Here is a 56,292-nt window from a genome sequence, read left to right as displayed (position 1 = left end):
GAAGCAGGAGTTCGCCGATGTCGCGAAGCAGAATGTCACCGATGCAGGTCTCGGGGATTATGTTGAATACCGGATCGGCGAGGCGCTGGATCACCTCGCGGACCTTCAGAGTCTCGGGGAGCGGTTTGATTTCTTTTTCATTGACGCGGACAAGGTCAATTATCCGAACTATTTGGAATACGCTATTCAACTTGCGAATCCAGGCGCTATTATTGCCGGTGACAACACGTTAATGCGGGGGAAAGTCATCGACTCGCAGCAGAACAAAGCTTCAGTGCAGGCCATGCGTAAGTTCAACAGCCTGATCGCCAGCGATCCTCGACTTGAAAGCACCATTCTTCCAGCTTATGACGGACTGGCACTTGCGCGAGTGAAATAGATGGCGAACCGGCTACCTCAACAAAAAGCGGTCGATCAGCAGAAAGTTCTGCAGATCGACCGCTTTTCTTGTTTCACGATGCTTTTTGTATCGTTGTATGTAATTCCGTTTCTCTTTGACTGTTTGGTGTTATAGGTTTTATTTGCGTCAATGAAGGATTCGATTGTGGGGTAGAAATGGGATGAGTGGTTTGCTGCTTCTTAAACGGAATCGCGCTGATGCTGTTCCAATAAATAAACAGCAGCTCCGCACAAACGACGATGAAAACAATTTTTCGCCAATTCAGCTTCATGCATGGCATCCTCTCTATCAACAATACACCTAGATTACCATATTGTGGAATTGTTTGCCATCTTTTTTTGAAGCAGCGTCTTATACACCCAAAAAGAATTGATAAAGAGCAGAATCGTCGACAAGATAAAGATCTCACGGATATTCAAATATCCGGAAATCGCACCTCCAACAACCGGGCCTAGCATGTTGCCAAGGCTGAGTGCACTTGTGTTAAAGCTATAGGAACGGCTTTCCATCCCTTCTGGCGTATATTTGCGAATAAGTGCGTTAACGGTAGGCAGCAGCCCACCCATGAAAATGCCAAGCCCAAACCGAGCGGCAAACAGCTGCCAAACATTATGAACGAAAGCCTGCGGAATGAAGAGAACCGCCGCACCGGCGAGGCAGATGCCAAGAATGCGTTCCGGTCCAATCCGGTCGGAAAGTTTGCCCAGCAGCGGAGAGGCAACCATATTCGAGAACCCGGTAATCGAGCCAACTAATCCGGCAAAAAAGACGAGCCCTGCGGCCTGCCCGTGAAGTTCGGCCACAAACAGCGGCATCAATGGCATCGTGCTCAGCATCGCAAATTGAATCAGGAACGTTACCGCATAGAGCGAAGGCAACTGGCGGACGTGCTTTAACTGTCCAAATGCTTGGATAATCGAAATTTTCGGCTTGGCTGCAGCTTCCTTGACGTTAAATTTCTCTTTTACGAGCAGAAGTGTCAAGAGTGAAGCGGCAAACAGCAATATTCCGGTGATATAAAAGATATACCGGTAACCGATCCATTCGGCCAGCAAGCCGCCGATAAAAGGCCCAAGGATCGTTCCGGCAACGGCTCCGGATTGGAGTGTGCCCATGGCGAAGCCCATTTTCTCCTTCGGCGTATTGGTGGACATTAACGCGACCGCTGCCGGTGCATAGCCGGAAATCGTCCCGTTCACCATGCGCAGTATTAGCAGTTGCCAAGCATTGCCGGCAAAGCCCATGAGGGTCATGACGACGGCCATGCCGAACCCGGAGCGCAGCAGCATGACTTTACGGCCGTAGCGATCCGCTAATCCGCCCCAAATCGGTTGAAACATGAAGGACGTTACGAAATTGCCGGCAAAAATAATACCTGCCCAAGTCGCCACTTCATGCGGGTCTTTCATACCAAGCTCTTGTAAATATAAAGGCAGGAATGGAACGATCATCGTCATTCCGCCCATGACTAAAAATTGTCCCAGCCAAAGAACGGTCAAATTCACTTGCCAACGAACCATTCGGAGTCCCCATTTCATGCTGTCGTTGCATTCTCATAACTAGTCTATTATATCAAGAATACGGAGAGACGCCTAACTGGAGAACGGCTGGATTCATTATGCATACTTTCATGATGAACGGGGATAGTAGTGTATGGTGAAAAATTCCAATAACCACTCATTAAAAGGAGAAGATCCAAGATGCCTTTCGGCGCACATGAAACCGTGGAAGTTCATGAAATATTGAATGAAAAATTAAGTGCGATTACACATTACTCCCTTTATGCCGAGCAGGCGCAAAGTCCGCAAGTTCGCGATCTGATTCAGCGTCAGCTGCAAACGACTGTTCAGCAGTATGATCAATTAGTCGCTTACACACATGATTACAGTGCGGCTAATCGGTCGGCATCATTCAGCGCTGGGGCTTCCTCTATGGGTGGAATCTCCCCAGAGCAGGTCGCCTACGGACTGCGCCAACCATCCCCGATGGCCCCTCAATTCCAGGGCAGGCTGAATGATCAACAGATCTTAAGCGCCTTGCTGTGCAGCAATAAAAACTGTGCCAAAAACGGCATGCAGGCTTCGCTCGAATGCGCAGATCCGAATGTGCGGCAAATGCTGCTCAATGGCGCTATCTCTGCGAATCAGCATGCTTATGATACGTTCCTGCTGATGAATCAGCTAGGCCAGTATCAAGTACCTACCATACAGGATCATACGGCAAAAACGTTCTTGCACGCTTTTCAGCCGATGCATGCGACTAGTCCAGCTCCTTACGTGTAGCTTAACGAAAAAGAAGCCTCCATTAGATTCTTTGAAATCTAACAGGGGGCTTCTTTTTCTCATTTATGAACCAGACCGGTCGAGATTTCGAGTTCATATCTTCGGCTCTCGGGCATTTCGGATGCATATGCAAGATGGACGGCCTGTGCAATATCATAGGGGACACGGACAAATTGAATGGAAAATCCTGCTGGCCCCGCCACCGTACTATCGGTTACTCCTTCCAATATGCAATAGCTGGCTTGCGGGATGCCGTCATATGGCGTTCCAACACTCCCTACATTGAAAAGTACCCGTCCACTATTTATATGCCCCTCAAATTTCTCTTCAGACGTGTTTTTGATCGTTATCAGATAAGGGAGGTGAATATCCCCGTATCCGACGATATCGGGCTGCCGCCCATCCGCTGGCGTACCTGTCATTTCTGTATTTTCAAACATCGCCATTCGCTCCGCTTTGGGCGCTTTGCGTTTCACCCGATGGAAGACGCTTTGTGCAGAAGCGTGGAAACATCGAATGAGCTTCCCGCTCATGCGGATATCGACGGAAAATGGCAGTTGCGCCAAATAAGCGAGCCGTTTTTCGCCGAGCTGCTGCTGATGCCAAGATCCCGTCGGTTGATCCTGGGGGTAAGTGATGCCCAAATCCCAGTTTCCTTGCACAACGGTCTCACATACGGTTCGAATGCGATCTACCGCCTCTGCGGAGCCAGGTCCCTTGCCAACGATATCGCCCAGGCAAATAATCCGGTGAATGCCTCTGCATTCTATATCTCGAAGCACGGCGTCCAGAGCCGGTATATTCCCATGAATATCTGAAATAATCGCAATTTTTTCCAAGATGTATACGTCCTTTCTCCTCCAAGGCAAATCATGAAACTCTGCTTCTTTTATACCACAGAGAGATCCATATGAGAATGTGTTCCTCTTTACACTTACCGTTACGAGGGTTATTCTGGTATAATTTGATATTGGGGAAAGGGGAATGCTCGATTGGAATCCAGATTAGAACGTCATCGTAAACAAAAGCAACAGCGACCTGAACGAAACAAGACTCCGCTCAAAGTGATAGGTGGACTCACACTAGCTGCTGCCGTCTGTTTCGCCATTGGAGCAGCTGCTTCTCATTGGACATCGCGCAGCACGCCTGCCGAAGAACTTAAACCCGCATCGACTTCTGCAACGGCTACAGTTCCTCCATCAACGAGTGCAGCAACGCCAAAGCCAAACTCCACGCTTAGTCCGCAGCCTACGCAAAAAGCTGTATTAACGAGTCCTTCACCAGCCGCATCGGACAATCCAGCCACAGGTGATGCGCAAGTAAAGCTTACATTTGTTGGGGATGTACTGCTTGCCTCTAAAGTGGAAGATATTTTAAAGGAAAAAGGTTATGATCATCCGTATTCAAATGTAACCGATTTTTTGAGCAAACCTGATTATACGATCGCTAACCTGGAAACGCCAATAACAACAAGAGGTACGGTTCAAAGTAAGGATTACGTATACCGCTCTTCGCCGCTGGCGCTACCGGCTTTGAAAGCTTCCGGCATTGATTTGGTCAATTTGGCCAACAATCATGTGATGGATTACGGGACCGAAGGCCTGCTGGACACCATGGCTTCTCTGGATCAAGAGGGCGTTAAGCGGGTAGGGGCCGGAAAAGATTTGGAAGAAGCTTATCAACCTGTCATTGTCGAAAAGCAAGGAATGAAAATCGCTTTCCTCGGGTTCAGTCGCGTCGTTCCGGATGGTTCATGGAAAGCGGGCCCAGGGCACCCTGGCGTCGCTGAAACCTACAACTACAAACCTCCTGTTGAAGCCATCCAGAAAGCGAAGGAGAAGGCTGATCTCGTTGTCGTCATCACGCATTGGGGCGTTGAGAGAACCGATCAACCGGACAAATACCAGAAGGATTTGGCGCATCGCTACATTGATGCAGGTGCCGATCTTATTGTTGGCGGCCATCCGCATGTGCTTCAAGGCCTTGAACAATACAAGGGCAAGTGGATCGCCTACAGCTTGGGCAACTTTATTTTCACAACCAACGATGTGCCTAAAACTTGGGAAACGGTCATTATGGAAGCTTCGTGCTCCAAAGAAAAGAAGTGCGACGTGCACCTAGTGCCCATATTAACCAAAGGTGCGCTGCCGACACCCATGAATGCCGAAGATGGAGCCAAGCTTTTTCAACGGCTGAGTCAAATTTCGTTAGGTGCGCAAGTCGACGCACAGGGTAATGTTTCAAAGAAATGAGATAGATAGGAGCAAAGGAAAAATGAAGGAACAAATTCGCAATATTTATTGTGTAGGGCGCAATTACAGAGCCCACGCCGCCGAACTCGGCAACGATGTTCCGGATCAGCCGATGATTTTTACAAAACCTACGCATGCCCTTGTAGAAATAGACGGAGGCGAATTAACACTTCCGGGAAGCCATGGCGAAATTCATTATGAAACTGAACTGGTGCTGCATATTGCAAAGCCATACAGTGCCGGCGCGACTGTGGATGACATCGTGGATCAATACGCGCTGGGTATTGATTTTACACTTCGGGATGTGCAAAACGTGATTAAGAAAAAAGGTCAGCCCTGGCTCCCGGCCAAAGGCTTCCTTGGTTCAGCGCCGATTAGCCGGTTTCGCCCGTTCCCGGGCGCTGCCGTGCTTGCGGATTCGAACTTTAAGCTGCTGCAGAACGGAAACGTTGTGCAAAACGGGAATATTAGCAACATGATTTTTGACCTTCAGACGATTATTGATTATATTGCAAAGCACTATGGATTAGGTGCAGGGGATATTATCTATACGGGAACGCCGGAAGGGGTAGGTCCTGTAAGCAGTGGAGACCGTTTGGAGCTTGTCTGGGGAGAAGAAGTATTCGGAGCTGTAACGATCAAAACTGAAGGTTAATGAATAGTTGAAAAAGAAGCCTCCTATCCCATTTATTTCATGGATTAGGGGGCTTCTTTTTAGCATCTCATTTATCCTATCGAGAGAAGCTCTCGCACTTCCTGCTCCGTCAAAGCGGACAACGCTTCTTGGCCCGGCTGGATCACTTCGTCGATCAAGTTTTTCTTTCTTTGCTGAAGATCATACATTTTGTCTTCGATCGTACCTTGGGCGACGAGGCGAATCACTTGTACAACCTTTTTCTGCCCAATGCGGTGCGCACGATCGGCTGCCTGCTGTTCAACGGCAGGGTTCCACCACAGGTCATAAAGAATGACGGTGTCCGCTCCGGTCAGGTTTAGTCCTGTGCCGCCCGCCTTTAGGGAAATAAGGAATAAATCGCGTTCGCCTTCATTAAACCTTCTGCAAAGTTCCACGCGCTCTTTAGTAGGCGTTTGGCCGTCCAAATAAAAATGCGGAACACCCAGGTAGCCTAACTCCCGCCCGATCATGCCGAGCATCACTGTAAATTGAGAAAAGATAAGTATCCGTTTGCCCGCACTTCGGCACTCCTCCACAATGTCCAGCAGCTGTTCGAATTTGGCCGAGCTTCCGGCATAATCCTCGATAAACAAAGCGGGATGGCAGCACAGCTGGCGAAGCCGGGTCAAGCCGGCCAAAATTTTGATCCGGTTTTTCTGAAACCCTTTTTCGTTCAAATGCTTTAATGTTTCCTGCTGCAGCTTGGCTAGGTATGCCGTATATAACTTCTTCTGTTCCGGCAGCAGTTCGGAGGCTTGAAGCGACTCGATCTTCTCCGGGAGCTCCTTCAGTACGTCTGTCTTGAGTCTTCGGAGCAAAAACGGACGAACCCGCTTAGCGACGGTTTCTCTGGACAATTCGTTGAATGCCTTGCGTCCCGGGAACAATCCGGGGGACACGACGTCCATAATGGACCATAACTCCTCCAGCCTGTTCTCGATCGGCGTTCCCGTGAGTGCGAAACGGTGCTGGGCTTGAATCCCTTTCACCGCTTGAGCTGTCCGCGTCGTGTAATTTTTAAAAACTTGCGCCTCATCTAAGAAGAGGGTATGAAAAGAAAGCTCGACATACATTTCATAATCTCTTCGCAGTAAAGGATAGGAGGTAATGATGACGTCTTTTTGTGAGGCGTTTCTCAGCAATTTACTCCGTTCCTCTTTGGTTCCGTCAACGATGACAGCTTGAACATCCGGGGCGAACTTGTGTAGTTCATTCTGCCAGTTATAGACTAGCGAAGCGGGAGAGACGATAATAGCCGGCAATTTCTGATCGCGAATTTCCGGAAGGACGGAGACGAGAAAAGAAATGCTTTGCAAGGTCTTACCGAGCCCCATGTCATCGGCCAGAATGCCGCCGAATCGGTAATGGGATAGCGTTTTTAACCATTGAAATCCATACTTCTGGTAATCGCGAAGCACGCTGACCAGACTGCCCGGAATTGGGAAGTCCAGATTGTCCGGATTTCGCATGTTTTCCAGCAGCCGGCGGAACGATTTCCCTAGTTGGACGGAACTTCCGCTCAACTGGGTATCGATCAAGTGGAGTCCTCGAATAAGAGGGATATGGATCCCGCCTTCCTGAATGTCCTCTTGACGAATCCCCATTTCATTCATAAGGCGGACAATTTCTTGAAACTCTGCGCTTTCCAGCGGCAATAATGCGCCATCCGGAAGACGATGATATCTCCGTTTCTCCTCCAGGGACTTGAGCAAATGGCGGATTTCCGATTCCGGAATGCCTGCCATATCGAACTTGAAGTCGAGCCAATCGGTCCGTTCATCCGAATCTACTTTGACCTTTGGCGCTGTAAGCCCTGTCAGGAGTCTTGTTTTCACAGCAGATGTTGCAAAGACTTGCGCGAGCTTTTCTAATTGCGGCAATTCATGGTACAGGAACTCATACTCGGCTTCTTCGCCATCCAGAAAATATCCGCCCTCCGTCCTGACGAAAGCGCTCTGCTCCATAAGGTCGATAATTTGTCGCTCTTGTTCGCCGTCACGCAGGAGAATACGATCCGCGCCGAGTCTCTGATTATTTCCTTCAAGAGGATTAATAATGATTTCACCGTATTGAAACTCCAGCCCCGCTAGCAGTCGATCCTTAACGCGATCCAAATAAAGCTTGGCCTTTAAAGGTGTTTGCGTAATGCGGTCGGAAACGGCCTGAGCGATTCGCACGCTCCCCAGCTTCATAAGACCAGGAACGACTTTTTCCATAAAGGGTTCCATAAGCTCTGGCCGAATCGGAATACTCATTTTACGGGAGTGCTCCAGCATCTGCTTCATCTCTGAAAGGCGCTTGCAGGCATCGCTTTGCAGCTTCAGCAATTTTCCTTCATGAATAACAACGCTATATGCCTCCATAACGGTAATCTCGTTAAGTCCCTGAACCTCCAATTGGTAACCGTCCGCTTGCGCTTGATCGAATTCAAAATGAAGTGGGAGTGATTCTTCCGAAATTTGAAGACTATTGAATATTCTATCATTGTGTTCGAGATGTGCCATAGGAGCATTAGCAAGCAGAGGAGCAAGGCTGTCCCATAAAAAAGGAGGAACCAGAAGCGTCCGTTCACCGCCCATTGGGCGCATAAGCACGGAATTCGAAGCTTCGCGAATCATCATTTCGTTCTGATAAATGTGAATCAATTGACGAAGGATGGCGTCATTTTCGTTTTGAAAGCGGTGAAGCTCCGGATCATAGCGGAATTGTTTGGTAAACGCATGCGTTTCTCGGCGATCTATCCGCTCCAGAAAATCCCTAATGTTTTGTACAATATATAACCGCTTGGGTCCAATCTTTATCTCGATACCGAACATATACGATTGGTAACCGTAGGCGTAAGGCTTGCAGATGAACTCCACATCCAATACGGCCCTGTGATCAATAAGTGAGCGGGTAACATTGGAGCGTAAAGGCTTGCTGCCGAACAATTCCAGAATGCCGCTGGTCAGCTTATTGTCTCTGGTTGCGGCCCCGTCATCGGACGCTTCAACAAGATGTAGATTTGAAGGATCCGATTGGGCATGTAATGAACGCGAATGCTGCATATTTTGAATATTCAGCAGGACAGCTGCGATATGTTCGCAGTATAAATCGTCAGGATAGTAATCGGGACAAGTGCATTCTGCATGGACATTCTGTTCTTGAACAAACTCAACATAAATGTGGCTTAGGGACTTTTCTTTCACCGTTGCTTCATAAATCAAACCAGCAGGATCTACGTTCGTGAAAGTTACTCTTCCTTGGTGATAGTGGTTTTCTCCGTTTTCGTAAGCGAACCGCCCGCATAATTTTTTTACGGCATCGACTGTCAATCGAAAGCTCATGGTAAGAATCCGTCCTTTTGAATAAATATCATACTCCATATGATAACAGATTGAACGCGAAATAAAAGAAAGGGCCTTCCCCGGTCATTGACGATGACGAGTAGAAAGCCCGATGTTTATATAGCACGTTCTTTTAAATTGGTGTCCGAGTAGGTATCGCGGATGCGGAGAATCGCGGGCAGCTGCTCAAAAAACACATCGACAACTTTCGGGTCAAAATGCTCGCCTCGCTCCTCTTTGAACAGGTTCAAGATACGGTCAAGTTCCCAAGCTTTTTTATATACCCTTTCGCTGCCAAGCGCGTCGAACACATCTGCGATCGCCGTGATCCGTCCATAAATATGAATTTCTTCACCTTTCAATCCCTGAGGATAGCCCCGTCCGTTCCACTTCTCATGGTGCTCGTATGCGACGATGGCTGCCGTCTTGAGAATGTGGCGATTGGAATTTTTAAGCAAGTTATAGCCGATAAGCGTATGGTTCTGCATGACTTTAAACTCTTCATCGGTCAATTTGCCTGGTTTCTTAAGTACATCATCGGGAATGGCGACTTTGCCGATATCATGCATAGGCGATGCCATTTTCAGCAGATCCGCTTCTTCTTGATTCATGCCCAAACCAAGTGCAAGCACATAAGAGTACTCAGCCACACGCTTGACATGGTTCCCTGTCTCTTTCGAGCGGCTCTCGCTGATTTCACCCATCGTGAAAATGATTTCCTTCTGCGTCTCTTCAATCTCATGCGTCAGCAATGCGGATTCCAACGATTTGCCGGCATAGGATGCGGCCAGTGTTAAATACTCCATATCTTTATCCGAAAATTGTTCGTTCGGCGTCATTTTGTTTACAGCTTGATAGGCGCCCATAATTTCACCTTCATTGTTGCGGAAGGGAATGACCATCAGCGCCTTGGTTCGATAACCCGTTTGTTGATCCGTACGCAGAGCGCCGTTGATCAAGTAAGGCTTGTATTCTTCATTGGTATAGGCATCGTCGATAAATACAGCCTTATCATGAGTTACCGCATAACCGACAAGACCGGCGGTGCTTGGAATACGTATTTCGTCGACCCCGTGGGCGACCTTGGACCAGAGCTCGTTCTTGTTAGCATCGAGCAGCCACACTGTACAACGATCGGATACGATCATGTCACGTCCCATATCAGCCATTAGCATAAGTACATGATCCAGAATTCGTTCATTTGCGATTTTAGCCGCATAGTCAAATATGATGCGCAGCATCTCTTGAGGCTCAAGATCTTTTTTGAAGCGAGGTTCTAAACCGAAAAGTTCATGTCCCATGGTAGTCTCCTTAGCGTTCTCCGAAGTAAACTGTGCTGATCCCTATTTTACCATATACTTCTCTCAGAAAGTTCGGATTCCTGCTGAAATTTCACTTATTTTGATTGATTTTGTCGAATGTGAATGTATCTTTTACAAAGATGGTGACGCTAAAAGCGGTATGTTACAATGTGTAGGATGAATCGAACGGATTTGGTTGAAAAGAATGGGAGTGGTAAGTGTTGGAATGGTTATGGGGAGCTATAGGGAGCCTTGTTATCGCAGGTGTTGCTTGCTGGAGGGGATCCTTGTCCGGAAGCGGTTTTTTAGCCGCTATACTGCTTGGAACCACGATGTATGCGCTAGGCAGCACGGCATGGTTCGGTACACTCATTGCATTCTTCGTTTCTTCGACTTTGCTTTCTAAATTCAAACATAAACGGAAAGCGGAAGCGGAGAGCGGATATGCGAAAAGCGGGAGAAGAGATGCCGGGCAAGTTGCGGCGAATGGGGGCATAGGCTTGTTGCTTTGCATCTGTAATTCGTTGTGGCCTAACTTGGCATGGTGGGCGATTTTCATTGGAGTTATGGCAACGGTGAATGCCGATACATGGGCGACAGAGATTGGTGGGCTCAGTAAATCTGCGCCAAGGTCGATCGTCAGCGGGAAGCGAGTTCCAGCCGGTACGTCGGGCGGTGTAAGCGGAATGGGCTTGTTCGCGTCTCTCCTGGGAGGTATGTTCATTGGAGCCGTTGGGTGGATATTGAGCCAAATGGGCGGCGGAGAAGTAAAAGAAGCAGCTATTGGCATGCTTCCCCTCCTATGGATAGGCGCACTATCCGGACTTGCGGGTTCTCTAATCGATTCTTGGCTGGGCGCGACCGTGCAAGTCATGTTTCATTGTGAAGTCTGCGGCAAAACGGTAGAGAAGGAGTTTCATTGCGATACGCGCGCTGGGCAAGCGGGAGGATGGAGAGGCATGACAAATGACTACGTCAATGCCGTCAGCTCGCTCACAGGAGGGGTTATTTGTTTGGTTTTATTCATCTTTGCGGGAATAAGCTTTATTTAATACCCAAATGAGTAAACCGAGCATTCCGAGCACGATAAGGATAGAAAAAACAATAACTGCAGTCATGAAATCAAGCTCCCCTTTATTCATCTTGACAGGCTTTTAGCCTTTGATTATTGTAATTCACACACATCAACAAAACAACCCTGTTCCCAAGTAAAAAGGACAGGGTTGTTTGTGTTTGCTAGTGAACGCTAGAACTACCGGCCTCTTGTGTCTGAGCGTCTAGGACAGGTTGTCCAACTGGTGCAGGTGCAACTGCATCTTGCAGCTGCTTCTCTAACTGACGAACTTTTCGCTGAAGCTTGTACTGGCGTATCATGCCGAACATGCCGACGATCAGGCCGCCTAGTAGAGTCGATGTTAAAATAACGAGAATTAATGGCGTATTCGTTTGTGTAAACAAGAAATTAACTTGCACAGGCTCAACATTGCTAACAGCAAAGACAGCTGTAATCAGGGCGAAAATCAAAGCGCAAATCAGTATCCACTGCATTTTCATACCATGTTCTTCCTTTCATAATGGAAAAGGCTGAAAGCTTGCGCCTTCAACCTTTTCAAGTCGATATTATTTCGTCAGCTCTTCCATTTGGTCGAGAAGCGAGCTGAAAACGCTCATTGCTTGCTTGATCGGCTCTGGGGTCGACATGTCAACGCCGGCGCGTTTCAAAATATTCAGCGAATAGTCGCTGCCGCCGCTTTTCAGGAAGCCGAGGTAGCGGTCCACAGCAGGTTGGCCTTCGTCCAGAATTTGCTTGGCAAAGCTGGTGGCTGCGGAGAAGCCGGTCGCATATTTATATACGTAAAAGCTGTTGTAGAAATGAGGGATGCGCGCCCATTCCATTTCGATATCCTGGTCCACGACCATATCGTTGCCATGGTACAGCTTATTTAGCCCGTAATAGATTTCGCTGAATTCTTGTGGTGTCAAAGAGTCTCCGGATTCCGCTTTTTCGTGGGTGATCATCTCGAATTCGGCGAACATCGTCTGACGGAATACGGTCGTCCGGAACTGATCCGCGTAGTAAGTGAGCAGGTAAAGCTTTTCTTTCGGATCGGTCACGCGTTTCAACAAATAGTCCATAAGCAGTGCTTCATTAAGCGTAGAAGCTACTTCCGCAAGGAAAATCGTGTATTGCGCGTAACGGTAAGCTTGATTCTCGTCGGACAAATATGAATGAATGGCATGCCCCATTTCATGCGTCAATGTGAACATGCTGTTCAAGTTGTCCTTATGGTTCAGCAGGACATAGGGATGCGTGCCGTAAGCGCCCCAGCTGTACGCGCCGTTGCGTTTGTTTTTGTTCTCATAGACATCGATCCAATGGTTATCGAAACCGTCTTGAAGAATTTTCAAATAATTCTCGCCCAGCGGAGCCAAGCTTTTCTTAATCTCTTCTTTGGCCTGCTGATAGGTAATATCCATGTTGAATTCTTCCACCAGCGGAGCAAATAAATCGTACATATGCAGTTCATCGACTTTAAGAAGCTTCTTGCGAAGTTTCAAATAGCGCTGCAGTTGAGGCAAAGAATCGTGAACCGTGCTGATCAGGTTCGTATATACTTCTTTCTTGATGTTATCTCCAAAAAGTGTGGATTCCAACACCGAAGGATATTGGCGAGCCTTGGCATAGAAAATATTTTTGTTAATATTTGCGCTGAGCGTCGCGGCAATCGTGTTCTTTTGACTGCGATATGTAGAATAGACCGCTTCAAAAGCACGTTTCCGCACTTCAGGATCGCGGCTTTCCAGGAACTGAATGTAGCTGCCGTGGGTTAGCTCGACCTCTTCACCCTTCTCGTTCTTGATCTTAGGGAACTTCAAGTCGGCATTGTTTAGCATGCCAAAAATCGTACTCGGTGCTCCGGCCATGTTGCCGGCTTGCGCCAATAGCGCTTCCTGCTCTTTCGAAAGCGTATGCGGCTTCTGGCGAATCATTTCGTCGAGCGTATCTTTGTAAAACGATAAGGAAGGATCATTCACGAATTGATGGAGTTTTTCTTCGGATAAACTTAAAATTTCCGGTGAAACGAAAGAGAGCGCTTCGCCAACTTCGACGCTGATTTTTTTCGCTTTATCGGATAAGGCCTGATAAGTAGGTTCTGCCGTGTCCTCGTGGTGCTTCATGTTTGCATAAACATAAAGTCTTTCGGTTTTTTGAGAGACCTCATCCTCGAGTTCAAAGATCTGCTTTATTGCGGCAGGATCGCTCAGCTTCCCTTGGAAAGCGCTGATTTTGCCAAGCGAGTTTTTCACTTGTTGAAATTCTTGATCCCAAGCTTTCTGGTCGGGGAATATGTCCTCCAGATTCCAACGGTGCTCGGCCGGTACTTGTTTACGTTCCAAAATTTGAGTCATCGGAGCCCTCCTGTCCTTGGTTTGAGATTGAGGTAACCTTACTTCATTGGCGTGCAAATCGGCAGCGGGAACAGAGCTTAGAAGAATTCCCAACGCTGCAGTTACGTAGATCCAGCGCATAGCGGTCAGCCCCCGGCGTTTACCCATCCAGGAAATCATGAACTGAACTCCCATAAGATGGTTTTCACCTAGTATGACCTTAAGCCCATACATTTATGATTATATGAAAAAGCTGGAAAGAAGTAAATTTGACAATCACATGCCTAGGCCGAAAAAGCTGATCAAAACAAGTACAAATGAAATGGAAACCATCACAATGGCAAGAAGCGCGAGAGATCGTTTGAACTGCGGGGGAAGGGAGTCTTTCTTCATAATTAGAATAATAGCCAGGCAAAAGGAGACGAGAATAAACGTTAATATGGTACCGGAATCGGTCATTGCGGATCATCCTATCAGATTAAAATAGTGGAATGAAAGCTTCAATCATTGTTATGTTTCGCTAAAGACGATCGAAATCCTTTTATAGGTCGTTGTATGATGTCTAAAAAGCTTGGAAAACCTACCTATTTGTTAGGAATAGAAGGCTGCAATAAAAGCCGAAAGGGAGGCAAGCATGACGACACAGATGATTGCGGATCCTGTTGCGAAAAAGCCCGTAAACAGCGGGCAATCCCAGCCAACAGACGGTCTCACGGTAGCTCAATTTATTCTTGAGCAGCTATCCGTATGGGGAGTCAAAAGAATTTATGGCGTGATTGGTGACGCTAATTTATATGTATTGGATGCTTTGGCTAAACAGAACAAGATCGCCTACGTCGCCTGCAAGCATGAATGCAGCGCAGCATTGATGGCTTCGGCAGAAGCGAAGCTAACCGGCTGGGTCGCGGTATGTATGGCAACAAGCGGGCCGGGAATTGCCAATTTGCTGAACGGTTTGGCAGATGCGGCGATGGATCATGCCGGCGTAATTGTACTAACCGGGCAGGTAGCGACGGCTTCTATCGGCACTCACGCGAAGCAATACATCAATCAACAGCAGTTGATTCATCCAATAGCCTCTACATCGGAATTGCTCGCACATCCGGATGCGCTTCCCGAACTATTGCAAAATTTTTTCGTGAAGTCGAAGATGAATGGTGAAGTAACTCACTTAAGTATCCCGAAAGATATGTTTCAATTGCCGGTTCAGGGAACAGTGCGAGCCTATCCTCAACATTTGCATCAGAAGCGGCTGACACCGGAAGAGCTGATTCAACAGGCAGCCGAGCAGCTTGCAAAGTCGCTGAAGCCGTCTCTGCTCATAGGAAGAGGGGCATTCTCAGCTGCCGATAAAATAAGGCAGCTTGCGGAAAATGTGCAAGCTGCTGTAGTGACCACGTATACGGCGCGGTCCCTGTTTCCCAACGATCACGCCCAGTATGCGGGCGGTCTCGGACAAGCGGGGAGCGAAGCATCCAGCGTCTTACTCGCCGAGAGCGATTTGATCCTCGTGCTCGGCGGCACGTGGTGGCCGGACGATTATGCGCCAACGCAAGCGCGCATCTTGCAGATCGATCAATCCCCCGGGAATATGGGGATTGAGCATGGCCTAGAGCTCGGCATTGTGGGCGATTTGGCGCAAATCGTCCCGCGATTGTTCGAGCTCGTATCGGCGAAGCCGAAAGACCGTGCCGCCTGGAAGCAGCGTATCGCGGAAGTCGCCGGCGGCTGGAAGGCGCGTATCGAGCAGGAAGCAGGCTCGAACGCAAGCCCGCTCGCGCCGCAGCGCGTGATTCGCGAGCTGTCGGGCCAGCTCGCCCCGGACGCGATCGTCGCGGTGGATACCGGTGACCACACGCTGTGGTTCAACCGTATCTTCCAAGCCAAGCGGCAGGAGATCCTGATCTCTGGCCGCTGGCGGACACTCGGCTTCGCCTTGCCCGCTGCCATTGCAGCGCAGCTGGAATACCCCGAGCGCCAGGTCATCGCTTTGGCCGGCGATGGGGGTAGCGTGCAGACGCTCATGGAATTCCAGACCGCTGTGCAGCTTGGGCTGCCGATTGTGATGATCATCATGAACAATGAATCCTACGCCATGGAAAAGAATCGCATGCTGGCCAGCGGTATGCAGACATTGGGCAGCGAGCTTGTAAACCCCGACTTTGCTCTTATCGCTCAAGCTTGCGGCGGTATTGGACGCAAAGCGGTTTCTGCTGGTGAGTTTGAGCAAGAGCTTCGAGAGGCGCTGGGGCAACGCAAGCCATGCATACTCGAAGTAACGGTGCAGGCTGCCATGGTTCCACATACGAAAATATAGGTCGCCCGGCTGCTTTCAATTAGCCTGCGTTCTGCATAGTACCGTCCGGATCTTCACCGTCTTCGACTTTAACCAGCATCAATTTGCCGCGGGAGTCCGTTTTGACCGTAAACCGGTCTTCGGGCTCTATTTGCGCTTCATCGCTTAATTCTTTCGGTAAGGTCAATTGTCCGCGTTCTCCGACCTCGACCAGGTAACCGACCGTTTTCATCCACTTGCCGGCGGCTAATACCGCGACAATGAGTATGCCAATCAACAGCCATTTGGCAACCGGATTGGATTCGAAGAAAGGCTTAAGGAATTTTTCGCCTGTAATCATTTTTCCGGCGGTTAATACAAGAACGCCGGATCCGATATAGATGATCGACGGGTATTTTTCAATCCACTTAATAAACAATGTACTTCCCCAAACGACAATAGGGACACTGACTAAGAGACCGACAATGACGAGCAAGAACTCACCATGCGCGGCGCCGGCTACGGCAATCACGTTATCGAGCCCCATGACGGCATCGGCAATAATGATCGTCCGGATGGCCGCCCACATACTGTCTTTGGCTTCAATATTATCGTGATTTTTTTTATCCGTAAGTAGTTTATAGGAAATCCAGATGAGCAGTAATCCGCCTGCCAGTAAAAGTCCGGGAATTTTAAGCAAACTTACGACGATGAGCGTAGCAAGCGCACGAATAATAATGGCTCCGACAGTTCCCCATAAAATAACCTGCTTCTGTGTCTCTTTTTTTAGATTTCGTGCAGCCATGCCAATAACAATCGCGTTATCCCCCGCAAGCACCAAGTCAATGAGGATGATACTGAGTAATGAGACAAAAAAACCGGTTGACAACCAATCCATACCTAACACTCCTTTAAACTTTTTTGAAAAAAAATAGAGCCCAGCACCGTAGACCGGTGAAGGCTCTATTTCATCAAAAAAGACCTTCACCAATAAAAATTGGCAAAGGTCTTGCTAACAACGTGTTCGTTGCCAATAAAGCCGGGACCTGATGAGGATCCGAATTGACGACTTTACTGTGACAGCTACTCCCCTTTGGAGTGAAAACTATGCATTTATGTTTTAATTATAAGAACAAAACAATTCTAAAGTCAAGCCTAAAGAAAAAATGCCTAGACTTCGTTAAAAGCATCCATGATGGCTTGCCACTCTTCTTCCGTACCGGAAAAAGTTTCTTTCGGGAATTTTTCCTTCGCCCACTGCATCATCGCCGGTCTGCCGATGAACGTGTGGCATTCTTCCCCCCACTGATCGGAAATTTCCGTCAGTACGATTTTGGTGCCGTGAACCTCGACATTCATCATGTTCCATTTGTCTTTTTTGTAAATGGTATGTTTTTTTATCATATCCGCTGCTGCTCCCTATTGATTCAGTTGATGTCATCATACCGCATGGTCACTTTGAAATCAAGAAACGATGGTTGCGGCAAGCATAAAATGATGGTAAAATCCTCCTAATCCTTTCCAGAGGGAATGGAGGCCAGGTTTTTAGCCCAGAATGAGTTGAGCCGAGAAGAGGAGAGATGAGTATGGAGCAAAAGCGAATTTACGAGCAGGTTGGGGTCGCAATGACCTCCAGATCGTACGCGGAGTACGAGAGAATGTTTCTGCTAAATGACAAGGAATTGCAGGGAAAGCGAGTACTGGATGTGGCAGGCGGCGCATCGTCGTTCACGGCGGAAGCCAGGCGGAAGGGTGTGCTTTCGGAAGCGGCCGATCCGTTGTACAGCAAGTCTGTAGAAGAAATAACGGAACATGGCATGCAGGAGATTGAAGTTGTCGCCGCCAAGATGGAGAAGCTTGTTGATGTGTATAACTGGGAGTTTTATGGATCTGTCGAGAAGCACCGGGCAGGTCGAGTGGAAGGGCTTCGGCTCTTTTCAGAAGATTTCGCTAGCCCTGACGCTCGGGTCAGGTATCATACATCAATACTGCCTAATCTCCCTTTTGCAGATAATTCGTTTGATCTAGTGCTTTGCAGCCATTTCCTCTTCTTATATGAAGAACAGTTTGATTATGGGTTCCACTTAGCGTCTGTTCGTGAGCTGCTGCGCGTCTGTAAAACAGGAGGCGAAGTTCGGATTTATCCGCTGCTGAACTTCCGAACAGTGGAATATTGCAGATTGCAAGAATTATTGGATGAATTAACATCATCTGGGTATTTGGTTCGAAAAAGTAAGGCGAATTTACCGTTTTTGCCGAATTCAGAGCAATTTTTGGTCATTTCCAAGTCCATTTGTGCATGATCCCAAACCGTCAATTATAACTGTTTTTTACCGGAAAGACATGGTTTTGCAAGTTGATTTATACAGCTGATGGTGATATAATTTTGGTATTCGCCACAGATGGCGATATTTTTAGGAGGTTGTTCATTTGAAAGGTACAGTTAAATGGTTTAACGCAGAAAAAGGCTACGGATTCATTCAAGTTGATGGTGGAGACGATGTATTCGTTCACTTCTCCGCAATCCAAGGCGAAGGATTCAAAACATTAGAAGAAGGCCAAGAAGTTGAGTTCGATATTACTCAAGGTAACCGCGGCCCTCAAGCAGCTAACGTCACCAAATTATAAGAAATTGGGTCTACCCACTTATAAATAGAGTGTCATAGCACAAACAACAAAAGACGGATCCGGGGTAACTCGGAGCTGTCTTTTTTGCTTTGTGCCGATAATTGAAAGCGAAAAGGAGCTTCCCTCGGGTAGCTCCTTTCTCATCCTATTAGTCGATAAATTGCAGAATCTCATCAATTTCTTTACGGGCTAATTTACCCGGGCGTTCTTGCGGGTGTCCGAGTGCAATCACCATATTAATCTGACACTCTTCCGGGATCGCCAGATATTCGCGAATTTGATCTTGCGCGAGTAGGACAGGCCCTGTCATCGGACAAGTGGCCAAGCCTCTGGCATGTGCTGCCAGCATCAAGTTTTGGGAAGCCAGGCATGAACTCTTGATGCCTTCTTCGGCCCAAACATGCTCATCCACAAGCGCGATCGGATCGAAAATGCGCTCACGGAATTTGGATGCGTACGGAGTGGCCAAGCAAATAATCAGTACCGGAGCGTCTGAAAAAGCTGTCGCGTAAGGACCGAACGATTTTACCAGCAAACGGGCTTCTCTGGATAGACCTTTTTCCTCCGCCGCAGCTGCTCTGAGATGAAGTTGATCCCAGGTCATTTGCTCGATATGTTTAATTTTCTCTTTATTTCTTATCGCAATAAACTGCCATGTTTGGGAGTTCGTATCGCTTGGGGCGTATCGGGCACAGTCGATGATCTCGCGGATATCGTTGGCTGAAACCTCCTGCTCCGTAAATTTCCGAACGCTTCGACGCTCGAGTACAATCGTCTTAAATTCTTCATAGTTCATAAGAAACATGTAACCTGCCTTTACTTCTCAGTTTATGTCAATGCTGCAAGTCTTTATAAACAACCTTATTATTACTTGGTTCTAAGACTTTATCTTATTATATGCCAGTTGCTACTGCAGCACAACCGTATCGCCAACGTTCAGTCCTTTGAGGACCTCGGTTTTCTCCGGAGTTTCCAGACCGATCTCGATATCGCGGCGTTCTAAACCTTGAGGAGTTTGCAGCATGACGTAATAAGCGTCTTTTTCGTGCAACACAGCTAATGTCGGAACTACGATGGCACCCGATTTTTTATCTGTTTCTATCGTGCCCGAGAGGCTGAGTCCGGCAATTAATTGCGCGTTAGGCTCTAAGGATATCGTAACTTCGAACTGCGCGGAGCCCGATCCTTGATCGGTGCCGGACTTGGCGAACTTGGACACTTTTTCGACTTTGCCTTGGAGCTTCATCTGCTTCAGGGCATCGACTTTTACTTGAACGGGCATATCGGGCTTAATCCTAAAAACGTCAAATTCACCAACGGTACTAACAAGCTGAAGCTTCGTTAAATCTACAATTTTGCCAATGCGTACGCTTTCCTCCACAGACTGAGGGATTTTGGCGGAATCCTCAAATAAAAATATGCCGTCTTCAGGCGCCGTGAAGGCGGCTTGCTCGACTTTTTCTTGCTTTTTCGCTAGCTGGAGTTCCGTAGATTCATTGTTTACTGCATTTAACTGCTCCTGAATTTTACGGCCTTCGGTATCGGCGAAACGTTGTCTGGCATCCGCCTCGCTTACAGAGGAACTTCCTGCAAGAACGGGGTCAATCGTCGCCCCGGAGGCTTTGAAATTAGCCAGATCAGCTTCTAACTTTTGTTTTTTGAGACTGGTTTGCTGGTTGGCGATCTCGCTTTTTAAGGGAGTTGCATCAAGCTCAAACATCAGCTCCCCTTTTTTAACCTGAGATCCTTCCACGACGTTCCACTTTTTAATTTCACCGCTAAAGGGCGCATAGATGCGGGTCTCTTTTTGGTAAGAAGACTTTCCCTTCACCTCAATGCTGCTAACGAGATCTTCTTGCGTTACTTTGAATTGCAAGGCGGTTCCGGCAGCATTCGCCTCATGATTGCGCACCTGTTTGGGATGACTGGATATGTAAAGGAAGCTGCTAGTGCTGCAGACAACAACAGTAGTCGCGATTAGCGCCCATGTCTTCTTTTTCTTCATTGCTGTTTATACTCCTATTCTCGTTTTATCGCCGTTAATGCATCTGTTCTGGATGCTTTAATTGCTGGGTAGAGTCCGGAAAGAACACCGGTCATAACTGCGAAAAACATGCCTACGGGCAGGATCCATAAGCTGATAAATAAAATCTCGGCATTTTCTCCGCTATTATTGGAACCGAATTTAATGATGATTATATTGATTCCCCATATTACCCAGTAGGAAAGCAGGATGCCGACTAGTCCTCCCAACATGCCAAGCAGCGACGACTCCACGATAAACATGTTCCGGATTTGTTTTAAGTTCGCGCCAAGCACTTTCATAATCCCGATTTGCCTGCGCCGCTGATGGGTGGACATCGTCATTGCGACTACAATGGAGATCGACGCTACGAAAAGTACAAAGAGACCGACACCGGTCAAGAGTAAACGGACAATCGCGAATTCGCCTTTCATGCGGTCTTCTTGATATAAATTGGATTGCGTGGTCAGATGCAGCTTCTTAATGAGCTCTTCCACTTGTTTAACGTGAGCGCTGCTGTCGACTTTCACTCTAACGGAAGAATAAACAACCTGGTTAGACCCGGCAGCTTTATTCGTAAGCTCCAGAATTTTGCGCCCCATCTCCGGAGAGACATAGGCCGTTTTATTGTTTAGGACCATGGTGTCCGGCAAGCCTTCCGGCTTCTTCAGTACGCCGACGACACGAACGGGGATCTCTGCTTGTTGCTTTGTCGCATTTTCCGTCGTCGTCGCGCCACGATCTTGGAAACCCATTGGTTTCAGCAGCAGTTGTTTCTGATAAAGCGGGTAAGGAATGGCATTCATCTTGTTGATTGTATCCGACATTTCTTTCGTCGGGTTTTGCTGCATGAGTTTATTGCGTACCTGCCCTGTTTTTTCATCGATGACACCCATCGTAGCCCCGTACGCCAGAACAATGCTGTTATCGCGCTCATTGCTGCCGCCTTGCTGGAATTTGGAGTCGAATTCTTCAACTGTCGCTAGCTCCGTAGCTATCAGATGTACATAACTTTGCTTGCCGTCATCAACAGTGAAGTTAAATTCCTGCAAATCCTGAAAACTTGCAACGGATTTTACGTAGGGAAACGTTCGGATAAGATCCAGCTTGGCGGATGTTATCTTGCCTAAACCGTTTGGATCCCCTGTTTGATCTTGAATCGTAATTTCATCCGTCTTTAAATAATAGCTCATTTGTTTCTGACTGTAGTGCTGGATGGATTCGCCGAATCCAAGCGCGACCATGATGGAAGCCGAGCCGATGGCAATACCGACGGTACAAAGGGCTGTTACGACTTTCCGGCGCTGCAGCTGATCCCAGCTGAGACGAATATAATCTTTGAACTTCATCCTGCCGCACCTTCCTGACTTCCGCTATCTTCAAGCAAATAACCGTCACGAAGCTGCAAGATGCGCTGTGTCCGACAGGCGACCTCATGCTCATGAGTCACAATCACGAAAGTAATCCCCGAATTCTGATTCAAATCGATGAGCAGATCAATGATTTCTTTCTCCGTCTTCGTGTCCAGGTTACCTGTCGGCTCGTCTGCAAACACGATGGCGGGCTTAGTGATTAAGGATCGCGCAATACTTACCCGCTGCTGCTGTCCGCCTGACAACTGAGCGGGGAAGAGCTCCGATTTATCTCCGATCCCTACCTGTTGAAGAAGTGCCATGGCTCTTTCTTTCCGTTCTTTGCTGCTTTTACTTTGAAATACAAGCGGTAACTCGACGTTTTCCCGTACGGTTAAATGAGGGATTAATTCATAGGATTGGAAAATGAACCCAATGTTCGTCCGGCGAAATTCAGCCAGCCGATTTTCGTTCATTTGCTCAATTGCCTGACCGGCAATGAGGATGCTTCCTCGGGTCGGCTTCATCAAGCCAGCCATTAAATTCAATAAAGTTGACTTCCCGGAGCCGGAACTGCCGAGCAGGGCAACCATTTCGCCTTGCTCGACCCGAAAATTAAGCTCGTGAAGAACGGGCGTATCTTCAATGCCTGTGCGGAAGCTGTGAGACAACCGTTCGACAGATAACACACGATCATCCCTTTCATTTTAGAGATTGTTGCTAGTTACGAATTCATTTTGCCACTGGGTAGACTGTCATCGTCTTGCAGCAGGTGGGTTCCCAGAAATCCTATGGCTGCAAGGAGTGCCAAGCCTGATCCAATGAAATACACAGAACTTCCGCCCCATAAATCGAACACCCAGCCGCCGATCGTCCCGCTGATTAACCCGGCTACGCTTGACCAGGCCACCGCAAAAATAGCTTGGCCCGAAGAGCGATATTCATCAGGAATGAGGTGACCGATATAACGAATCGCCGTAAATAAGAAGATTCCGAATGTCACACTGTGCATCATCTGAACGAGTATGATCCAACTCGGATCATGAATGAAGCCCATGATTAAGAAACGAACCGTATATGCGATCCCTGCAAATGCAAGCAGCGGCAATTCCTTAAATCGATGTCCGTACTTGCTGAGAAAGAAAAACACAGGAATTTCACTGAGTGCAGATGTCATCCAAGCGTAGCCGATTAAGGAATCTGAAGCGCCAAGCTGTCTCATATACAGCGCCAGGAAGCCGTCGTTGAAGCGATGAGAAACGGCCATGATGATAATGAGGACAATGAACCAGATGAACTTCTTGGTGCGAATAATACTCAGCATCCCGCCGAACTCCATCTTCTTACCGCCTTTACGGGCATCTTTGAGCAGAAAGGCGAGCACCAATGAGCAGCAAATCGTGAAAAGACACAGTACGGGGGTCAATCCCGAACCGTAGTGTCTGAGCAGCATACCGAACCCCCCGGCTGAAACGGCGAAACCGATGGAACCCCAAATCCGGAATGACGCATAACTTTTGCCGCTCATGCTGACATTCAGCATCAGTTGACTGTCATTCAAGGAATTCACAGGCTGCTGGAAAAAGAAAAACATGGCCAGGCATATGTACAACAGTGAGAACCATCCTGAAGTGAATACGAGAATGGACGTAACCAGTTGGCCCAGAATGAGGATAATCATGATTTTCTTAACCGTCTGATAGCGGTCGCTTAGGAATCCCCAGAGCAAGTTCGTTGCGATCCCGATGAGCGGTCCGATCGAGTAGAGCAGACCAATTTGGATTTTGGAGTACCCCTTATAGTCAAAATATAACGGAAAAAATGTGACGACAATGCCCATCGTCATGTAAAAGGAAAACGTGAACAATTTCAAAAGCAAATCATGGGACTTCATAGGATTAGACGTTTGCATGGACACTCATCACTCGATTTCATCACATATTTTTTGCAGCAAAATTTTGTTCAAGGTGATTGGCTGTCTTTTGCAGGACATTGAAGACAACAAGCAGCTCAGCCAGCATGCCGATCGATTGCGCTAATGCGCCAATCATTCCATTCCAATTAGGTACTAGCAAAATGGCGGTAATTAAGGTAATTAAGGTTATAAATGCGTTTGCAGATTGCGATGCAACCATCACTTTCGTCTGACCTCTGAGCATAATAATCCCGTTCAAATAATCCAGCCAAGGAAATACGATGGTCATGACCATGAAAATCCGCAAGGTACTTAAACTAGCTTTCATGAGATCGGCATTAACCCCCATCACATGGGTCATGAATAACGGTCCCAGCGACGTATAACCAAGAATCGCGATTAGAGATCCCGGGATAAAACTGAGGAGAAGGGAAAAGCGGAACACCGTTCCCGGGTCCTTCCGGTAAAAATTCAGTACAATCTGATGGATATAGGAAAAAAAGCTCATGACGAGCTGAGTTAGGCTGCCGGCAATGGCAAACGAAGCGATCGCCAAATGAATATGCGTTGTTTTCCCTAGCATGGCATTAATAGAAGGGCCGATAATGACTGCAATGACCGATGAATAGAGCAGCGGTTTATAAAAGCTGAAAATTTGCTTTTTCGTTTCAATCGGATGATCCGGCGCCTTCTCGGGAATAACTTTTCGTAATAATGATGTGCCTTCCCAAATGGCCACAGCCGCTTCGATGATCATCCCGACGAGGAAAATGACGGCCCCGACTTTACCGCTGGAGACATGATTCGTCGAAATAAAGTATAAAGATAACAAGTACATAGCGATAAGCCGGATACACATCCCGATCGTCAACCACTTCGTCCGCATATTAAATATAATGATGCCGTGAAATAGACAGCGCAGCCCCGAGAATATGCTGACATACATCAGAATTTGATAAACGCTAATCGTAGCCGCCAACAAATCGCGTTCAACACCAAAAAAATAAAGAAACACCCATTCCCCAATAGGTGTGTAACAAAGGATAAGGCCTATGATGATGATACTTGCAAATACGTAGGAGCTTACGACTCCCATCGCGCGAAACGATATGCGGTCTCGGACCAAAGCCGAACACGTTTGTCTGAGCAGCACAACCGGTTTCTCCGTTAAACCAAGCAGGCTCAGCGGCAGGGCATATGTAGCGATGACGATTTCTGGATTGGCAGCTCTAGCAAGCGTACTGTTAATAATAACGTGTGAGAGCGTAACTAAGGTTGCAGAAAGGCCAAGAGGCAGAAAAAAGAGGCAGAGCTGTTTCCAAGTGATGGTTTCCTTTTGCATCGATGCGGACATCTTATCTCTCCTAACCATAGCATCCTTTCTAAAACGTTATTTAAGTATACCAGAAAATGAAATCATGTTGACATACAATTTTAACTGGAAACCTAAGGGTTGAAGTGATACATTTAAAGTTAGAATATTTCTTTAAGAGGTAAACTCTTATTCATATTAAACCAAACCGCAGCAAGTTTTTCCTGCAAGGAGGTAGACCTGAAGATGAGCTGCTATTTTCGATATGATGACAGATTAGGAATCGAGATTCCGAAGCTTGAGGAGGAGTGGGAGAGCTACTCTTCCGACGTACGCGCTCATATTTTATTACAATGGGAACAAATTCGCGGTGTGATACCCGATCGGATATTAAAACTGGAATCGGTCATCATTGTGAAGCAGAATCAGCTTGATCGCGAAGATGATTTTCCGACATCATGCCAACTGAATTCTGAAATCGCCGATTTGGCGAGTACGATTAACGACCTTCATTTATGGTTCCGTGTAAATCAAGACTTGGAATCCAAGGTTCACCATTAATATCAGCTGCATACTGGGCGTCAACTTTATTTAAGATTGGGAGTGACTGGCATGCATAGCAACAAGGATGGTTGGTTGGAAGCAATTGCGAAGCCGCTGCTGGAGCATCTGCCTTCTTTGTACCCGTTTGAAGAATGGGATACAACGATGGATGCACGTATTGAAGCGCTATTATTGGAGAACCTTACCCAAGGAAGCAAAGAGCAAGAGCCATACGGGATGGCGATTAAAGCCGGCCTTTTTTTATTAAATGAAAGCCTGGACAAATCTCACGATATTGCCCAGGAAATTACCAACGCATCCGGCAGCTATTGGCACGCGTTAATGCACCGGATGGAGGGCGATTACAGTAATGCGAAGTACTGGTTTAACGATGTTGGTCCTCACCCTATTTTTTCCAATTTAATCCAATGCGTCCGAAATTATTTGACTGTCAAAGATTTAGCCGAACTAGAGAACGAAGCGCTCCACAGCAAGTTGGAGGTGCTGATAACTTCGCCGGTTTGGAACCCATGCGTGTTCGTTGATGCGGTGGAATTGCAAGTGTCCCATATTCAAAATCCCATGGTTGAGAATTGGCTAAGGCACATTCAGCGATACGAAATGCAGCTTTTATTGCAGCATTGCTATGAACAAAGTTGTGGAGGAAGTTTGCTTGAAGCAATTGGACAGAAGTAGCGCAAAAGTTCCACAAGGACCTTTCAGACTTATGCAAAGGGTATACCGGTATATATTGCCGGAAGTTGACAGTCAGCTTTCTCTTTGGAAAGCAGCGGCGGAGCGTATCCCGGATGACGAACTCCGTACACAAGCGTTAGCCAGCATCGCAACCAAACAATTTCACTGCCAAGGCGGCGCCGTGTATGCTGCTGCTAATTTGTCGATGCGCCATGTGTTAATTCCGCTAATTGTCGCATTCCAAACGATTAGCGATTATTTGGATAATCTGTGCGATCGCAGCACTTCGCTGGATCCGCAGGATTTTCGCCAACTCCATCAATCGATGCTGGATGCCGTAGATCCGTCAGCGCCTTTGCACGATTATTACGCTTACAGGCAGGAAAAGGACGACGGTAACTATTTAAGCGAACTCGTCAAAACGTGCCAATCTTGTATTTTTTTGTTGCCTTCCTATGCATTGGTAGCAGACCAGGTACGTGAATTAGTCTCATTGTACTGCGATTTACAGGTGTACAAGCATATTCGTAAGGATCTGCGCGAACCTGAATTGCAGGAGTGGTGGGACAAGCATCAGAGCCGATATAAGCAACTAAGTTGGAACGAGTTCGCCGCGGCTACGGGATCCACACTTGGGATGTTCATGCTTTTCTTGGCTGCTTGTGAGCCCCAATTGCAGGAGGAGCAGGTAGCGCATATACATGAAGCATACTTTCCTTATGTTTGCGGATTGCATATTTTGCTTGATTATTTGATCGATCAGGAAGAAGATTTGATCGGCGGGGATCTCAACTTCTGCAGCTATTACGACAACATGGAAGAGACGGTTCAGCGAATCGCTTTCATTGCGCAGGAAGCTCGCGAGAAAATTTTATGCTTGGAACATCCTCGATTTCATCGTATGATAATTGAGGGTTTGCTTGCTTTATATTTATCTGATCCTAAAGTCAATCATCAGCAGCAAGTCAAACAAATATCGAGACGTCTAATGAAAAATAGTCCACTAACCCGGTTGTTTTTCTGGATAAATAGCATGTACATTAGAACAACATCATGAATTCTACTTAGGAGAACTTGGAGGAGGAAGAGAGAAATGTCAGCAGTAAAATCAATTGCCGTATTAACAAGTGGTGGCGATTCTCAAGGAATGAACGCAGCTGTTCGTGCCGTTGTAAGGAGTGCATTATACCACGGTCTTGAAGTATACGCGGTGCAACGAGGATATCATGGTTTGATTAACGACGATATCCGGCAAATGGACTTGCGCAGCGTAGGGGACATCATTCAGCGTGGGGGTACGGTACTGCAAACGGCACGATGCAAAGAGTTTTTGACGCTGGAAGGCCAACAGATCGGCGCGGAAAACTTGCGTAAGCGCGGGATTGACGGATTGGTCGTCATCGGCGGAGACGGCTCTTATCAAGGTGCCAATAAGCTGAGCAAGCTGGGCATTAAGACGATGGGCCTTCCCGGGACGATTGATAATGACATTCCGTTCACCGACTTTACCATTGGATTCGACACTGCCGTTAGCATCGTTGTTGATGCCATCAACAAGCTCCGCGATACGATGACATCCCACGAGCGTTCTTCCGTCGTAGAAGTTATGGGCCGTCACTGTGGCGAAATCGCTCTTTATGCTGGATTGGCCAGCGGAGCGGAGACGATTATCGTTCCGGAAATGCCGGTTAACATCGACGAAGTCGCTAATCGTATGAAAGAAAACTTTTCCCATGGAAAGCGTCACAGTATTATACTCGTGGCTGAAGGAGCAGGTACCGGGGAAGGAATCGCCAAACAAATTACGGAGCGCAACGGCATCGAGCCTCGTGTTACCGTACTGGGTCATATCCAACGCGGAGGCACACCTACGCATAACGACCGCATTTTGGCTAGCCGTCTAGGCGATTTTGCTGTCCGCAAATTGATGGAAGGCGACTCATCCAAAGCATGCGGCGTGATCAAAGGTGAATTAGTGGCAACGGATATTGACTTGGTTGTGAATACAAAGCGCGCATTTAATTCCGAATTGTACGAATTGGCTCAACGCTTATCACAATAAGCCTAAAGCTGCCAAGTAGTGTTGACCTTACGGTTTGCTTTAGATATAATAGCAGGACAATGATTACAGCGACATCATGTCAATGAAGAGCTTCCAACTCGGAGACGCTCATGATCGGATAGGCAAGCAGGTATCGCCTGTCTCTAAATAAGCCGGCACCGCCCGTTATCGCGGAACCAAGCGGATGGATGAACTTATGTTGATCCATCAAGTTGGGTGGCACCGCGAGCAGAACGCTCCTCGTCCCAATCGGAGAGGAGCGTTCTTTGTCTTTTTCAAAAAAAGAAGAGGAGCGGTGACGGATTATGCTGGACATCAAATGGATTCGCAGCCATCAAGATCAAGTTGTGCAGGCAGCCAGGCAAAAGGGGCTTCATGGTTTTTCGATTGAAAAACTTCTGGAGGCCGATGAGAAGAGAAGGGGATTACTGCAGCGAGTGGATGAGCTGCGGACGGAGCGCAACCGCGCATCCGCCGAGATTGCCCGGTTCATCTCGCAGAAGCAGATCCAAGAGGCAGAAAATAAGAAGGATCAAGTTCGTCAGTGCAATGCTGCGCTCAATGAGCGCGAAGATGAGTTCCGAGCGCAGGAAGCTCACTTTCAAGAGCTAATGCTTGAAGTTCCCAATCTGGTTTCGCCGGAAACGCCGTCAGGCGCAACTGATGCGGATAATATGGTGATGAAAACCGTAGGCGAACCCACATGTTTCGAATTTGAACCGCGCGATCATGTACAACTCGGAGAGGAACTGGACTTGATCGATATCCCTCGAGGCGTGAAAGTGGCAGGTACCCGCAACTACTACCTGAAAGGAATGGGAGTCTATCTGCACAGAGCCGTTCAGCAGTTGGCCATCGATCTGTTAGCGGATCGAGGCTTTACGGTGATGGATGTTCCATTAATGGTTCGCGAAGAAACGCTCACCAATGCGGCTTTTTTCCCTGCTGGCAAGGATCAAACCTATGAACTGGCAGATGAAAGCAAGTGGTTAGTCGGCACGTCGGAAGGCCCGATTGTTTCCTATTATGCGAACGAAGTCGTCGATTTGTCAAAAGGGCCGATTCGTCTGGCGGGTGTATCAAACTGCTTCCGTAAGGAAGCGGGCTCGGCGGGCAGAGATGTTCGTGGGTTATATCGCGTGCACCAATTTGCGAAAGTAGAGCAGGTGATTCTATGCGAGAACGATCCCGTTATGGCCGAGCAAATGCTGGAAGAAATTACACGAAATGCAGAACGCATTTTGGAACTGCTGGAACTTCCCTATCGCGTAGTTGCTGTGTGTGCCGGAGACATGGGGGCTAAAAACTATAAACAATACGATATTGAGACGTGGATGCCTAGCCGTAATAGCTATGGCGAAACACATTCATCGTCAAGCTTGCTGGATTTTCAGGCCAGGCGGAGCGGGATTCGATACGCCCACCCTGAGAACGGTTTGCAGTATTGCTATACACTGAACAATACGGCTGTAGCAACACCTCGTATTCTGATTCCGCTTTTGGAGAACCATCAACAATCCGATGGATCGATTTACATTCCAAAAGCGTTACGAGCTTACATGAAAGGCATGACTTCAATCAGCAGCAAATAAAAGAAGCGTATCTCTATCTTCCCTGTAACCAAAAGGGAAGATGGAGGTACGCTTTTTATGTTTAATACCCTTCAGCTATATTTACGAGGTTCATCATGTCGCCGCCATCCAGCAATGCGCGAATGTTATGATAAACAATCGAAGAAGCACGTTCAGTATAATGAGCGGAAGATCCGGCAATATGAGGTGTCACGATCACATTGTTCATGCTCCAAAAGGGTGATGCAGCCGGCAATGGTTCCTGCTCGAATACATCCAATGCAGCGCCAGCCAGCTTTTCCTTCTGCAGTGCGTCAATGAGCGCTTCCTCGTCGATGACGTCACCGCGTGCTAAATTGATTAGGAACGCGCTTGATTTTAAGAGAGCTAGATGCTCTTTGGTTATGAAACGGCGTGTTGCAGGTGTACTGGGTAAAAGGAGGACGACATAATCACTTTGCGATAGCAGATGAGCAAGTCCATCCTCGCCGCTTACGGTTAGGTCAAATGCTGGCACTGGTCTGCCGGATCGATTCAATCCGATCACATTCATATCAAAAGCCTTCGCTTTACGTGCTACCGCTTCGCCTATCGCTCCGGCCCCGACGATTCCGATCGTTCTCCCATACAACTCGCCGAAAGTCACTTGATGATCCCACACTTGTTTTTGTTGGTTGTCATGGAGCTGATTTGACTTCCGCACCCATTGCAGCATTAGGCTGATCGTAAATTCGCTCATCTGAATCGTATGTACGCCTCTAGCATTGGTCAATACGATATCTCGCGTTGCGAACTCTTGAAGCGGCAGCTTATCGACACCTGCAGATAAAGTTTGCACCCATCTTAGATTCACCGCCTGCTTCATAATATCCGGATTCATCCGGCCAGCCGTTATGATTACATGTGCTTCCGGGAGTTGCTCTTTAGCTTCTTCCGAACTTTTGAACCAGTGAAACTGTACACGATCCTTCAGATCATGCGGCATATGGTCACGCAAATAGGAAAGATCCATACCGGTTATCGCAACAATATTCATGATAGGCTTCACTCCGATCCATTTCTTTTTGTGTACAAGTAAGGCCGCGTTCTGGTAACATGATAAACAAATCGACATCTGATGTAAATAAGGAGTTAAATGAAAATGTTTATGTACCGACTTGAAATTGAGCTGGAGGACCAGACGGCTTATTTTATCGTATTATCGGAATCGGATGAGAAAGCGTTCCAATATGCAGACGAGCATCTTGAGCGCCACTTCATTGCGAAGCCGAAGGTCAACCAACTTGTCATAGTAGAAAAGAAACGCGTTCTTGCAGGCTCAGGCTATGTAATTGAAACCAAAACACCCTGAGTGCTCTAGGCCCTCAGGGTGTCTTCTCAATTAGTAATTCACATCAGGAGTATAATTATTATTAGCATTCCATAATAGGAACTCGTCAACACCGTTATCCTTCAGTGCCCGTATTTGTTCTTCGACCTCATGTTTACCGTACTTAATGTAACCTGGTACCCAAGAAGCCGTAAAGTCCTGAATCCACGGTCTAACTACTGGTTTTAATCCTTTTTTATCGATCTCGGCTAATTTTTTGGTGGTGTCAATTGAAGCGCCATTTATTGTATTATAAGGGGCTGCATCAGGTACTTTTGCGCCAAACCAGCCTGTGCTGTAATGGCTCGGGTAAATCATCGGGCAAATGACATCGACGTTTTGCGAGATTTTCTCAAAATCCTGACCGATACCTTCCGCAGCAGGAACCGAAGCGGCATACCCGAAAATATCTACCGACACGCGAACGCCAAGCGGTTGCAATTGCTCCTTGGCATATTTGACAAATGAAGCAACGGCTTCAATACGAGTACGCTCATCTTTCGTATATTTGAGAATGTCGGCCCTTTTTTCAAAGCCTTCCGGGAATCTGACATAGTCAAATTGGATTTCTTTAAAGCCGGCTTTGACAGCTTCTTTCGCAACGGCGATATTGTAATCCCATACTTCTTTGTTATACGGATTTACGAAGCTATCCGGCGGATTTTTGCTGTTCCCCCATAGCGTACCATCTGGGTTCACGAAGGAGAGTTCCGGTTTCTTTTTTGCGAGTACGGTATCCTTGAATACAACAATCCGTCCGATCGGATAGATCTTGTGTTCATTCAGAGTGTTCATCAATGCCGGCATATCGCCAATAATTTTTTGTGTTGTGCCCATTGCATCAAGCTCAGGATTGCCTGTTTCCCATGTGATATAACCCCAGTCGTCTTTAACGTCAATAACGAGCGAATTAAGCTCCGTGTCGTCAAGCAACTTCACAAGGGTGTTCAAGCGGCTGCCTCCGGCACTATGAGCCGTGGCATAAATGCCTTTGATTTTAGGCGCATCCTTCTGGGGATCTTGCTTGTTTACAGGAGCCAGAGGATCGATTGAAGCCGTTCCTTGAGAGGGGACGGTCTGAACAACGGCGTTTTTAGCATTTAAAGATGCTTGAACCAATTGTTCAAAGTCAGCGTCTGGGTTAGCGGCAGTGACATTGCCCCAGATCATCGCTAATGAAGCCAGTAAAATTTCCATGATGAATAAGTCCTCTCCCATCTATGATTCTAGCTTTTATTATAAAGCAAGCTGTGAATTACGCACAGAGGAAATTTGTAGAGGAATGTAGAGCGATGTAGAAGAAAGGTTGAAAAAGTCTGTGAAATTCGACAAACAAATTACATCTTTATCAGGCGTTAACTTTTTTTACTATGCATCTAGCGCGATTTTACTGCCGTATCTGCCCTTGTACTTGCAGCAGAAGGGATATTCCTCAGCGGATATCGGTCTGTTGATGATGATTGGCCCTTTTGTGTCCATTTTTGCACAACCGTTCTGGGGTTACATGAGCGATCGTTTTCACACAGTTAAGAAAATTGTTTTTCTCTTATGGGCACTTTCTTTACTGGGGAGTTTCGGATTATTTTTAACGAACGGGTTTGCCTGGACGCTAGGATTCATATTGCTACTTTATTTCTTCCTGCTGCCATCTATACCGCTCATTGACAATTTAGTTGTGAGATCTACAGCTCAGCGAGGTATCTCTTATGGCTCAGTCCGGTTATGGGGTTCCATCGGTTTTTCTAGCGTTGCTTTGATTTCAGGACTTCTGCTGGAACAGCTGGGAGGTGTTGCAAGAATCCCTTACTTTTATTGGGCGCTTTGGATTTTTCCTTTTATTCTGCTGGCTTTTATTAAAGACGAGAAGGGCAGCGGACAGCGCATTTCACTGGGCGCGATTGGCATTATTTTCAAGAACAAGGGCTTTTTATGGTTCATGTTTATGGTCTTAATGATTTCGATTCCACATCGGATGAACGATGCTCTTCTAGGGCTTTATCTAAGCCATTTGGGTGCTAGCGATTCGATGGTTAGTTGGGCATGGGCGATTGCTGCGATGAGCGAAATTCCCGTATTTGCCTTGCTCAGTAGATACATGCATCGGTATCACGAACTTACTTTGCTGGGGATCGCTTCCTCCTTGTTTGCGATTCGTTGGTTGTTGTATTCGTTCATAAGCGATCCGTGGATGCTTATTGCTTTGCAGGGGACTGCGATGTTCACTTTTGCCGTTATGTGGATCGTTTCCGTGCAATATGTGGTGCGATTGCTGCCTGAACAGTTCGGCTCCACGGGGCAGTCGATTCTTGCGATGGTATTCTTGGGGCTCGCAGGCATCATTGGCGGGTCGGTAGGGGGCTTGCTCAGCGATACTTGGGGAGGTTCAAGTATGTATGTATTTGGAACGATTATGGCATCCATAGCCGCTTGTTTGTTTCTTGGCACCCAAGCGTACATGCGCCGAAAGAACCTATAGCGATCAACAAAAAAACACCCGGATAGCATAGAATGCCGGGTGTTTTTGCTTACTTGTGGACTTGTCCTGATTCTGTACTAGATTCTGTTTTAGATACTTCAGCCGGGTTAATCTCTTTGCGAGCAGGCTGTTCATCCGAGGAAGATGCAAGCCCATTTCCTGTTGTTGCATCTTTGAACTCTCTAAACATTTTACCAAAACCGCGACCCAACTCAGGCAGTTTGTTCGGCCCGAAGAGAAGCAGTGCGACGACAGCAATCAAGATCACGTGCCAGGCGGAAAAAGGTCCCATACGTGCACCTCCATAATTTCATCTCATTCTATCATACCATGATCTTATCATAAACCATATACCCTAATTATTACAAACCCATTAACTTTCCAATAAAACAAGAGAAAAAGACGCCCTTTAATGATAAAAGGCGTCTTTATGATGTTCCGAAATACTAAATTGGATAATTTCCATAACATCTTCTGCTTCGAGCGCCTCTAACCCATAACGGAGGACAATCTCGGAATCCAGCTCATAGCTGGTCAGAAAAGGGTATAACTCTGGCGTTAATTTCATCACAATCCTGGATAACTTGACTGTCTCCACAAGCATCACCCTTCCAATCATAAGATTAGAAAAAGACTTACGCCTGAACCACTCTGAAAAACCAGAACTATATGAAATTACAATTCCTATTATATCACATTTTGACTCGTAAAGAAGGGGCTGGTTCCATGCTTTTCACGCCGATATTATTTTAGTTTGCGGAATTCACCGAGCACGCCTACGGTTTCCACAATATTGACGAACGCTTTGGGATCAAGTTCTTTAATAATACGTTTCAATTCTACGAGCTCATATCTCGTTGTAACCGTCATCAGCATATCGTGTTGTTGTTTCGTGAAGGCACCTTCGGTTTTCACCAAAGTGACGCCGCGCGGATGCTGGAGCAATCTCTTCAGCAATTCATCCTTTTGCTTCGTGACGATGAAGGCCGTAACTTTAACATGGCGTATATGTATCGTATCGACAACTTTTCCGCTTATATAAATGGCTAACATGGAATATAAAGCGAGATCCCAGTCATGCTTAAAATACCCGAGAGCAATGATGACAACGCCATTCAATGCGGACAGGACGGTGCCAAGCGGAAAATCATATGTTCTTGTAAGGATGGATCCGACAATGTCAAAGCCGGCACTGGAGCCGCCGATTCTTAAAGTGATGCCGCTTCCGATACCAATCAGCACGCCGCCAAAAACAGCGCCAAGAATCGGGGCTTGCGCGACATAGGTGGTGGGTACGACTTGCATCAGCCAAACGGTAAGGATGACAGAAAGAACACTGATAACAATGAATTTACGACCTAGTTTGATCAATCCCCAAAACAATAAAGGCAAATTGAAAACCAAATAAAGAAAGCTGATGTTCCAATTCGTAAAATAACCGATAATCATGGCGATTCCGGATACGCCTCCGCTTAAAAGTTGATGCGGAATCAAGAACATGTTGAAGCCAACCGCCACAAGCAGTGCGCCAACTAGAGTTACGAAAACGTCTAGCGCATTTTTCAAACCCAATCACCTCTAAAATAGTATGCAGCATAATGCCAGTATAATTCATTCTTCTAAAAGTTCAACAACTATTTAACCGTCGTTCAATTAAGAGGGGATGAGGTTGAAAAAAAGCTGCAGTTCATAAGTATGAACTACAGCTAATGACTGTTAACGTCGTTTAAAGGAGCCGGAACGCGTACTGGTGCTTGGTTTACTGCCTGAAGGCTTGGTAATCTTGCTTTGAGTGGAGCCATCATTTTTGCGATTCGTCGAAGGGCTGCCTGTATTAGGACTGCCTGCGCCGGTTTTAAAGCTTCCCGTCCGATCAGACGTGGTTGGCTTCTTATCATTCGAAGTGTCTGTTGCTGGTGCTGAGTTATAAGCTGGGGTTCGCGTATACCCCCTGTAATCGTAGGAGGTTCGATTGTTAAACCACCCGCCGCCGAAAATGGATTGAAGAATGGTGGCTGTCAAATACCCTTGCAAGAATGAGGAATCGTAATGGCTCTTCGCATATTGAATACTATCGATCTGAACGAGCGTATTACCGCTATCTTTTGGATCCTTTTGGATATTAATCACTTTATCGTTATATAGCAGGAACATCTGATCTTCAGATTCCTTGCTTTTTTCTTTAGGAGATTCTTGCGCAGCCAACTCTGCAGCAACTGCTGGTACAGGTTTGCCTTCTACCGAATAAACCTTAGATAAATTACTGCCGTTACCGTCTACGCTAACGAGAGGATATTGATTTTTCACATAGCTGCCGGCATCTGCGCCGCACGCGGTCAGAAGGGTAATGATCAATAGGAATGAAAGCCAAGATGTCCACTTTTTCACCGGGTATCCCTCCTTTCCAGACTTCATTTATGATACCATAGGCGGTTTAGTGCGTCGATTTCAAAAATTTGATTTGATTGCCCGGTGTTCGCTCGCCTTCCATTGCTACAAATTTGCCATCCTGCCATTGAAGGAAGAAAAAGCGGTTTTCCGGACCAAAATAACGCCAGAATGTCACGTCGTCTCCGCTGCGGAAATCGGTGTTTCCTTCCGTACGGGTCATATCATTGCGATAATTTTCAAGCTCGAACGTAACCTCGCCATCAAGCTCCAAACGGGATGGAACGTCGTTCGGGTCATCAAGGGCACCTTCTATGAAGCTGCAGATGAAACAGTCATAGGTTCGCCCTTTTTCTACAATTAAACACTGAATGTTTTTGCCGCTTTGTAAATAATAAGCATAGCGATGGGGGGCGAAGCCGCGGTCAAAATAAATCACTTTACCTGAAATAACATATTCTTCTAAATCCACATTCACAATATCTCCCACTTTGGCTTCCTCAAGCGGATTGCCTGCGGCAGCTGAAGTCGGTTCTTGTTTTTGACTGCGTAGGATATTGCTGACTCGTTTAAAAATTGACATAGAAAACTCTCCTCTGTTCCGTTAGTCGTTCTTTTACTTTATACGTTTCGCTAATCAGATAGGTTTCGTTCTCATCAGGAAAGTAACCTCTGGAAATGTGTGTATGACTTGTGCTATAATATTCGAGATATTCTTAAGGGCGGCCAGTTGGATCATTCATGCTTGTTGTGTTATGTATTCCACGAAGAAACTATAGATACGGATAGGAAGTCGTACTTAAGGGTAAAAAAGATACAAGGCATTAGCCTGCCCTGTACAAAAGGAGATTGGATAGATTGAAAACATTTCAAGAATTTGGTTTAGAACCAAAAATTTTACGCGCGATTACGGAGATGGGTTTTGAAGAGTCAACACCGATTCAGGAAAAAACAATTCCGCTGGCTATGGAAGGCCGCGATTTGATCGGGCAAGCACAAACAGGAACTGGTAAGACAGCGGCATTCGGTATCCCGCTCGTGAACAAAATTAACATCACAGAAGAGCGCATTTCAGCGCTTATCATGTGCCCGACTCGTGAACTTGCGATCCAAGTTGCAGAAGAAATTGAGAAATTAGGTCGTTTCAAAGGCATTCGTTCCTTACCTATTTACGGTGGACAGGATATTGTGAAGCAAATCCGCGCTCTGAAGAAAAAACCACAAATCATTATCGGTACACCTGGTCGCCTCTTAGACCACATTAACCGTAAAACGATTAAACTGGATGATGTGAAAACAGTTATTCTGGATGAAGCGGATGAAATGCTGGATATGGGCTTTATGGAAGATATTCAATCCATCTTGAGCTTAGTACCGGAAGAGCGTCATACCATGCTGTTCTCGGCTACGATGCCTGCTAACATTCAGAAGCTGGCACAACAGTTCCTTAGCAATCCGGAACATGTATCCGTAATTCCAAAACAAGTCAGCGCTCCGCTGATCGATCAAGCTTATATCGAGTTGCACGAGAAACAAAAGTTCGAAGCGCTTAGCCGTTTGATCGATATGGAAGCTCCTGAACTTGCGATCATCTTTGGTCGTACTAAACGCAGAGTTGATGAATTGGCTGAGGCTTTACAAAAAAGAGGCTACGCGGCTGAAGGCCTTCATGGCGACCTTTCCCAAAATCAACGTGACAATGTTATGCGCAAATTCCGTGATGGCAGCATTGACGTGCTTGTAGCTACAGACGTAGCTGCAAGGGGCTTAGACGTATCCGGTGTAACTCACGTTATTAACTTTGACCTTCCGCAAGATCCGGAAAGTTATGTACACCGTATCGGTCGTACAGGACGCGCGGGTAAAGAAGGTACAGCTTGGACGTTCGTGACGCCAAGAGAGATCGATCACCTGCATTTCATCGAAAAAGTAACTCGTCATCGCATTAACAAAAAGCCACTGCCAAGCTTGGCTGAAGCGATTGAGGGTAAACAAAAAATGACAGCCGAACGTATTCTGGATGTCATGCAAAATGAAACGCATGCCGAATTCAAAGGCTTGGCGATTCAAATGCTGGAGCAATACGATTCCGTTAATCTTCTTGCAGCTGCCATGAAGCTTTTGACAGGCGAGAAAAAAGAAGTCGAAATCGAATTGACTCCGGAAGAGCCGATCCGTGCAAGAAAGAAAAAATTCGACGTGCGCAGTTCAGGCAGACGCGTTGGCGGCGGCTATGGTTCAGGCGACCGCAGAAACGATCGTCAAGGCGGTTATGGCAGCAATTCCGGTTCTCGCTATCCTCGTAAAGACGGCAGCAGAGAGTACGGTTCTAGAGACGGTGGCGAAGGTCGCAGTTCCTCTAACCGTAACCGTGAATATGGTAACAGCGGTAACCGTGATCGTTCCAGAACGCCTCGCAAACCAGAGGAAACGCTTGTTAACAAATAAGACATCAAAAAATGAAGGCGGAGATCCCTGGGGATCTTCGCCTTTTTCACTAGTCGAGACTATGTTGTGTGTCTTAGATAATAAAAGAGCTAGTGATAATTACAAGCAGGATGAAGAGAACAAGAATAGCACCTGCGGATGTTCCAACTGCGTGAGACATAGTATCAACCTCCTGAAAATTGAATTGGGGATGATTCGTATTACCAATACTATACTATGTAAATAGACCTAAGCGGACTAGACATCTACCTATATAAGCAAAAATAGGCTATAATTAAGCTTATAAAATGTATAGGCAATACTTGAAGGAGGACACAGTTTTGGAGTTTAGAGGAGTAATGGGAGGGCTTTATAGAATATCAGAATGGATCATGCGGTTATCGGTGATCAATCTTCTCTGGATATTGTGCTCCATACCGGTTTTCTTTTTTGGGTTTATGGGTTTGGTGAGCCAATCCCCTGATGCATTGATGTCAACATTGCCGATTCTTGCAATTTTGACACCGTTTACTTTGTTCCCTGCTACCGCGGCAATGTTCACTGTAGCCAGAAAATGGGTAACCGGCGAAGAGGACGTACCGCTGCTTAAGACATTTTTCCGCGGGTACAAAGAAAATTATGTGCAAAGTATGGTTGGCGGTTTGTTATTTGTCGTTATTTTCGCCATCATTATCGTGAACTATTTCTTCTATATCAAACAAGGGAGTACACTTAAAGTTTTGGCCGTGCTTTTTATTGCTTTTACGGTCATTGTGACAATTTCCCTATTTAATTTCTTTTCGATCATGGTTCACCTTCATATGAAGGTATTACAAATTGTCAAAAACTCAATTTTAATCACGATCGGCAATCCCATCAATTCAATCGTGATGTTGATCTGTAACGGTGTTATCGTCTATATTTGCTTAACAAAGCTGAATTTTTTCCTTGTCGTTTTCTTCATGGGAAGTATTATGGCCACATTCTCTTTCTGGCAATTTAACCGGAGCTTCACGAAGCTGCAAATGAAGCAGCAGGAGCTGGAGGAGAAGGAACAGATGAGGTTGGCCGAAGCGCAAGCGGAAGAAGCGGCTAATGAAGCTGAGAATGGCACTGAGGATACCACAGAGGATCCCGTTTCCAAAAAAGAAATGGACAAGCATAAATCAGAAGAAACTGAGAAGAATAAAGAGTAAACCGATGCAACCTCTACCAGTTGAAAATAAGTGCTGGTAGCTCTATAATAAGGAATACAAAAGAATCCTGCGATGTTCGTTTCGGTTTTAAGTTGTTTTGAACCAATGACTGTTTCTAGGGAGACCTACATTGAAGCGTGGCTGACATGCCCTCGAAAAGGGACCTCAAAAGCGCCTCTGCGGACACCCACCTGCGAGAGCGGGTTTGAAACACCAAAACCGGACGGCATAGGCGGGTTTTTTTGTGTTTACATAAGTCCATACAAATCATAAGAACACGGTGGTGGGTGAAAAAGATGAAGTTATTTATCGACACAGCGAACGTAAATGAAATTAAACAAGCTTTTGAACTTGGGGTCATCTCGGGAATAACGACGAACCCATCGCTGGTTGCAAAAGAAGGAAGAGACTTTTTCGAAACGTTAAAAGAAATTATTGCCGTAGTCGGTAACATTCCCATAAGCGCTGAAGTCGTATCGCTGGTAGCTGGGGAGATGGTAGAGCAAGGCAAAAAGCTGGCTGCACTCGGAGAGGGAATCGTCATTAAAGTGCCAATGACAGCGGAAGGCTTGAAAGCGACAAAGATCTTCACAAGTATGGGCATTAAGACGAATGTAACGCTTATTTTCTCTTCAACACAAGCCCTTCTTGCAGCTAGAGCCGGGGCAACATACGTGTCACCCTTCATAGGAAGGCTCGATGATATTAATCAGGTTGGGATGAATCTGATTCAGGAGATCAGCCAGATTTTCCAAGTCCATGAAATTAAGTCGCAAATTATATCCGCAAGCGTACGCCATTCTGCTCATGTCATAGAAGCGGCGCTGCTGGGAGCCGATATTGCAACAGTGCCTTACAAAGTTATAGAGAATATGATGAAGCACCCTTTAACGGATGCAGGTATTGAGAAATTTACCGCCGATTGGGCGAGTGCTAATCAGAAATCGTTTTAAAATGAAAGGACCATCTTCGATTAGAAGACGGTCCTTTTTGCATGCGAATGTTCTTAGACATTCCATTTGTCTTTTAGTTCTTGTGGAATTTCTGGGGAGTAATCAAACCAAGATAAAGAGCCAGTGAAAGGTACGACCATAGCTACAATGGCTACAGTTGCTGTGATTGCACGAAGAGCAAATTTTTTCATGTTGAAGTCCTCCTTTCTATTAGTCTGAATAAATATTCGAATATAGGAGTGATCGAAATCACGTGAAATAAGAAAGCATCGATAAATAACGGAATCTGTAGGAATAAGTTAAGAACCACTAATAAAATGGCTACCCATTTTAGATGAGGAATCTGATCTTGTCGCAATCTCATAAAAACAACAATGTTTTTCGGGGCATATATGTATATCAAGACAATGGCAATCCCCGATAAAATATACATGATGAGAGGGCTATGGCTTTTGGGCAGAAAGGCAAGGGCAATCATACTAATGGAAGAAACAATCGTACAAAGCACAATAGAACGAAAATGAAGACTTCCAATGAATATTTTAATTAAGATCGTTGCTCCGACAATAAGGAATCCTTCATATAAATGACCGGTAATTCCGCATGCAAGGAGTGTAATCAAAGTAGTAAGCACAATTAGAGCTAAAAGACGAAAAACAAATATGATTGAATCTCTCGAGGGGGAATGCGGATTGTTATTCACGGAAAAATCCGCTATTCGAAATATCCATCGATCGATTAATTCCACGGCTTATCACCTTTTCGGTTATATTTATCTTTCAATAGTTTTTTATTATATTGATAAGAATAATAAACGGCTAGCAATGTACACAAAAGTAAAACGACTACAATAATGATGTGTGGAAGCGATATTGTGTGGGCAAAGTATCCGGAACTCACAATAATTGCTACTAATGAGAGAATCATGATAAGTGAAACGATGAAAAACAATTTATTTAACGGAGGCTTCGAATAAATATTTGGGATTAGAAAACCAAACTTTCTTTTTCCAAGAATGACTGAAACAACGTAAAGAATGGATGCGATAGCTAATAGTACGATATTGCGAGTAATTTTACTTGGCTCAGGTTCAATGATCCCGGCGATAGAAAAACCTATAAATTCTAACATTACTCCAAAAAGTGCGGAAATAATCCCAATTAAGATGCTATACCATATCGAAATATGAAAGACAACAACTAAGGCAATAATCCACAGAAACAAGGTAAATGAAAAATTAATAAGAGGATTGTGCCAATAGGTAATAAAATACACGGATTCACATGCGAGAAAAAGTGAGATCAATACATGCTTCAAACGTTTGTTATTCTCGTAAGGCAGTCGAAAAAGAACATCTGCTAAAGAGAGTCCTGCCAAAAATTCAATAAACGAAAAAAATGTATTAATTATGTAAGTCAAGCTGTTCACCATCTCTTCGTGTAAGTATCAATTGTATAAGGGTTCTTGTTATAATATATAACAATTTTCGACCAATATCGACTGTTTTCTTTGCGATTGCTTAATTATTTATGGAGACATTGACAATAAAAATAAAATTCAGTGCGGCATGTCCAATCATCGTAGGTGCTATGGATTGAGATTTCTTATAAATGTAACAAAACATTAAACCGATGATAAAGTACATGAAGAAATCAACCCAGCTATTATGAAGCATTCCGAATAAAATGGAACTGCTAACCGCAGCCAGCCATGAATGGATTTTTTTATCCAGCTCGTGAAAAATGATTTTACGAAAAATAACTTCCTCCACAATTGGCGCATTAGCAAGCATATATATAGGCATGACAGGATACTGTTGCATGAGCTGAAAAGGAAGAGAAGTTGTGGCTGTGTTGCTAGTAAAAAAATGATAGATGAATTGTACAATAATCGTAAAAAGAATGGATATTTGAATCCAGGTCCCCATTTTTGGCCGATCCATGAAAGATTTAATGGTTAGATGGATGTACTCATGGCGCAATAAATAAACCGTTAGGAAAGTTGTAAGAATAGGTATCCCGATAATCATCCATTTCGCTAAATAGAAATAAGCGGGGATCATAGTCGCTAAATAAACAACCAATATGATCAGTTTAGCTTGTTTTTGAATAACCGTCATTACTTTGGTTCCTCCGTTGCTTTCTCCTAGTTGAACCTATCGTACACGAATAAGTTCAAAAATAAAAGATAGCCCCCGGTTCTTTTATAAAGAAATAACTGGGGGCCATCTCTGATTTTATTGTTGTGCGAGATCACTTAATTGATGGAATGTACTTTGGAGCGTTGGATACAAGTTCCGATAGATTTGATAGTAGACTTCATATTGCTTAAGGTTGTTTTCGTTAGGTTCTACGCGATCAACGATTTTGATCCACTTATCACACAGGGTGGTAATATCCTCGTTTAACACACCGGATGCCGCCATAATGGCTGCTCCGTAGGCAGGGCCATCCGTTGAGTTAACGGTGACGACAGGGATGCCGAAAATATCGGCGATCATCTGACGCCAGAAGGGGCTTCTGGCGCCACCGCCATTCACTCTCAGCTCCGTCACTTCAATTCCGGATTCCTTCATGATTTGTAAGGAATCCCGAAGCCCGAAAGTGATGCCTTCGAGTATGGCACGGGTCAGATGCGCTTTTCCGTGCCGCAGGTTCAGCCCGATAAAGGCGCCGCGAGCCTTCGGATCGGGGTGAGGCGTTCGCTCCCCGGAAAGATAAGGCAGGAAAATCAGGCCTTCGCTGCCAAGGGGAGCGGTTGCTGCTTCGGACGTCAAGATCTCGTAGACGTCCTTGCCTTCCTGCTGCGCACGCTCCAGCTCCTCGTGCGCAAAGTGGTTCCGCCACCACTGGAACGAGCCTCCGGCGGCCAGCATCACGCCCATGCGGTGCCACTTGCCAGGCACCCCGTGACAGAACGAATGAAGCCGGTATGCTTCATCGATCTTGTACGTGTCGTCGTGAACGAAGACGACACCGGACGTACCGAGCGCCACGGAGGCGATGCCTTGGCGCACGACGCCGACGCCGACGGCGCCGCACGCCTGGTCGCCGCCGCCGGCGACCACAGGCGTGCCTGCGGCCAGCCCGGTGAGGCTGGCTGCCTCCGGCAGCAGCCGGCCGGCCACGTCGCCGGACTCAAAGAGCGGCGGCAGCCATTCCAGCGGAATGTCGAGCCGCTCGGCGACGGTCCGCGACCAGCTGCGGCCCGCAACATCCAGCAGCAGCGTGCCGCTGGCGTCGGCCATGTCCATGCCGAACGCGCCCGTCAGGCGCAGCCTGATGTAGTCCTTCGGCAGCAGCAGGTGCCGAACTCGCGCATAGTGCTCCGGCTCATGCTGCCGGAGCCAAATGACTTTGGGCGCGGTGAAGCCGGTCAGCGCCCGATTGCCTGTCAGTCGGCCGAGTTCGGCTTCGCCGACGGCCGACTCGATGTAAGCGCACTGCTCCGCCGTGCGCTGGTCGCACCACAGCAGCGCAGGCCGGATGACCTGCTGCGCTTCGTCCAGGAATACCGACCCGTGCATCTGGCCGGAGAAGCCAATACCTGCTACATCTTCACCTCGGACGCCGGTTTTCTCCAGCAAGGCACGGATGCCTTGCACCGTACCGTTCCACCAATCTTCCGGATGCTGCTCAGCCCATCCCGGATGAGGCTGCTGCATCGGATATTCGACGCTGTGACTGCCGATGACGCCGCCAGAATCGTCGACGAGAATGCACTTAACTGCAGAAGTTCCTAAATCAAGACCCATGAAATACGACATGTTGATTCACCCTTTGTTTGAGGAAATAGGATTAGCTTTTTCTTTCTTACTTTGTTTGTTTAATAAATATACAAAGATTATCACTAATCTATATTCGCAGCTTAGAACAGAATTCCTTCTTTATGCATATGATTTATTTTAGATTCAAGCCCATTTCATGCCACTGAATTCCTCCATGTTTGGATGCTGAAGGCGATACATAGTGAAAACCGTGTTTTTTGTAGAATGGGATCAAATGCTCCTCGCACATCAAGACGACTCCTTTTAACTGATCTTTCTTGGCTTGTTGAACACTTTGATCAAGCAGTTTGGAAGCAATACCTTTTCGCTGATAATCAGGATGAACGGCGATGGTCAATATACATAGATAGTTTCCGTCCGCATGAAAATCAGCTGTTTGTTTGATGCTATCGTCAGCAAGATGCACATGATCCAGTCTGACCCCATTCGTAACTCCAATAATCCGACCTTCATTCTCAGCTACCAAGAAATATGCGCCAAACATATCATTTCTAAATAAAAAAGCTTCCAGTGATGCGGCGGCTTCTGGAATATATACCTTTTTTTCGATTTCGTAAGCTTCATGAATATCGTGATTTGATTTTGCAGAACGGATGATCATGGAAGAACAGCTCCTTTATGTGTTTGGGTTTTTCCCTTGGGCAACTTATTTCCGTTAGTACATAATTGTTTGCCTGTAGCATAAATTAAAATTGTGTAGTATAATGACATTAAAAGTTTCCTCGGGTCAACATTATTGGTTGTGAGAAAGAAGGGATACTATGGAAGTGGCTTACAAAAAAACGGAACCAGAACAAAGCGGATGGAGAAGAAATTCCCCGATGCCAAGTTTGCCTGAAGTTCATCAAAGTCTGCATGTGCCGAAGAAAGCTGGTTTCTTTCGTAAACTGCTCGCTTTTGTCGGACCTGGTTATTTGGTTGCGGTTGGTTATATGGATCCAGGCAATTGGGCGACAGATCTTGCCGGCGGTTCTCAATTTGGATATACGTTACTTTCCGTTATATTAATTTCGAATTTAATGGCGATTCTCCTTCAAGCATTATCCGGTCGGTTAGGGATCGCAACGGGCAGAGATTTGGCGCAGGCTTGTCGCGATCATTACAGCAAGCCGGTCTCGTTTGGACTCTGGATATTGTGCGAATTGGCTATCGCAGCCTGTGACCTTGCAGAAGTGATCGGGGCGGCGATTGCCTTGAATCTGCTCTTTGGAATCCCGCTCATTTATGGTGTTATTCTTACTGCTCTCGACGTACTGCTGGTGCTATTGCTCCAGAAGAAAGGGTTCCGTTACATCGAGGCTATGGTCATTAGTTTAATTGCACTCATTACGGTTTGCTTTGTTTTTGAACTCATCTTCTCGCGACCTGATTTCCAGGCTGTTGCAGCCGGTTTTATACCGACTACGCAAATTGTAACGAACCCAGCTATGTTATACATTGCTCTAGGTATTCTAGGCGCAACCGTTATGCCGCATAATTTATATTTGCATTCTTCCATTGTTCAGACTCGTAAATTTGAGCAGACGCTTGAGGGCAAACGCTCTGCCATTAAATTCGCAACGATTGACTCTACCGTTGCTTTAATGCTCGCTCTATTTGTGAATGCGGCGATTCTCATTTTATCCGCCGCGGCTTTCCATTCAGCCGGGCAAGAAGTCGCAGAAATTCAAGATGCCTACAAACTTCTTGGACCGATGTTGGGTACGGGGGCTGCCAGTATTTTATTTGGCGTAGCACTTCTCGCATCCGGGCAAAACTCTACACTAACCGGAACATTAGCCGGTCAAATTGTTATGGAAGGCTTTCTTAACATCCGATTGACACCTTGGTTGCGACGCTTAATTACTCGCTTAATTGCTATCGTACCCGCAGTTATCGTTATTAGCATCTACGGAGAAAAGGGCGCAACCGATTTACTCGTGCTCAGCCAAGTTATTTTGTCCCTGCAGCTGTCATTTGCTGTTATTCCTCTTGTTAAATTTACTTCTGATCGCAAGAAGATGGGGGCTCTTGTCGCGCCGCGTTGGATGTCCGTGTTGAGCTGGATCGTGGCTGTTATCATTGCACTGTTAAATATATATTTGCTCTATGGTACAATCTTCTAATCAATCTTCTTAAATGCAAAAAGCAGGGATGCACTTCATTTCCTGCTTTTTCTTGATTTTCAACGAAATGAACCCTTCATTTTCAAAGCCTTTTCATTTTCCCTCTTTTTCTTAAGGTTAAACAGTGGTAAGATAGAAAATAGTGTAGAAATGGCAAGCGGTCGATACACTTCATTGAAGGGGGAAAAGGCTTTTGCTAAAGAGAACTTTGATAGGATTGCTTCGTAGTCACGAAACAACCGGAGATAAAGCGAGAGATCCATTGCTCAAAACTAGGTATTACAAGCTTCCTAAAGATCAGGTTTGGGAAGAAGTTACAGCTGTTCTCAAGAAAACGCCGGGGTACAAGCTTCTTCATGAAGTTCAAAATGTTGGCGAAATTCTCGCCGAACGTCGTACCATGCTAGGGCGAACGCAAGACGTTACCTTAACATTGTTTGGGATTAATCCGGTTAAGACCGCAGTTGACATCTACTCCGCTTCACGGGGATCTATGGGGGATCTCGGTTCGAATTATCGTACGATCATAGACATTTATAAACAATTGGATCGCAAGCTTGCGCCATATAAAATTGACGGTTAACAAAAACAGCAGGGAAGCTAGGCCTCCTTGCTGTTTTATTTGTGTATTAGTACATTTGAATTAAACGAGCTTTTTCACAGCTTCTACGGCTGCTTCATAGTTCGGATGGGATGTCATTTCGCCCAGGTACTCTACGTATTGTACAGTATCATTAGCGTCGATAACAAAGATTGAACGCATATCAAGTTGGATTTCTTTGATCAGCACGCCATAAGCTTCGCCGAAAGATTTTGTTTTGTAGTCGGATAAAGTAATGACTTTATCGATTCCAGCTGCACCGCACCAGCGGGATTGCGCGAAAGGAAGGTCAACGGAGATCGTCAGTACAGCTACGTTGTCGCCGAGGCCTGCTGCTTCTTCGTTAAATCGGCGCGTCTGAGCGTCGCAAACGCCTGTATCTAAGGATGGAACAACGCTGATCAGTTTCACTTTACCTGCATAGTCTGCGAGGGAAACTTGCGTCATCAAATCTTTGTTGACTGTGAAGTTAGGCGCTTTGTCGCCTACTTTAATTTCGGGTCCTACGAGTGTGATCGGATTGCCTTTAAGGGTAGCAACACCTGTACGTTCTTGTGCCATGGTTACTGTTTCCTCCTTTATTTTCCTTACCAATAATATCTACTTCATTATTATAAGCTTTTTCAAGATAGGTTGTCCAATCGCTGCTGCATGGCTATAATAAGACCGTAACAGCACAAATGAACGTACCGAATGACATAGATAGTTGGGGGATTTAGGTAGTGGAGTTAAGACAACTGCAGTATTTTGTTAAAGTAGCCAGAAAACAGCATGTTACTCAAGCTTCTGAGGAGCTACATGTCGCACAATCCGCTGTAAGCCGTCAAATTCATTTGTTGGAAGAGGAGCTAGGCGTTAATTTATTCGTACAGAAAGGTCGTAATCTGCACCTTACATCTGTGGGACATTTGTTTCTGAGCAGAGTGGAGGGGATTCTTACTGACTTGGAGCGAGCAGTAGGGGAGATCCATGAATTTCTCGACCCTGAAGCGGGGGAGATTCGCATCGGCTTCCCGCATAGCCTAGTCCTCAACCTGCTTCCTGCCGTCGTTGCGGCCTTTAAAAAGGACCACCCCAATGTGAAATTCAGGCTGCGTCAAGGGACGTACACCAGCTTGATTCGTGATGTCACTAAAGGGGAGATTGACCTTGCCTTCATCTCGCCTTTCCCTGAGACACATGAACACGTGACAGGCGAAATCTTGCTGACGGAAGAATTATTCGCTATTTTACCTGCAAACCATATTTTAGCCGAGTATACTTCCATCCGCTTGGAGCAGCTCAAACAAGAATCGTTCGTTATGTTCAGCGAGGAGTACACCTTGCGTTCCATCGTCATGGAAGCTTGTCTGAAGGCCGGATTCGTGCCAAAGATCGAATTCGAAGGCGAAGAGACGGATACGATCCGAGGCCTTGTTGCAGCCGGAATGGGGGTTAGCCTTTTGCCGGAGATGGCTTTGACGGAAGGCGGCCAAATGCAGCCTGCCAAAATACGCGTGACGGACCCGCAGGTGACTCGGACTGTAGGCCTGATTAGTCGAAGCGGCGAAAAACTGCCTTTAGTCGCGGAGGTGTTCAGACGATTCTTACATGAATATTTCCAACTCATGAAATGAAAAAAAAGCTTTCCTTCCAAGTGCGATTGGCGCTACTTGAAAGGAGAGCTTTATGTTTGTTAATCGTCGTTACTGCGGCTGTTGAAGATCATGATATACTTCAGCAGTTCGAGCACGGAGATTAATGCTGCAGCTACGTAGGTGAGAGCCGCCGCGTTAAGTACTTTGGCGACACCGTGTTCTTCCTGATTGGAGATGAAGCCTTCAGAAACCATGAGTTCGCGTGCTCTTGAGCTGGCGTTAAATTCAACCGGCAGTGTGATGAGCTGGAAGGCGACGGCTGCTGCGAAGAATAGAATACCGAGTCCAAGCAGCCAAGGTATTTGTTGGAAGAAGAAACCGGCTAGGATCAGAATCGGTGCAACGCCGGATGCGAAATTCACGATAGGAAACATCTGATGTCTCATGACAAGCATCGGATAATGGACCTTGTGTTGGATCGCATGACCGACTTCGTGGCATGCCACAGAGACAGCGGATATGGAACTTTCATAATATACGGGCTCGGACAAACGAACAACACGAGCCAAAGGATCGTAGTGATCGGTCAGTGCGCCGGGTACGGCTTCTACGGGCACATCATAGAGCCCATTGGCATCAAGCATGCGTCTGGCCGCCTGAGCGCCTGTCATTCCCGAATAAACCGGAACTTCCGACCATTTGTTAAAGGTTCCCCTTACTCGAAATGAAGCCCATAGGGATAGTCCGAAAGCAATGATAATAAGAAAATCCATTGGGTAGAAAAACATCCTGCATTCCTCCGTATTTCATTATGAGAACGGATTTTTACCAAGAAGCACAATTAGAGCTTCAATACAGGCAGCAGTAGGCTGTGTTAATATTTTATAAAGTTTCTTCAATTGATTCGGCTTTAATTGCTGGATGATCGGCCCAAGCTCTTTGGCTTCTTTCATGAGTTGCTCCAAATGAAGTTGGATAGATGTGAGCTTATCTCTCACATTATCATCGTGAGAAACTTTATTGAGCTGCTGTAAATTCGCTTTAATTTCTTCTAGAGTATATTTCTCGTTCTTCATGGTTTCAATACGTTTAAGTCGATTGAAGGTTTCATCGCTATATAGCCGATAGTTCGTATCGGATCTCTTTTCAGGTTCGATCAAGCCCAACTTGGTGTAGTAATCAATGGTTCGAGGACTTACATCGGCTAGTCTGGCTAATTCTCCGATTTTATATAGCTTTCCATTCCCCATTTCAAATTCACCTCTACTCCATGTTATGTTCAAAATCTACTACTAAGACTCATGATAACTGATTACAAACCGTACAGTCAAACGTAATGCTTGTCAAAGTCTAACTGAAATTGACTCTAGAAGCGTATTATGTAGTTTTTTCTGTCATGTATGTAGGGAAACACGAATTATGCCTGTTCGATGTCAGGTTATTTTTCGTTTTTTTCTATTTTTCGGAGAAAATCCTATTGTCAAACCTAACCTTCCTGTATATAATGACATTAAGAATTTCATTTCGTGTTATAAAAACTAACATAAAGGGATGTGGTCGTGTGGTTAAGAAGTTCTTGTTAGCTTTCGGTATCATGGCATTATTATTTCCAACTCTTGCTTTTGCAGCGGATGATGCAACAGTCCCACAGCTTCAAAGTGCAATTGATGCCGTTTGGGTAATGCTTGCGGCGATACTGGTCATTTTCATGCAAGCCGGTTTCGCTCTTCTGGAAGCAGGTTCTACTCGAATGAAAAATGCCGGACACGTTGCCGGTAAAACAATTCTAACATTCGGATTATGCGCGATTGCATTCTGGGCGGTCGGTTTCGGTTTTGCTTTCGGCGACGGCAATGCTTTCTTCGGTACAACAGGCTTCTTTGTATCCGGTCTGGAAGATCAGGCTAAAGCGGCTTTTGGTTCCTTATCGGCTTCCGATGTTCCGATCGGCATCAAGTTCTTGTTTCAATTAGCGTTTGCCGGCGTATCCTTGGCGATTGCTTGGGGCGGTTTTGCCGAAAGAGCGAAGCTTCCCGTATATTTCATCTTCGGTATTTTGTTTACTGTAGTGATTTATCCGATTGTTGCTCACTGGGTATGGGGCGGCGGTTGGTTGAGTACATTGGGCATGCAGGATTTTGCAGGCTCCACGGTTGTACATCTTCAAGGGGCAACTGCAGCGCTTGTTGCAACAATCTTGTTAAAACCTCGTATCGGCAAATATAATAAAGATAAAACACCTAACCTGATTCCAGGTCACAACCAAGTTTTGTCCGTACTCGGTGTTATTATCCTTTGGATCGGGTGGTTTGGATTTAACCCAGGTAGTACATTAAGCGCTATGGGAGACGGTTTCTTCGGTTACATTGCGCTTACAACGAATATGGCTGCCGCGGCAGGCGGAGTTGCAGCGTTAATTATTTCTTGGATGTATTTCGGCAAAGCAGATATTCCAAGTATGCTGAATGGCGTTCTCGCAGCGCTTGTTGCCATCACAGCAGCTTGCGCATTCGTAGACACATGGGCAGCTATCGTGATCGGCGCAGTTGCAGGTATCGTTACCTTCTTCACGGCTCAATGGTTTGAAAAAGCAGGTATTGACGATCCGATCTATGCTTTCTCGGTGCACGGTATTGCAGGGATCTGGGGAACGCTTTCCACTGGTTTGTTCGCAACGCCTGAGCTATCGGCGAAAGTCGGCGTAGGTGGAGCAGGATTGTTCTATGGTGGCGGCTTACATCAATTGGGCGTTCAAGCATTAGGCGTGTTCGGCGCAATGGCCTTCGTACTTATCCTTTCCTTCATCATCCTTGGCATCATGAAAGCAACGGTTGGCCTTCGTGTAACCGAAGAAGAAGAAATTATCGGTCTGGACTTATCCGAACACGGATCTTACGGCTACCCGGAACAAATGAAAAAAGCGGCACAAAACGGAGTATCCGTATAATTCACTAACACTTTCTACTAGAGCGAAGGGGATGCAACATGAAACATCTCTCCATGGAACGGATCTTGGAACGCATTCATCAGTCTGAACAATTCGATGAGTTGCGCATGACCCGGGACCAGGTACATGAGATGTTTCGGGAGCATCTCCTTTTCGCGTATTCACCTGACCTCGGGCGAGATGTCAATGATATTCATGATGCGTTCATACGTAGAACGATTGAATTAGCTGAACATATGCTGGAGGATCAAGGTCATGGGAAGCCGCCTGTTCCATATGCTTTTATTTTGTTCGGAAGCGGAGGTCGCAGTGAACAAACGCTTTGGAGCGATCAAGACAACGGTTTGATTTATGAGGATAGTAAACAGTATTCCGAAGATGAGCTCGAAATTTATTTTGCCCGACTCGCGGATTGTATTCTCCAAGGGTTAGCGGTGCTTGGTTACCCGCCATGCGAAGGGAATGTGATATCCAGTAATAAGCAGTGGAGAAAATCGTTAACTTCATATAAAGAAATGATGATGGGATGGTTGGAGGAGCCCAGTTGGGAAAATGTTCGCTACTTGCTTATTTTGGTCGATATGCGATGCATTTACGGAGCGGAATCGCTTATTTTCTATTTAAAAAGTGAAATGCTGGCGTACGTTCGGCAACATACAAATATTCTCAAGTTTCTGCTTTCCAATACATTGCATCACAAAATATCGTTAGGCGTATTTGGTCATCTGATTACAGAGCGCTACGGGGAAGATGCCGGCGGTTTTGATATTAAATACGGTGCTTATATCCCGATTGTGAATGGGATTCGGCTGCTGTCGATTCAATCGGGTATTCATTCATCCTCTACCTTGGAACGAATTCTACTTATGAAAGATGAAGCTTTTATTTCAGCGGAAGATGCGGCCGAATGGTATCAAGCCTTTGGGACGGCGCTGAAGCTTAGAAACTTAACGTCATTTCAATTGGATGGCGGTTTGTATACGACGAGAAGCAAGTTAGGTGCAGAACAATTGACTAAGGAGCTTAGGCAAGAATTGAAGCGTTGTTTACGAGTAGGGATGGATTTGCAAAAATATGTGAAAAAATCGATAGAGAATCATATAGAAAGAGAAAAAGGGCAGCATCATTCGGATCGTAAGGAGAGAGGTGGTTCGGGATGAAAGACATGCGTCCGGCAGGCCGTATGTGGCATTTGTACAAAATGGGCGGGCTTACACCTGCCATCACTTCGATGTTTGATGTACAAAGCGCCCAACAGATGGCGTTTATTCGATCTATGCTCAAAGAGCAGAGGAAAAATTCGCTGTATGATATTCCTTTGCATTCGATGGAACTTGTCGTGTTTGACTTAGAGACCACGGGATTTTCTCCTTACAATGGAGATGAAATTATTTCCTTTGGGGCAGTATCGGTGGTTGGTGGAGACATTCAGCACGATCAATCCTTTTATAGCGTTGTCAATCCAAAACGAAAAATTCCTGAGGAAATTGTTGAGTTAACAGGTATTACGAATGATATGGCTGCAGATGCGCCCGAATTAATTGTTGTGCTCCGTGATTTCTTAGAATTTGTTCAACAAAAAGTGCTCGTCGCACATGCAACGGGCCACGACAAAAATTTCTTGAACGCGTCTCTATGGCGTACTTCTAAGGTAAGCTTATCACACCGTGTGCTGGACACGATGATGATTGCGAAGTGGTTAATGCCCAAAAGAAAAAATCTAAGTCTGGATTCACTGCTTGAAACTTATGAAATTCCGATCACGAAGCGTCATCATGCCCTCGAAGACTCCTTGATGACTGCGCGGCTGTGGTCAAAATTTATGGAAGAAATCAGATCTAGAGATGTCGATACGTTAGGCGATTTGTATGCCTTATTAAGCCATCATTGACCAATGACAAACGAAAGTTTGTGAACGGAGGTCGTGGAGGCTTTTTTTATGTGATAAATTTGCAATTTGGGGTTAACAGGAGTCTGCAATGAAAGTATCCAGTGGGTTGGGATTGTGTGCCAAAGCGTTTCCAGATCTTCACTGGAAGGGACTGGAGGTGCAGTTGGGTGGGAATGGAAAATGCCAATTACCGGATTCGTCGAGTCCATCAAGTAAGGAATCATTTCTTGGGGGTTCATGATAAATTGCTGACTCGGATTCTTTGAATGGTTGCTGATTGGAATCAATGACGCAGCTTCGATGATGCAATCGCGTATTGATCCGGTAATAAGTCCGCATGCTTCATACGGGACGGTGTTCAGTGCGTAATGGATAAGTTTGTCATATAATTCTGCCCGTAGTTTTACAAACAATGCATAACACATCTCTTTCTTGCCGGAATGATGATATTATAAAAGTTTAGGCTAAGAAAAAACAGACTCCTATGTGGAATCTGTCAATTGACCTGCCCTTTAGGTTTGATTAAGAAGAAGACGAGGCCTAAAGTGATTAAGGCCAGCGAGGAAACGGTGATGAAGATGGCTTTATGTGAGATGCTCATTAGCCAGCCGAAGATGGGTGGACCAAAGGCGACGCCAATGAAGCGAAGACTATTATAGAGAGACGTGATCATACCGCGTTGTTCCCGTTCTACCGAGCCCGTAATCATCGTGTTTAAGCAAGGCAGCAAGAGGCCTGTGCCAATGCCGCTAAGCGTTAATAATCCGATGAAAATATAAAGATTTGAACTGAGGAAAATGGTCAGCGCTAATGAAATTGTCATTAGGACTAGCCCTATGTTCATTAACCAACGCATTAAGGTTCCGTTCTTTTTGATCAATGCGCCCGTCGTATAGGCGGTTACCACTTGCCCTAATAAGGGTATAGCGAGAACAAGCCCTTTTTTCACGCCGTCAATTCGGTAAGGTTCTTCTTCTAGTATTTGCGACAAATAGAAGAGGACGCCGAACAAAATGAATAAGGCCAGCGACCCTGCAAAAAAAGAAGTGATCAGCCATCGGCCCTTTTCTTTGAGAATGTTTCCGATTTGTCCGATGTATGCTTTCAAGCTCTGAGGCTCTTTCTTTTTTTTCGGCTCTTTGATCATAAAAATGACAGCAAGTAAGGCGAGCAGGCAAAATACCGGGAACGCAAAAAAAGGGGCGAACCATATAAGTAAAGCAAGCAGGGAGCCGAATATGGGACTTACTACTTTCCCGGTCCCGTTCGAAGCTTCGATCAAGCCTAAGGCTTTGCTCTCGGTTCCTCCTTTATATAGATCGCCGACAAGAGCCATTGCAATGGGCGCTGTCCCAGCGGCTCCAAGGCCTTGTACAGCCCGCGAGATGATCAGGATAGTATAAGAGTTCCATATCGCTCCAAAGCCCGCTAGAATGCCGGCAGCGCCGTAAATGATGAGAGATGGGATGATCACGGCTTTTCTTGAGAAGCGGTCCGACAAATATCCGGATATAGGGATGATCAATCCGGCAGTTATGGAAAACAATGTAATGACAAGGCTGCTTTGAAAGCGGGAGATGCCCATTTTATCCTGCATGTCGGGTAAGATGGGAACAAGCATTGAATTGCCTAGCACTAAAACCAAAGGTATGGTTGCAATAGCGATGAATTCCCAGATGTGTCCTTTTGAGGTTTCACTCTTTTTACTGTCACCGCTGTTATTGTTCTTCGTCTTCTGAGCTTTGGGATTTTCGTCCAGAACTTCGCTCTCAAATACAATGTTGAGTCTTCTGCTCTTTACTTTTTCCATCCTTCCACTCCTTCTCGACATGACTGTAACGTTACTTTTCCCCATCCCAGTCAAGACATACTTTACTTTTATTCCTCAGATGTTGGAATTCTGAACGATTTGGAGATAATATAGACTAAAGTGGAGGTGCTAACGTTTTGAAAAGGAACGTGTTCATATTAGCTTTTGTCGTGTTGCTTGCGGGATTTGCCGTCTATCAGAATGCCCAACACGCAAATAAAGAGACTATTCTGCCAACCGAGCAAGCGCCTAAGGTGAATTATCTGGCGCCATCTTTTACCTTAACAGGACTTGATGGCAAGGAATATACGATTGGCGGACCGAGAGAGAAGCCGTTGTTAGTCAATTTTTGGGCATCTTGGTGTGGTCCATGTGCGGCTGAGGCTCCAGACTTAGTTGCGATGTACAAAAAATATGAAGGTCAGTTCGATCTTTATGCCGTAAATGTAACGCCTGGAGATAAGATGGATAATATTAAAAAATTCGTTGACGAATATAAGTTTCCTTTCCCTGTACTGTTGGACAAAAAGGGTGAAAACGCCGATACATATCGCGTTGTAGCCATTCCCACAAGCTTCCTCATTGATAAAAATGGGGTTGTCCGAGAAGTGATTCATGTTCTGTCCCCGCGGGAACTTGATAAGAAAATCTCCAACTTGATTAAAGGTTGAAAAAAGAAAAGCTGCCGGAAGGTCGTATGTGGTATTATCCCCTTTAAGTAGACACTCAATAAAAACCGTCATGTTATCATGAGGGAACGA

At 46.1% G+C, this 56,292-nt stretch carries 61 protein-coding genes and 1 other RNA gene (1 of these 62 only partly in view); 26 read left to right on the top strand and 36 right to left on the bottom strand.

Annotated features, from left to right (window positions below):
• On the top strand, positions 1–379 hold the 3' portion of the coding sequence (locus tag ACFQZT_RS31580) for an O-methyltransferase (protein ID WP_379306811.1). It extends 263 nt beyond the left edge of the window; the window shows 379 of its 642 coding nt (coding positions 264–642); its start codon lies beyond the left edge, outside the window; the stop codon is at positions 377–379.
• Positions 380–452: 73 nt separating this feature from the next.
• On the opposite strand, the gene ACFQZT_RS31575 is transcribed toward ACFQZT_RS31580, so the two are convergent.
• Both ACFQZT_RS31575 and ACFQZT_RS31570 read right to left on the bottom strand, forming a co-directional pair.
• Complete coding sequence (locus ACFQZT_RS31575) at positions 453–671, bottom strand: hypothetical protein (protein WP_379306809.1); 219 nt, start codon at positions 669–671, stop codon at positions 453–455.
• 34 nt (positions 672–705) lie between these two features.
• Entirely contained in the window at positions 706–1,920 is a 1,215-nt protein-coding gene (locus ACFQZT_RS31570) for an MFS transporter (protein WP_379306807.1), read from the bottom strand.
• A gap of 180 nt (positions 1,921–2,100) precedes the next feature.
• On the opposite strand from ACFQZT_RS31570, the gene ACFQZT_RS31565 reads away from it, so the two are divergent.
• Positions 2,101–2,682, top strand: a complete 582-nt coding sequence (locus ACFQZT_RS31565; protein WP_379306805.1) for a spore coat protein — start codon at positions 2,101–2,103, stop codon at positions 2,680–2,682.
• A 59-nt stretch (positions 2,683–2,741) separates the two neighbouring features.
• Here the strand turns inward: ACFQZT_RS31565 and ACFQZT_RS31560 are convergent, their stop codons facing one another.
• Entirely contained in the window at positions 2,742–3,521 is a 780-nt protein-coding gene (locus ACFQZT_RS31560) for a metallophosphoesterase family protein (protein ID WP_379306803.1), read from the bottom strand.
• A gap of 153 nt (positions 3,522–3,674) precedes the next feature.
• Between ACFQZT_RS31560 and ACFQZT_RS31555 the strand changes: the two genes are divergently transcribed.
• Together ACFQZT_RS31555 and ACFQZT_RS31550 are read left to right on the top strand one after the other, a co-directional pair.
• Positions 3,675–4,934 (top strand): CapA family protein, encoded by a 1,260-nt coding sequence (locus ACFQZT_RS31555; protein ID WP_379306802.1) that lies wholly within the window; start codon positions 3,675–3,677, stop codon positions 4,932–4,934.
• Positions 4,935–4,956: 22 nt separating this feature from the next.
• On the top strand, positions 4,957–5,589 hold the full coding sequence (locus ACFQZT_RS31550) for a fumarylacetoacetate hydrolase family protein (protein ID WP_379306800.1): 633 nt from the start codon (positions 4,957–4,959) through the stop codon (positions 5,587–5,589).
• Positions 5,590–5,660: 71 nt separating this feature from the next.
• Here ACFQZT_RS31550 and ACFQZT_RS31545 read toward each other — a convergent pair whose 3' ends face one another.
• The gene (locus ACFQZT_RS31545; RefSeq protein WP_379306798.1) at positions 5,661–8,936 is read right to left on the bottom strand and encodes a DEAD/DEAH box helicase; all 3,276 of its coding nucleotides are present in this window, start codon (positions 8,934–8,936) and stop codon (positions 5,661–5,663) included.
• Positions 8,937–9,052: 116 nt separating this feature from the next.
• Positions 9,053–10,237 (bottom strand): HD domain-containing phosphohydrolase, encoded by a 1,185-nt coding sequence (locus ACFQZT_RS31540; protein WP_379306796.1) that lies wholly within the window; start codon positions 10,235–10,237, stop codon positions 9,053–9,055.
• A gap of 221 nt (positions 10,238–10,458) precedes the next feature.
• On the opposite strand from ACFQZT_RS31540, the gene ACFQZT_RS31535 reads away from it, so the two are divergent.
• Positions 10,459–11,289 carry a DUF92 domain-containing protein gene (locus ACFQZT_RS31535; RefSeq protein ID WP_379306794.1) on the top strand — a complete coding sequence of 277 codons (831 nt, stop codon included), beginning with the start codon at positions 10,459–10,461 and terminating at the stop codon, positions 11,287–11,289.
• Positions 11,290–11,473: 184 nt separating this feature from the next.
• Here the strand turns inward: ACFQZT_RS31535 and ACFQZT_RS31530 are convergent, their stop codons facing one another.
• From ACFQZT_RS31530 to ACFQZT_RS31520, 3 genes are all read right to left on the bottom strand, one after another.
• Positions 11,474–11,791, bottom strand: coding sequence for a LapA family protein (locus tag ACFQZT_RS31530; protein ID WP_379306792.1), 318 nt, complete (start codon positions 11,789–11,791; stop codon positions 11,474–11,476).
• Positions 11,792–11,857: 66 nt separating this feature from the next.
• Positions 11,858–13,648: an oligoendopeptidase F gene (pepF, locus tag ACFQZT_RS31525; RefSeq protein WP_379307025.1), complete on the bottom strand. Its 1,791-nt coding sequence runs from the start codon at positions 13,646–13,648 to the stop codon at positions 11,858–11,860.
• A gap of 255 nt (positions 13,649–13,903) precedes the next feature.
• Positions 13,904–14,086 carry a hypothetical protein gene (locus ACFQZT_RS31520; RefSeq protein WP_379306790.1) on the bottom strand — a complete coding sequence of 61 codons (183 nt, stop codon included), beginning with the start codon at positions 14,084–14,086 and terminating at the stop codon, positions 13,904–13,906.
• Between the two features lie 175 nt (positions 14,087–14,261).
• Here ACFQZT_RS31520 and ACFQZT_RS31515 point away from each other — a divergent pair, with 175 nt between their 5' ends.
• Entirely contained in the window at positions 14,262–15,944 is a 1,683-nt protein-coding gene (locus ACFQZT_RS31515; protein ID WP_379306788.1) for a thiamine pyrophosphate-binding protein, read from the top strand.
• A gap of 19 nt (positions 15,945–15,963) precedes the next feature.
• On the opposite strand, the gene ACFQZT_RS31510 is transcribed toward ACFQZT_RS31515, so the two are convergent.
• Positions 15,964–16,800: a YjbE family putative metal transport protein gene (locus ACFQZT_RS31510; protein WP_379306786.1), complete on the bottom strand. Its 837-nt coding sequence runs from the start codon at positions 16,798–16,800 to the stop codon at positions 15,964–15,966.
• Positions 16,801–17,072: 272 nt separating this feature from the next.
• A complete protein-coding gene (locus ACFQZT_RS31505; RefSeq protein WP_379306784.1) occupies positions 17,073–17,306 on the bottom strand; it encodes a hypothetical protein in 234 nt (77 codons plus the stop codon).
• A gap of 182 nt (positions 17,307–17,488) precedes the next feature.
• Between ACFQZT_RS31505 and ACFQZT_RS31500 the strand changes: the two genes are divergently transcribed.
• Together ACFQZT_RS31500 and ACFQZT_RS31495 are read left to right on the top strand one after the other, a co-directional pair.
• Positions 17,489–18,205 carry a class I SAM-dependent methyltransferase gene (locus ACFQZT_RS31500; RefSeq protein ID WP_379306782.1) on the top strand — a complete coding sequence of 239 codons (717 nt, stop codon included), beginning with the start codon at positions 17,489–17,491 and terminating at the stop codon, positions 18,203–18,205.
• Positions 18,206–18,332: 127 nt separating this feature from the next.
• Complete coding sequence (locus ACFQZT_RS31495) at positions 18,333–18,530, top strand: cold shock domain-containing protein (protein WP_188174947.1); 198 nt, start codon at positions 18,333–18,335, stop codon at positions 18,528–18,530.
• Between the two features lie 148 nt (positions 18,531–18,678).
• On the opposite strand, the gene ACFQZT_RS31490 is transcribed toward ACFQZT_RS31495, so the two are convergent.
• From ACFQZT_RS31490 to ACFQZT_RS31465, 6 genes are all read right to left on the bottom strand, one after another.
• Entirely contained in the window at positions 18,679–19,326 is a 648-nt protein-coding gene (locus ACFQZT_RS31490) for a nitroreductase family protein (protein ID WP_379306780.1), read from the bottom strand.
• A gap of 111 nt (positions 19,327–19,437) precedes the next feature.
• Complete coding sequence (locus tag ACFQZT_RS31485) at positions 19,438–20,535, bottom strand: efflux RND transporter periplasmic adaptor subunit (protein ID WP_379306778.1); 1,098 nt, start codon at positions 20,533–20,535, stop codon at positions 19,438–19,440.
• 14 nt (positions 20,536–20,549) lie between these two features.
• Positions 20,550–21,902: an ABC transporter permease gene (locus ACFQZT_RS31480; protein ID WP_379306776.1), complete on the bottom strand. Its 1,353-nt coding sequence runs from the start codon at positions 21,900–21,902 to the stop codon at positions 20,550–20,552.
• A complete protein-coding gene (locus tag ACFQZT_RS31475; RefSeq protein ID WP_379306774.1) occupies positions 21,899–22,594 on the bottom strand; it encodes an ABC transporter ATP-binding protein in 696 nt (231 codons plus the stop codon). Before ACFQZT_RS31475 ends, ACFQZT_RS31480 begins: the two co-directional genes overlap by 4 nt.
• A 35-nt stretch (positions 22,595–22,629) precedes the next feature.
• Positions 22,630–23,817, bottom strand: coding sequence for an MFS transporter (locus tag ACFQZT_RS31470; RefSeq protein WP_379306772.1), 1,188 nt, complete (start codon positions 23,815–23,817; stop codon positions 22,630–22,632).
• A gap of 22 nt (positions 23,818–23,839) precedes the next feature.
• The gene (locus ACFQZT_RS31465; protein ID WP_379306770.1) at positions 23,840–25,174 is read right to left on the bottom strand and encodes a multi antimicrobial extrusion protein MatE; all 1,335 of its coding nucleotides are present in this window, start codon (positions 25,172–25,174) and stop codon (positions 23,840–23,842) included.
• A 204-nt stretch (positions 25,175–25,378) separates the two neighbouring features.
• Between ACFQZT_RS31465 and ACFQZT_RS31460 the strand changes: the two genes are divergently transcribed.
• Genes ACFQZT_RS31460 through pfkA form a run of 4 tightly spaced genes read left to right on the top strand, consistent with a single transcriptional unit; the run spans position 25,379 to position 28,433 of the window.
• Positions 25,379–25,693 (top strand): hypothetical protein, encoded by a 315-nt coding sequence (locus ACFQZT_RS31460; RefSeq protein ID WP_379306768.1) that lies wholly within the window; start codon positions 25,379–25,381, stop codon positions 25,691–25,693.
• Between the two features lie 51 nt (positions 25,694–25,744).
• A complete protein-coding gene (locus tag ACFQZT_RS31455) occupies positions 25,745–26,371 on the top strand; it encodes a hypothetical protein (protein ID WP_379306766.1) in 627 nt (208 codons plus the stop codon).
• A 31-nt stretch (positions 26,372–26,402) separates the two neighbouring features.
• Positions 26,403–27,428, top strand: coding sequence for a tetraprenyl-beta-curcumene synthase family protein (locus ACFQZT_RS31450; RefSeq protein ID WP_379307023.1), 1,026 nt, complete (start codon positions 26,403–26,405; stop codon positions 27,426–27,428).
• Positions 27,429–27,464: 36 nt separating this feature from the next.
• Complete coding sequence (pfkA, locus tag ACFQZT_RS31445; RefSeq protein ID WP_379306764.1) at positions 27,465–28,433, top strand: 6-phosphofructokinase; 969 nt, start codon at positions 27,465–27,467, stop codon at positions 28,431–28,433.
• Between the two features lie 79 nt (positions 28,434–28,512).
• Here the strand turns inward: pfkA and ACFQZT_RS31440 are convergent, their stop codons facing one another.
• Positions 28,513–28,656, bottom strand: coding sequence for a hypothetical protein (locus ACFQZT_RS31440; RefSeq protein WP_379306762.1), 144 nt, complete (start codon positions 28,654–28,656; stop codon positions 28,513–28,515).
• 82 nt (positions 28,657–28,738) lie between these two features.
• On the opposite strand from ACFQZT_RS31440, the gene serS reads away from it, so the two are divergent.
• On the top strand, positions 28,739–30,025 hold the full coding sequence (serS, locus tag ACFQZT_RS31435; RefSeq protein WP_379306760.1) for a serine--tRNA ligase: 1,287 nt from the start codon (positions 28,739–28,741) through the stop codon (positions 30,023–30,025).
• A 61-nt stretch (positions 30,026–30,086) separates the two neighbouring features.
• Here serS and ACFQZT_RS31430 read toward each other — a convergent pair whose 3' ends face one another.
• The gene (locus ACFQZT_RS31430; RefSeq protein WP_379306758.1) at positions 30,087–31,040 is read right to left on the bottom strand and encodes a D-2-hydroxyacid dehydrogenase; all 954 of its coding nucleotides are present in this window, start codon (positions 31,038–31,040) and stop codon (positions 30,087–30,089) included.
• 105 nt (positions 31,041–31,145) lie between these two features.
• Here ACFQZT_RS31430 and ACFQZT_RS31425 point away from each other — a divergent pair, with 105 nt between their 5' ends.
• Positions 31,146–31,355, top strand: a complete 210-nt coding sequence (locus ACFQZT_RS31425; protein ID WP_379306756.1) for a DUF3906 family protein — start codon at positions 31,146–31,148, stop codon at positions 31,353–31,355.
• A gap of 30 nt (positions 31,356–31,385) precedes the next feature.
• Here the strand turns inward: ACFQZT_RS31425 and ACFQZT_RS31420 are convergent, their stop codons facing one another.
• On the bottom strand, positions 31,386–32,570 hold the full coding sequence (locus ACFQZT_RS31420; protein WP_379306754.1) for a putative glycoside hydrolase: 1,185 nt from the start codon (positions 32,568–32,570) through the stop codon (positions 31,386–31,388).
• 121 nt (positions 32,571–32,691) lie between these two features.
• Between ACFQZT_RS31420 and ACFQZT_RS31415 the strand changes: the two genes are divergently transcribed.
• Positions 32,692–33,849: an MFS transporter gene (locus ACFQZT_RS31415; protein ID WP_379306752.1), complete on the top strand. Its 1,158-nt coding sequence runs from the start codon at positions 32,692–32,694 to the stop codon at positions 33,847–33,849.
• A gap of 49 nt (positions 33,850–33,898) precedes the next feature.
• On the opposite strand, the gene ACFQZT_RS31410 is transcribed toward ACFQZT_RS31415, so the two are convergent.
• The 5 genes from ACFQZT_RS31410 to ACFQZT_RS31390 form a co-directional block, all read right to left on the bottom strand.
• Entirely contained in the window at positions 33,899–34,141 is a 243-nt protein-coding gene (locus ACFQZT_RS31410) for a Sec-independent protein translocase subunit TatA/TatB (protein ID WP_379306750.1), read from the bottom strand.
• A 117-nt stretch (positions 34,142–34,258) separates the two neighbouring features.
• The gene (locus tag ACFQZT_RS31405; protein WP_379306748.1) at positions 34,259–34,453 is read right to left on the bottom strand and encodes a hypothetical protein; all 195 of its coding nucleotides are present in this window, start codon (positions 34,451–34,453) and stop codon (positions 34,259–34,261) included.
• 140 nt (positions 34,454–34,593) lie between these two features.
• Complete coding sequence (locus tag ACFQZT_RS31400) at positions 34,594–35,415, bottom strand: YitT family protein (RefSeq protein ID WP_379306746.1); 822 nt, start codon at positions 35,413–35,415, stop codon at positions 34,594–34,596.
• 150 nt (positions 35,416–35,565) lie between these two features.
• The gene (locus tag ACFQZT_RS31395; protein WP_379306744.1) at positions 35,566–36,237 is read right to left on the bottom strand and encodes a DUF4247 domain-containing protein; all 672 of its coding nucleotides are present in this window, start codon (positions 36,235–36,237) and stop codon (positions 35,566–35,568) included.
• A 46-nt stretch (positions 36,238–36,283) separates the two neighbouring features.
• Positions 36,284–36,820, bottom strand: a complete 537-nt coding sequence (locus ACFQZT_RS31390; protein WP_379306742.1) for a DUF4178 domain-containing protein — start codon at positions 36,818–36,820, stop codon at positions 36,284–36,286.
• Between the two features lie 275 nt (positions 36,821–37,095).
• On the opposite strand from ACFQZT_RS31390, the gene cshA reads away from it, so the two are divergent.
• On the top strand, positions 37,096–38,685 hold the full coding sequence (gene cshA, locus ACFQZT_RS31385) for a degradosome RNA helicase CshA (RefSeq protein ID WP_379306740.1): 1,590 nt from the start codon (positions 37,096–37,098) through the stop codon (positions 38,683–38,685).
• A 73-nt stretch (positions 38,686–38,758) separates the two neighbouring features.
• Here cshA and ACFQZT_RS31380 read toward each other — a convergent pair whose 3' ends face one another.
• Positions 38,759–38,845 (bottom strand): YjcZ family sporulation protein, encoded by an 87-nt coding sequence (locus ACFQZT_RS31380; RefSeq protein WP_379307021.1) that lies wholly within the window; start codon positions 38,843–38,845, stop codon positions 38,759–38,761.
• A 160-nt stretch (positions 38,846–39,005) separates the two neighbouring features.
• Between ACFQZT_RS31380 and ACFQZT_RS31375 the strand changes: the two genes are divergently transcribed.
• The 3 genes from ACFQZT_RS31375 (at position 39,006) to fsa (ending at position 40,813) form a co-directional block, all read left to right on the top strand.
• Complete coding sequence (locus ACFQZT_RS31375) at positions 39,006–39,860, top strand: YesL family protein (RefSeq protein WP_379306738.1); 855 nt, start codon at positions 39,006–39,008, stop codon at positions 39,858–39,860.
• A 61-nt stretch (positions 39,861–39,921) separates the two neighbouring features.
• Positions 39,922–40,103: non-coding RNA, 6S RNA (gene ssrS, locus ACFQZT_RS31370), on the top strand.
• Positions 40,104–40,156: 53 nt separating this feature from the next.
• Positions 40,157–40,813: a fructose-6-phosphate aldolase gene (gene fsa, locus ACFQZT_RS31365; protein WP_379306736.1), complete on the top strand. Its 657-nt coding sequence runs from the start codon at positions 40,157–40,159 to the stop codon at positions 40,811–40,813.
• A 53-nt stretch (positions 40,814–40,866) separates the two neighbouring features.
• Here the strand turns inward: fsa and ACFQZT_RS31360 are convergent, their stop codons facing one another.
• From ACFQZT_RS31360 to ACFQZT_RS31335, 6 genes are all read right to left on the bottom strand, one after another.
• Positions 40,867–41,004 (bottom strand): hypothetical protein, encoded by a 138-nt coding sequence (locus ACFQZT_RS31360; RefSeq protein WP_379306734.1) that lies wholly within the window; start codon positions 41,002–41,004, stop codon positions 40,867–40,869.
• Positions 41,001–41,516: an accessory gene regulator B family protein gene (locus tag ACFQZT_RS31355; RefSeq protein ID WP_483874900.1), complete on the bottom strand. Its 516-nt coding sequence runs from the start codon at positions 41,514–41,516 to the stop codon at positions 41,001–41,003. Before ACFQZT_RS31355 ends, ACFQZT_RS31360 begins: the two co-directional genes overlap by 4 nt.
• A 35-nt stretch (positions 41,517–41,551) precedes the next feature.
• Positions 41,552–42,232 carry a hypothetical protein gene (locus tag ACFQZT_RS31350; protein WP_379306730.1) on the bottom strand — a complete coding sequence of 227 codons (681 nt, stop codon included), beginning with the start codon at positions 42,230–42,232 and terminating at the stop codon, positions 41,552–41,554.
• 100 nt (positions 42,233–42,332) lie between these two features.
• A complete protein-coding gene (locus ACFQZT_RS31345) occupies positions 42,333–42,932 on the bottom strand; it encodes a CPBP family intramembrane glutamic endopeptidase (protein WP_379306728.1) in 600 nt (199 codons plus the stop codon).
• A 117-nt stretch (positions 42,933–43,049) separates the two neighbouring features.
• Positions 43,050–44,579 (bottom strand): xylulokinase, encoded by a 1,530-nt coding sequence (gene xylB, locus ACFQZT_RS31340; RefSeq protein WP_379306726.1) that lies wholly within the window; start codon positions 44,577–44,579, stop codon positions 43,050–43,052.
• A 133-nt stretch (positions 44,580–44,712) separates the two neighbouring features.
• Positions 44,713–45,201, bottom strand: coding sequence for a GNAT family N-acetyltransferase (locus tag ACFQZT_RS31335; protein WP_379306724.1), 489 nt, complete (start codon positions 45,199–45,201; stop codon positions 44,713–44,715).
• Between the two features lie 160 nt (positions 45,202–45,361).
• Here ACFQZT_RS31335 and ACFQZT_RS31330 point away from each other — a divergent pair, with 160 nt between their 5' ends.
• Together ACFQZT_RS31330 and ACFQZT_RS31325 are read left to right on the top strand one after the other, a co-directional pair.
• Positions 45,362–46,705 carry an Nramp family divalent metal transporter gene (locus ACFQZT_RS31330; protein WP_379306722.1) on the top strand — a complete coding sequence of 448 codons (1,344 nt, stop codon included), beginning with the start codon at positions 45,362–45,364 and terminating at the stop codon, positions 46,703–46,705.
• A gap of 193 nt (positions 46,706–46,898) precedes the next feature.
• Complete coding sequence (locus ACFQZT_RS31325; protein ID WP_379306720.1) at positions 46,899–47,288, top strand: DUF1499 domain-containing protein; 390 nt, start codon at positions 46,899–46,901, stop codon at positions 47,286–47,288.
• A 60-nt stretch (positions 47,289–47,348) separates the two neighbouring features.
• Here the strand turns inward: ACFQZT_RS31325 and tpx are convergent, their stop codons facing one another.
• Entirely contained in the window at positions 47,349–47,867 is a 519-nt protein-coding gene (tpx, locus tag ACFQZT_RS31320) for a thiol peroxidase (protein WP_379306718.1), read from the bottom strand.
• 161 nt (positions 47,868–48,028) lie between these two features.
• On the opposite strand from tpx, the gene gltC reads away from it, so the two are divergent.
• Positions 48,029–48,922 carry a glutamate biosynthesis transcriptional regulator GltC gene (gene gltC / locus ACFQZT_RS31315; protein WP_379306716.1) on the top strand — a complete coding sequence of 298 codons (894 nt, stop codon included), beginning with the start codon at positions 48,029–48,031 and terminating at the stop codon, positions 48,920–48,922.
• 59 nt (positions 48,923–48,981) lie between these two features.
• Here the strand turns inward: gltC and ACFQZT_RS31310 are convergent, their stop codons facing one another.
• Both ACFQZT_RS31310 and ACFQZT_RS31305 read right to left on the bottom strand, forming a co-directional pair.
• Positions 48,982–49,671: a zinc metallopeptidase gene (locus ACFQZT_RS31310; RefSeq protein ID WP_379306714.1), complete on the bottom strand. Its 690-nt coding sequence runs from the start codon at positions 49,669–49,671 to the stop codon at positions 48,982–48,984.
• Between the two features lie 21 nt (positions 49,672–49,692).
• On the bottom strand, positions 49,693–50,133 hold the full coding sequence (locus tag ACFQZT_RS31305) for a MerR family transcriptional regulator (RefSeq protein ID WP_379306712.1): 441 nt from the start codon (positions 50,131–50,133) through the stop codon (positions 49,693–49,695).
• Positions 50,134–50,444: 311 nt separating this feature from the next.
• Here ACFQZT_RS31305 and ACFQZT_RS31300 point away from each other — a divergent pair, with 311 nt between their 5' ends.
• From ACFQZT_RS31300 to ACFQZT_RS31290, 3 genes are read left to right on the top strand one after another with little or no spacing between them, the layout of a single operon-like run.
• Entirely contained in the window at positions 50,445–51,830 is a 1,386-nt protein-coding gene (locus ACFQZT_RS31300) for an ammonium transporter (protein ID WP_379306710.1), read from the top strand.
• Between the two features lie 38 nt (positions 51,831–51,868).
• On the top strand, positions 51,869–52,990 hold the full coding sequence (locus ACFQZT_RS31295) for a DUF294 nucleotidyltransferase-like domain-containing protein (protein WP_379306708.1): 1,122 nt from the start codon (positions 51,869–51,871) through the stop codon (positions 52,988–52,990).
• Positions 52,987–53,721 carry an exonuclease domain-containing protein gene (locus tag ACFQZT_RS31290; RefSeq protein ID WP_379306706.1) on the top strand — a complete coding sequence of 245 codons (735 nt, stop codon included), beginning with the start codon at positions 52,987–52,989 and terminating at the stop codon, positions 53,719–53,721. Before ACFQZT_RS31295 ends, ACFQZT_RS31290 begins: the two co-directional genes overlap by 4 nt.
• On the opposite strand, the gene ACFQZT_RS31285 is transcribed toward ACFQZT_RS31290, so the two are convergent.
• Both ACFQZT_RS31285 and ACFQZT_RS31280 read right to left on the bottom strand, forming a co-directional pair.
• Positions 53,715–54,146, bottom strand: a complete 432-nt coding sequence (locus tag ACFQZT_RS31285; protein ID WP_379306704.1) for a M67 family metallopeptidase — start codon at positions 54,144–54,146, stop codon at positions 53,715–53,717. The two genes, ACFQZT_RS31290 and ACFQZT_RS31285, sit on opposite strands and share 7 nt — an antisense overlap.
• Positions 54,147–54,217: 71 nt before the next feature.
• The gene (locus ACFQZT_RS31280) at positions 54,218–55,531 is read right to left on the bottom strand and encodes an MFS transporter (protein ID WP_379306702.1); all 1,314 of its coding nucleotides are present in this window, start codon (positions 55,529–55,531) and stop codon (positions 54,218–54,220) included.
• Between the two features lie 137 nt (positions 55,532–55,668).
• Between ACFQZT_RS31280 and ACFQZT_RS31275 the strand changes: the two genes are divergently transcribed.
• A complete protein-coding gene (locus ACFQZT_RS31275) occupies positions 55,669–56,202 on the top strand; it encodes a TlpA family protein disulfide reductase (RefSeq protein ID WP_379306700.1) in 534 nt (177 codons plus the stop codon).
• The last annotated feature ends 90 nt before the right edge of the window (positions 56,203–56,292 follow it).

This window comes from Paenibacillus sp. GCM10027628 (assembly GCF_042676385.1).
GTDB lineage: Bacteria > Bacillota > Bacilli > Paenibacillales > NBRC-103111 > Paenibacillus_E.
This window is presented reverse-complemented; position numbering and strand designations above follow the sequence as displayed.

What these genes read in the sequence shown, in the direction of transcription:
- ACFQZT_RS31510 (WP_379306786.1), bottom strand. Translation starts at nt 16,800, where the DNA reads ATGGATTGGTTGTCAACCGGTTTTTTTGTCTCATTACTCAGTATCATC.
- ACFQZT_RS31490 (WP_379306780.1), bottom strand. Translation starts at nt 19,326, where the DNA reads ATGAACTATGAAGAATTTAAGACGATTGTACTCGAGCGTCGAAGCGTT.
- ACFQZT_RS31360 (WP_379306734.1), bottom strand. Translation starts at nt 41,004, where the DNA reads ATGAAAAAATTTGCTCTTCGTGCAATCACAGCAACTGTAGCCATTGTA.
- tpx (WP_379306718.1), bottom strand. Translation starts at nt 47,867, where the DNA reads ATGGCACAAGAACGTACAGGTGTTGCTACCCTTAAAGGCAATCCGATC.
- ACFQZT_RS31285 (WP_379306704.1), bottom strand. Translation starts at nt 54,146, where the DNA reads ATGTGTTATGCATTGTTTGTAAAACTACGGGCAGAATTATATGACAAA.
- ACFQZT_RS31455 (WP_379306766.1), top strand. Translation starts at nt 25,745, where the DNA reads ATGCATAGCAACAAGGATGGTTGGTTGGAAGCAATTGCGAAGCCGCTG.
- fsa (WP_379306736.1), top strand. Translation starts at nt 40,157, where the DNA reads ATGAAGTTATTTATCGACACAGCGAACGTAAATGAAATTAAACAAGCT.
- ACFQZT_RS31335 (WP_379306724.1), bottom strand. Translation starts at nt 45,201, where the DNA reads ATGATCATCCGTTCTGCAAAATCAAATCACGATATTCATGAAGCTTAC.
- ACFQZT_RS31280 (WP_379306702.1), bottom strand. Translation starts at nt 55,531, where the DNA reads ATGGAAAAAGTAAAGAGCAGAAGACTCAACATTGTATTTGAGAGCGAA.
- ACFQZT_RS31515 (WP_379306788.1), top strand. Translation starts at nt 14,262, where the DNA reads ATGACGACACAGATGATTGCGGATCCTGTTGCGAAAAAGCCCGTAAAC.
- ACFQZT_RS31305 (WP_379306712.1), bottom strand. Translation starts at nt 50,133, where the DNA reads ATGGGGAATGGAAAGCTATATAAAATCGGAGAATTAGCCAGACTAGCC.
- ACFQZT_RS31470 (WP_379306772.1), bottom strand. Translation starts at nt 23,817, where the DNA reads ATGCAAACGTCTAATCCTATGAAGTCCCATGATTTGCTTTTGAAATTG.
- ACFQZT_RS31430 (WP_379306758.1), bottom strand. Translation starts at nt 31,040, where the DNA reads ATGAATATTGTTGCGATAACCGGTATGGATCTTTCCTATTTGCGTGAC.
- ACFQZT_RS31425 (WP_379306756.1), top strand. Translation starts at nt 31,146, where the DNA reads ATGTTTATGTACCGACTTGAAATTGAGCTGGAGGACCAGACGGCTTAT.
- ACFQZT_RS31570 (WP_379306807.1), bottom strand. Translation starts at nt 1,920, where the DNA reads ATGGTTCGTTGGCAAGTGAATTTGACCGTTCTTTGGCTGGGACAATTT.
- ACFQZT_RS31450 (WP_379307023.1), top strand. Translation starts at nt 26,403, where the DNA reads ATGCAAAGGGTATACCGGTATATATTGCCGGAAGTTGACAGTCAGCTT.
- ACFQZT_RS31390 (WP_379306742.1), bottom strand. Translation starts at nt 36,820, where the DNA reads ATGTCAATTTTTAAACGAGTCAGCAATATCCTACGCAGTCAAAAACAA.
- ACFQZT_RS31460 (WP_379306768.1), top strand. Translation starts at nt 25,379, where the DNA reads ATGAGCTGCTATTTTCGATATGATGACAGATTAGGAATCGAGATTCCG.
- ACFQZT_RS31405 (WP_379306748.1), bottom strand. Translation starts at nt 34,453, where the DNA reads ATGCTTGTGGAGACAGTCAAGTTATCCAGGATTGTGATGAAATTAACG.
- ACFQZT_RS31345 (WP_379306728.1), bottom strand. Translation starts at nt 42,932, where the DNA reads ATGACGGTTATTCAAAAACAAGCTAAACTGATCATATTGGTTGTTTAT.
- ACFQZT_RS31465 (WP_379306770.1), bottom strand. Translation starts at nt 25,174, where the DNA reads ATGTCCGCATCGATGCAAAAGGAAACCATCACTTGGAAACAGCTCTGC.
- ACFQZT_RS31500 (WP_379306782.1), top strand. Translation starts at nt 17,489, where the DNA reads ATGGAGCAAAAGCGAATTTACGAGCAGGTTGGGGTCGCAATGACCTCC.
- xylB (WP_379306726.1), bottom strand. Translation starts at nt 44,579, where the DNA reads ATGTCGTATTTCATGGGTCTTGATTTAGGAACTTCTGCAGTTAAGTGC.
- ACFQZT_RS31485 (WP_379306778.1), bottom strand. Translation starts at nt 20,535, where the DNA reads ATGAAGAAAAAGAAGACATGGGCGCTAATCGCGACTACTGTTGTTGTC.
- ACFQZT_RS31420 (WP_379306754.1), bottom strand. Translation starts at nt 32,570, where the DNA reads ATGGAAATTTTACTGGCTTCATTAGCGATGATCTGGGGCAATGTCACT.
- ACFQZT_RS31575 (WP_379306809.1), bottom strand. Translation starts at nt 671, where the DNA reads ATGAAGCTGAATTGGCGAAAAATTGTTTTCATCGTCGTTTGTGCGGAG.
- ACFQZT_RS31550 (WP_379306800.1), top strand. Translation starts at nt 4,957, where the DNA reads ATGAAGGAACAAATTCGCAATATTTATTGTGTAGGGCGCAATTACAGA.
- ACFQZT_RS31480 (WP_379306776.1), bottom strand. Translation starts at nt 21,902, where the DNA reads ATGAAGTTCAAAGATTATATTCGTCTCAGCTGGGATCAGCTGCAGCGC.
- ACFQZT_RS31540 (WP_379306796.1), bottom strand. Translation starts at nt 10,237, where the DNA reads ATGGGACATGAACTTTTCGGTTTAGAACCTCGCTTCAAAAAAGATCTT.
- ACFQZT_RS31565 (WP_379306805.1), top strand. Translation starts at nt 2,101, where the DNA reads ATGCCTTTCGGCGCACATGAAACCGTGGAAGTTCATGAAATATTGAAT.
- ACFQZT_RS31545 (WP_379306798.1), bottom strand. Translation starts at nt 8,936, where the DNA reads ATGAGCTTTCGATTGACAGTCGATGCCGTAAAAAAATTATGCGGGCGG.
- ACFQZT_RS31505 (WP_379306784.1), bottom strand. Translation starts at nt 17,306, where the DNA reads ATGATAAAAAAACATACCATTTACAAAAAAGACAAATGGAACATGATG.
- ACFQZT_RS31295 (WP_379306708.1), top strand. Translation starts at nt 51,869, where the DNA reads ATGAAACATCTCTCCATGGAACGGATCTTGGAACGCATTCATCAGTCT.
- ACFQZT_RS31410 (WP_379306750.1), bottom strand. Translation starts at nt 34,141, where the DNA reads ATGGGACCTTTTTCCGCCTGGCACGTGATCTTGATTGCTGTCGTCGCA.
- serS (WP_379306760.1), top strand. Translation starts at nt 28,739, where the DNA reads ATGCTGGACATCAAATGGATTCGCAGCCATCAAGATCAAGTTGTGCAG.
- ACFQZT_RS31330 (WP_379306722.1), top strand. Translation starts at nt 45,362, where the DNA reads ATGGAAGTGGCTTACAAAAAAACGGAACCAGAACAAAGCGGATGGAGA.
- ACFQZT_RS31290 (WP_379306706.1), top strand. Translation starts at nt 52,987, where the DNA reads ATGAAAGACATGCGTCCGGCAGGCCGTATGTGGCATTTGTACAAAATG.
- pepF (WP_379307025.1), bottom strand. Translation starts at nt 13,648, where the DNA reads ATGACTCAAATTTTGGAACGTAAACAAGTACCGGCCGAGCACCGTTGG.
- ACFQZT_RS31520 (WP_379306790.1), bottom strand. Translation starts at nt 14,086, where the DNA reads ATGACCGATTCCGGTACCATATTAACGTTTATTCTCGTCTCCTTTTGC.
- pfkA (WP_379306764.1), top strand. Translation starts at nt 27,465, where the DNA reads ATGTCAGCAGTAAAATCAATTGCCGTATTAACAAGTGGTGGCGATTCT.
- ACFQZT_RS31530 (WP_379306792.1), bottom strand. Translation starts at nt 11,791, where the DNA reads ATGAAAATGCAGTGGATACTGATTTGCGCTTTGATTTTCGCCCTGATT.
- ACFQZT_RS31380 (WP_379307021.1), bottom strand. Translation starts at nt 38,845, where the DNA reads ATGTCTCACGCAGTTGGAACATCCGCAGGTGCTATTCTTGTTCTCTTC.
- ACFQZT_RS31310 (WP_379306714.1), bottom strand. Translation starts at nt 49,671, where the DNA reads ATGTTTTTCTACCCAATGGATTTTCTTATTATCATTGCTTTCGGACTA.